Source organism: Kitasatospora sp. NPDC002551 (assembly GCF_040296005.1).
GTDB lineage: Bacteria > Actinomycetota > Actinomycetes > Streptomycetales > Streptomycetaceae > Kitasatospora.
On the sequence record NZ_JBEOWI010000040.1, the window covers coordinates 1 to 57,671 of the forward strand.

Sequence of the window (57,671 nt, forward strand, 5' to 3'; positions counted from 1 at the left end):
CACCACTCCGCCGAGCGCCACCACGGCGGCCCCGCCCGCCTCGCCCGCCCCGACTGTCGCCCCCGCGTCCCCCACGCCCCCTGCCCCGTGGGCGGTCTGCGGCTTGTGCGGGCCGCGGCCGGGGCGCCCGGTGTGCGGGTGGACGGCCGCAGCGAGGTCGCCCGGGCTGTCGCCCGTCACCGCGATGTCGCCCGCGCGGTCCGTTCGCAGCACCGTGGCGCCCAGCGCCCGCAACCGGTCCACCGTGCGCGGCGAGGGGTGGCCGTACGGGTTGTCCGCACCGCAGGAGATCAGAGCCAGCCTCGGGCGCAACGCCTCCGTCAGCTCCCATCCCTGGTGGGCCGAACCATGGTGCGCCACCTTCAACACGTCCACCTTGCTCTCCGTCCCGGTCGTCCTCAGCCTGCTCAACAGCGCCTCCTGCGCCGGCGGCTCCAGATCACCCAGCAGCGCCATCCGCACGCCGCCCGCCAGCGTCACCAGCAGCGCGACACTCGCGTTGTTCGCACCCGACACCACGTCCGGCTCCTCTCCGTCCGGCCAGAGCACCTCCCACGACAGCCCGGCCCCCGCCGACCGGCGCTCACCGCGGCCCGCCCGCGTCAGCGGGACCCCGGCCTGCGCCGCCCAACCCGCCACCCGGGCGGCCTCACCCGGCGGATCGTTCACCGCCGTCCCCTGCACCGCCGCGACCCGCCGGCCGTGCAGCACGCCCGGCAGCCCATCGACGTGATCGGCGTGGAAGTGCGTGGCCAGGAAGAGCGGCACCCGGGTGATCCCCAGGTCGCGCAGACAGCGGTCGGCCTCGCGCGGGTCCGGACCGGCGTCCACCACCACCGCGCTGTCGGGCGGGGAGCCGCCCTCCGGAGCCACCGGCAGCACCAGCATGTCCCCCTGCCCCACGTCGCACATGACCAGCCGCCAGCCCGGCGGCGGCCAGCCGGTCGCGATCCGGGCCAGCGACGGTGGCCGCAGCAGCACCGCGAGCAGGACCAGCAGCAGGACACCCACCGCCACCGGTCGGAGCCGGCCGCGCGCCCGACGTGGCCCCGCCCCGGCCCCGGCATGCCGGGGCAGCAGTGCGGGCACCGCGCAGCAGAGCGCCGCCGTCCCGACAGCCAGGCTCACCGTGCCGAACCAGCCGCCCGGCCAGGACAGCTGACCGCCCGGAAGCTCCGCCCCGTGCCGGGCGACCGAGGCCAGCCAGCCGGCCGGGACCGCGGCTGCCCCGGCGAGCAGCCCGGCCGCCGAGGACGAGAGCGGGTCGAGCACCAGGACCGCGAAGCCCAGCAGGGTCGCCGGGGCCACCGCCAGCTCGGCCAGCAGGTTGCAGGGGATCCCGATCAGGCTGACGTGCCCGGACAGCACCACCGTCACCGGCGCGCAGAGCGCCTGGGCCGCCGACGTCGCCCCGACGGCGCCCGCGAGGTGGTGCGGCCAGCCCCGTGCCCGCAGGGCGTCCGCCCAGCGCGGGCCGAGGACCAGCAGGCCGGTCGTGGCGAGCACCGACAGCAGGAAGCCGAAGGAGCGCGCCAGGTAAGGGTCGAGCAGGACCAGCAGCAGGGCCGTGCCCGCCAGCGCCGGCACCGCCTGGCGCGGACGGCCGGTGGCCAGCGCCAGCAGCCCGATCAGCCCCGTCCCCGCCGCCCTGAGCACGCTGGGCTCTGGGCGGCAGATCGTCACGAAGGCCAGTGTGACGACGGCACCGAGCAGTGCCGTGGTGCGCAGCGGGATCCCGAGCAGGGCGGCGAGTCCACGCCGTTCCGCGGTGCCGGCCCGGCCCGGGGCGCCGAGCAGCACCCCCAGCACGATCGCGAGATTGGCCCCGCTGACCGCGACCAGGTGGGCCAGGTCGGTGTCCCGGAAGGCTTCCCAGAGGTCGTCCGGCAGACGCGAGGTGTCGCCCACGACGAGGGCGGGCAGCAGCCCCCGCTCGTCCGGCGGCAGGCTGTCGGTGGCCTCGCGCAGCCCCGCCCGGAGCCGTCCGGCGATCCGCTGCGGCAGGCTCGGTGGCGCGAGCCACCGCGGTTCGCCGTGCGCGATCAGCAGCGCCGCCGACTCGCCCGCGCGCTCGCCCGCTGGACGGACCGTCACCTCGGCGGCGAGCCTGGTCGACGGCAGCAGCCGCTCCCACGCTCCGGTGTCCGCACCACGGACCAGGACGGTGACCGGCGTGCGGGTGCGGACGGTGCGCGGGCCCGGCGCGCCCGGAAGGACGCCGTCGGGGACGGTGACACGGTCCACGACGGCGTCCACGGTGAGCAGTTCCTGCCCGGCACCGGAACTGCCGCTGCGGGAGACGCGCACGCGCGGATCCCCGGTGAGGGTGAGGTCGACGCCGACCTCCGGTGCGGCGGTGGCGGCGCCGGCCAGTTCGGGCAGCGGCCCGCGGTGCAGGTCGGCGGTGTGCAGGAGCGTGGCGGTCGTGGCGGCGGCCGCTGTGAGCAGCACGGCGGCCAGGGCCACGGTGGCGGACCGGCGGCGGGCCGGGCCGGCATCGACGCCCGGCCGGAGCGCGAAGAGGACCAGTCCGAGGACCGCGGCCGTGCCCGCCGCCACCGCGAGGGCGGCGGTGTGCCCGGGGCCCAGGCCGAGGACCGCGGCCGTCACCGCCCAGGCGGCGACGGCGGGCAGCAGCAGGCGGAGGTCGATCGGACGGGACGCGGTGAGGGCGGCGGGAACGGCGGGAGCGGCGGGAACGGCGGGAACGGCGGGAACGGCGGGAACCGGGGCGGCGATGACGGAACCTCCTTTCGGGCGGGAGGCGGGCAGGGGCGAAGGAAGGACATGGGAGGAGGGGGAAGGGGTGATGGGCGGGTCGGTGGGCGAACCGTCAGAGAGTGAGCAAGGGCCGGAGTTCCGCGTAGGTGCGCTCGCCGATCCCGCTCACCTGCCGGAGCTGTTCGAGCGAGCGGAACGCGCCGCCGTGGGAGGAACGGAAGGCGAGGATGCGCTGGGCGAGGGTCGGACCGACGCCGGGCAGGGTGTCGAGCTGTTCGAGCGTGGCGCGGTTGAGGCTGACCGGCTGTTTGGACGCGGCGGCGGGTGGCGGCCCTGTGCCAGCCCCGGCGGCTGGCGGGGGGCTCGGCTCGCCGACGAGGATCTGCTCGCCGTCCGCGAGGACGCGGGCCAGGTTGAGGTTCCCGGTGTCCGTCCCGGGCAGCGGTCCGCCGGCCGCCCGCAGGGCGTCCGTGACCCGGGAGCCGCCGGGCAGGGTGTGCACACCCGGGGAGCCGACCCGGCCACCGATGTCGACCACCACGACGGCGCCCGGCGCCGCGCCCGCGAGGCCGTCCCCCGCCGCGCCGCCTGCCGTGTCCTCGGGCGGCCCCGGCCCGGGCCCGGCGGCCGACGCCACCGAGGCGACGGCGACGGCCGGAACCTCGACGGGTTGGGGCCGCGCCAGCCAGAAGTGCTGGACGCCGTAGCCGACGGTCAGCAGGAGCAGGACGAGCAGGCCGACCACCGCCCGCCGGTCGAGCGTCAGCGCATGGCCCGTCCACGGCTGCGTGACCTGGCCGGGCGCGGCGTGATCAGGCGCGGCGTGCCCGGACTCGGGGCGGTCGGCACGCTCGGGCACAGGCCCGCCGCGCGACGGTTCGCCGACGCCAGCGCCGACGCCAGCGCCGACGCCGACGCCGGCAGGCGCCGCGTACACCGAGGGTTCGGTGTCCGGCGGCTCACCCGCCGCGGGCAGCAGGGCCGCCATCCGCAGACTCGCGGTCTCGTTGATCCGCTGGATCTCGCGGCGCTTGCGGGCGCCGATGCGCATGCTCGTCATGCGGAGCACGGTAGGAACCGCCCGAGCGGTGCGCGGAGATTACCGAACGCCTGTGGAAAACCCCGGGGTTGTGGAGGAAGAAGGTCACCCCCAAGGGGGAGGAAGGGTACCGGGCGTTGACGTTCCGGTGACCCGACGGACCTCCCGAAAGCCCGTCACCCCGTCAGCCCGTCACCGTCACCGTCACCGTCACCGGGGCGAGACCACCACCGCCAGCAGCCCCGGCCCGACGTGTGCGCCGATCACCGCCCCCACCTCGCCCACGTACAGGTCGCGCAGCCCCGGCAGGCGCCCCCGCAGGCGTTCGGCGAGCGGCTCGGCCCGGTCCTCCGCCGCCAGGTGGTGGACGGCGACGTCGACCTCCCGCTCCCCCGCCCGCTCGACCGCGATCTCCTCCAGCCGGGCGATCGCCCGGGACGCCGTGCGCACCTTTTCGAGGGGCTCGATCCGCCCCCCGTCCAGGTGCAGCAGCGGCTTGACCGCGAGCGCCGAACCGAGCAGCGCCCGCGCGGCGCCGATCCGCCCGCCCCGGCGCAGGTACTCCAGGGTGTCCACGTAGAAGAAACCGCTGGTCGCGGCGGTCCGCCGCTCGGCGGCCGCGGCCGCCTCGTCGAGTCCCCGCCCGGCCGCGATCGCCTCGGCCGCGGCCAGCACCCCGTACCCGAGGGCCATGCCGACCAGCCGGCTGTCCACGACCCGCACCGGGACGGGCGCCTCGGCGGCCGCCAGCCGGGCGGCCTCCGCCGTTCCGGAGAGCTCGCCGGAGATGTGCACCGAGACGACGCCCCGCGCGCCGCCCTCGGCGGCCGCCCGGTAGGCGGCGGCGAAGGACTCGGGGCTGGGCCGGGAGGTGGTGACCCGGTGCTTGCCGCGCAGGGCTTCGGCGACGTCCTTCGGGGAGATCTCGACGCCCTCGGCGCGCACCTCGTCGCCGACCACGACGCTCAGCGGGACCACGGTGATGCCGTGCCGGTCGACGGCGTGCTGGGGCAGGTAGGCCGTGGAGTCGGTGACGAGTGCGAGGTCGGCGGGCATGAGGCGGAGGTTACTCCCCGCCCGGGCCGGACGGCACCATCCGGGTCTCCGCTCAGCCGGCCGAGGGCCCGGCCGACGGCTTGCGCAGCCGCTGCGCCAGCTTGGCCACCGGATCGGCGAGCCCGAGCAGTTCCTCGGCGCTGGGCCGCCCGCGGCCGTCGGTGAGCCCCGGCCGGGCCCCGCCACCCGTCCCGCCACCCGTCCCGGCGCCCGCACCGCCGGTCTCGCGCGCCGCGCCGGAAGCACCCGCGCCACCCGCCGTCCCCGGGGCACCCGAACCGCCCGCCGCCCCCGGGGCGGTGTCCCAGTGCCGCAGTGCCCCCGCCTCGTCCTCGCACTCCTGGCTCAGCCGGCTCAGCTCGTCCGCCGCGAACCGGTGCATCCGGTCCTGCGCGGCCCAGCGCATGGCCTCCGCCGAATGCGTGATCCGCTCCGCCCGCTCGCGCAGCTCCGGCAGCTTCGCCGCGACGCGCCCGGCGTCCGGCTCGCGCTCCAGCGTCCGCAGCTCGCCGTCCAGCTCCGCCGCGTGGGCCTCCAGGCGGGTCAGCAGCGCGAGCGACTCGCCGAGCTGGCCGTCCTGGGCGACCCCGCCCTCCAGGACCTGCCGGGTGCCGTCCAGCGAGGTCCGCAGGCGCAGCCGGACGGCGGAGATCTGGCCCTGCGGGCCGGTCTGGGTGTAGGTCTTGGCCTTGAGGGTGACGTTCTCGACCGCCCGGCGGGCCTTGGCCTCCTGGCGTTCCATCTTCTCGCCGACGGCCCGGGCGGCCTTCACCAGGCCGACGACGACGAGCACCGCCACGCCGAGCCCGAACAGCAGGGCGAGTACGAGCAACACCCCGAGGATCTCCATCACGCGCCACCTTCCGCCAGCCGAACCGGCCCCCACCGGGCCCAACGCGGGCCGGCCCACCGAGGGTTCCACCGTAGCCCCTTACCCGCCCGGCGGGCCGCCGACCGGGGGTGCCGGGGCCCGACTTCAGGGGCAGGTTCAGGGACGCCTCGGGGTGAACCCCGAGAGGCGCGCAGCCTCGGGAAACGCCCCGGCGCCACGCGGCGGGCGCCCTCGGACGCCTCCCCGAACGCGCCCCAGAACGCCACGGGGCGCGCCCCAGAACGCCGCGGGGCGGGGGCCCCCGAAGGAACGCCCGCCCCGCCCGGCGACCCACCGGGCCGCCGCCGGCCTCAGCCGGTGACGATGTTGACCAGCTTCGGCGCCCGCGCGATCACCTTGCGCACCTCGGCCCCGCCGATCGCCGCCACGACCGCCGGGTCGGCCAGCGCCAGCGCCTCCAGCTCGGCGTCCGAGATCGACGGCGCGACCTCCAGCCGGGCCTTGACCTTGCCCTTGACCTGCACCACGCAGGTCACCGCCTCGTCGACGACGTACGCCGGGTCGGCCACCGGGTAGCCGGCGTACGCCAGCGAGTCGCCGTGGCCCAGCCGCCGCCACAGCTCCTCCGCGATGTGCGGGGCCAGCGGGGCGACCAGCAGCACCACCTGCTCGGCCACCGACCGCGGCGTGGAGCCGCGCTTGACCAGGTAGTTGTTCAGCTCGATCGCCTTGGCGACGGCGGTGTTGAAGCGCAGCCCGGCCATGTCGCCGCGGACGCCGTCGACGGCCTTGTGCAGGGCACGCAGCGTCGCCTCGTCCGGCTCCTCGTCCGTCACGACCAGCTCGCCGGTCGCCTCGTCGACGATGTTGCGCCACAGCCGCTGCAGGAAGCGGTAGGAGCCGACGACGGCGCGGGTGTCCCACGGGCGGGAGACGTCCAGCGGGCCCATCGACATCTCGTACAGGCGCAGCGTGTCGGCGCCGTACTCGTCGGCGATCTCGTCGGGGGCGACGGCGTTCTTCAGGGACTTGCCCATCTTGCCGGCCTCGCGCTTGACCGGCTCGCCCTGCCAGAAGTACTGGCCGTCGCGCTCCTCGACCTCGGCGGCGGGCACCGGGAATCCGCGCTCGTCGCGGTAGACGTCGGCGGTGATCATGCCCTGGTTGAACAGCTTGTGGAACGGCTCGACGGAGGAGACGTGGCCCAGGTCGTGCAGCACCTTGTGCCAGAAGCGGGCGTACAGCAGGTGCAGCACGGCGTGCTCGGCGCCGCCGACGTACAGGTCCGCGCCGCCGCCGGGCTTCTGCTCGGTGGGGCCCAGCCAGTACCGCTCGTTGGCCGGGTCGACGACCCGCTCGCGGTCGGACGGGTCGATGTAGCGCAGCTCGTACCAGCAGGAGCCGGCCCAGTTGGGCATGGTGTTGGTCTCGCGGCGGTACGTCTTCGGCCCGTCGCCCAGGTCCAGCTCGACGTGGACCCAGGCCTCGTTGCGGGACAGCGGGGTCTTCGGCGTGGAGGTGGAGTCGTACGGGTCGTAGGTGTGCGGCGAGTAGTCGTCGACCTGCGGGACCTCGACGGGCAGCATCGACTCGGGCAGCGCGTGCATCACGCCGTCCTCGTCGTAGACGATCGGGAAGGGCTCGCCCCAGTACCGCTGGCGGCTGAACAGCCAGTCGCGCAGGCGGTAGTTGACGGTGCCTTCGCCGATGCCGCGCGCGGTCAGCCAGGCGGTGACGGCGGCCTTGGCGTCGACGACGCTCAGGCCGTTCAGCGCGATGCCGTCCTCGGTGCCCTCGTCGTGGGCCGAGTTGACGATGACGGAGTCGTAGGTGTCGAACGCGTCGTCCCAGGCGGCCGGGTCCTCGCCGCGCCCGTCGGTGGGCTCGACGACGCAGCGCATCGGCAGGTCGAAGGCGCGCGCGAAGGCGAAGTCGCGGTGGTCGTGGGCGGGGACGGCCATGATGGCGCCGGTTCCGTAGCCCATCAGCACGTAGTCGGCGATGAAGACCGGGACGGGCTCGCCGCTGACCGGGTTGACCGCGTAGGCGCCGGTGAAGACGCCGGTCTTGACCTTGGCCTCGACCTGCCGCTCGACGTCGGACTTGGCGGCCGCGGCGGCGCGGTAGGCGGTGACGGCCTCGGTGGGGGTGGCGGCGCCGCCGGTCCACGCCTCACGGGTGCCCTCGGGCCAGGCGGCGGGCACGATCGTGTCGACCAGGTCGTGCTCGGGGGCCAGCACCATGTAGGTGGCGCCGAACAGGGTGTCGGGGCGGGTGGTGAAGACGGTGATCTTCCGGTCGTCGGCGCCGACGGCGAAGTCGACGCGGGCGCCCTCGGAGCGGCCGATCCAGTTGCGCTGCTGCAGCTTGATGGCCTCGGGCCAGTCCAGCAGGTCCAGGTCGGAGATCAGCCGGTCGGAGTAGGCGGTGATCCGCATCATCCACTGGCGCAGGTTGGACTTGAAGACGGGGAAGTTGCCGCGCTCGGAGCGGCCGTCGGCGGTGACCTCCTCGTTGGACAGCACGGTGCCCAGGCCGGGGCACCAGTTGACCGGCACCTCCTTGGCGTAGGCCAGCCGGTACTCGCCCAGCACCTCCTCGCGCTCGGCGCCGTTCAGCGCGGACCAGGCGCGGCCGCCGGGGACCTCACGGGTGCCGTTCTCGAACTCGGCGACCAGCTCGGCGATCGGGCGGGCCTTGGCGGCCTGCTCGTCGTACCAGGAGTTGAAGATCTGCAGGAAGATCCACTGCGTCCAGCGGTAGTACTCGGGGTCGATCGTGGCGATCGAGCGGCGCGGGTCGTGGCCCAGGCCCAGTCGGCGCAGCTGCTGGCGCATGTTGGCGATGTTGGCCTCGGTGGAGACCCGCGGGTGGGTGCCGGTCTGCACGGCGTACTGCTCGGCGGGCAGGCCGAAGGAGTCGTAGCCCAGGGTGTGCAGGACGTTGTAGCCGTTCATCCGCTGGTAGCGGGCGAAGACGTCGGTGGCGATGTAGCCCAGCGGGTGGCCGACGTGCAGGCCGGCGCCCGACGGGTACGGGAACATGTCCATGATGAAGCTGTGCGGCTTCGCGGCGACGTCCGCGGCGGCCGGGTCGGCCAGGTCGCCGGCCGGGTTGGGGGCGTGGAACGTCCCCTCCTTCTCCCAGATGTCCTGCCAGCGGGACTCGATCTCCGCCGCCAGGGCAGCGCTGTACCGGAACGGCGCGGTCGCGGTGTCGGCCGCACCGGACGCAGGGGTCGTCTCGCTCATGGTCCTTCAAGCTCCATCGATGTCAGTTGGCGAACCGGCGTTCCGGGCCGGCGACGGGACGGGTGCCCGGGCGGGCCCGGACGGCGGCCGGGCGGCGGGCCCGGGCGGAAAACAAAAAAAGCCCCTCGCAGGAGGGGGTGCCACGCCGACTCCGGCTTCCGCCCTCGGGCGTGGCCGGTCCTGGTCAGCGCGGCCGACTAAGGAGCAGGCGCGCGGTTCGCATGGGCTCAGGGTACCGCAAGGGGGTCAGCCGCCTCCCGGGGATACCGCCGACGCGCCCTCCGGCAGACCCGCCGACGCGCCCTCCGCCATGCCCGCCGCCCCGGCCCCGGCCCCGGCGCCCGCCCCGCCCTCCGCCGAACGGAACGCCGCGTCGATCCCGCGCAGCGCCCGCGCCACCCGCTCCGACTGCATCCCCGCGGCCAGCGCCCGCGCCCGGTCGGCGGTGCGCGCCGCCTCGGCGGGGTCCCCCGCGAGGCGCTGCGAGTCGGCCAGCCGGACCATCAGCAGCACCCGCGCCCGGGCCCGGCCCGGCCCCAGGCCCGCCACCGCCTCGGCCAGCAGCGCCTGCGCCCGCCCGTGCTCGCCCAGGAACAGGTGGCCCTCCCCCACCATGCCCGCGAGGTCCGCCCGCTCCTGCGCCAGGGCGCCGCTCCCGCCGGCGCCCGCGTCCAGCTCCGCGAACGCCCGCCCCGCCGTCTCGGCGAGCGCGGCCGCGTCGCCCCGCCGCCCGTGGGCGCGGGCGATCCGCCCGAGCTGCAGGGCCCGCCCGGCCGGCCCGAGCTCCTCCCCCACCGCCGCCACCGCCTGCGCGAGCACCGTGACCGCGTCCAGCCCGCGCCCGCCCGCGCTCCAGGTGGCCAGCACCACCAGGCCGCCGAGCACCGCCACCCCGTCCCGGCGCTCGCCGCTCAGGTGCGCGGCGCGCAGCGCGGCCGCGAAGGCCCGCTGCGCGGTGGCGTCGTGGCCGAGGTCGAACGCGGCCTGGGCCGCGAGCCGGGCGAGGCGGCCCGCCGCGCCGTACAGCGCCCGGCCGAGCGGTTCGTCGTACCCGCCGAGTTCCAGCAGCTTGGCGACCATGGCCAGTTCGGCGCGGGCGGGGCCGAGGACGAGCCCGCCGCCGCAGGATCGTTCCAGCCGCTGCTTGCTGCGGTGCGCGGCGGCGAGTTCGCCGATCACCGCGGGGTCGACGCGCAGCGCGCCGTCGCCGCCGAGGGCGGGTGGCGGGGTGGCCAGCCGGCGGGCGGCCTCGGCGAGGTCGGCGCCGCGGAAGAGGTCGGTGAGGCGCACCGGGCCGGCGTCGGCGGCGGTCTCGCGCAGCGCGGTCTGCGCGGTGTCGGCCGTCCACGGGTCGGTCAGCAGGCGCGGGGAGAGGATCTTGGCGCCGCGGTGGCCGCCCATCGGGCCCCAGAGCTGTTCGTAGGTGACGGCGATGCCGAGGGTGCGGCTGAGCACCTCGCAGACGGCTTGGTCGTGCGGGCTGCGCGGGACCATGCCGCGGTCGCGCCACTTGTAGGGGGCGGTGGAGCTGATCGCCATCCGGGCCGGGACGGTGAGGTTGACCTCGCGGGCGAGCCGCTCCGGGCTCCAGCCGAGCTGGTGGAGTATCCGGGCGAGTTCCTCGTTGCGTCTGCGCTCCAGATCGGCCATGGATCCGACGGTAGCGGTCCGCCGGGGGCGGCCGCCGGGAGGTCCGGGGAAAACCCGGGAACGCCGAAGGCCGCCTCCCGTTCGGGAGGCGGCCTTCGTTTCCTGTGGAGCTACGGGGAATTGAACCCCGGACCTCTTGCATGCCATGCAAGCGCTCTACCAACTGAGCTACAGCCCCTTGACCTGCGATGTCACCGGGGATTTCGTTCCGTTTCCCTCGGCGACATCGCCTACTTTACACGGTCCGGGGGGTGCTCCACGAATCCGTTTCCCGGGCGGTCGGCTACCCGTCCGCCGGCCGCCCCCGCGGGGCCGTCTCCCGGACCGCCTCCGGGGCCGGTGCGAGGGCCCGCGCGCCGGCCCTCGCCCGCCGCTGCCCGCGGCCGGCCGCCACCGCCCGGGCGGCGAAGCCCGTGGCGAGCGCGGCGGCCCCGCCGATGGCGGCCGTGGTGAGCAGCAGCGCGTGCCCGGAGCCGCGGGCGGAGGCCGGCAGGCCGGCCGCGCCGAGGTACACCGAGCCGAGCAGCGCGACGCCGACGACCTGGCCGAGCTGCACCCCGGTGGCCACGACCCCGCTGGCGTCCGCCGCGTCGGCGGGGGCGACCCGGGCGAGCGCCCGGGCGAAGAGCGGCGCGTAGGCGCAGCCGGCGAGCAGGCCGAGGACGGCGGAGAGCAGCAGCGGTACCGCGCCGAGCCCGGACCCGTCGCGCAGCAGCAGGCCGAGCAGCAGGTAGCCGACGGCGAGCAGGCCGGCGCACAGGGGCGGCAGGAGGCCGTGCAGGCGCCCGGGCAGCCGCTGCCAGTGCAGGCTGGCGACGCCGAAGCCGACGGCGATCGGGGCGGAGCAGAGGCCGGCGCGCAGCGCGCTGTGGCCGAGCCCGGACTGCTGGTGCAGGGCGAAGGAGAACATGAAGCCGGCGAAGGCCAGCAGGATCATGAACACCGCGCCGACGGCGGGCAGCAGCCCGGCGGCGCCGAGGACGCGCCCGCTGATCAGCGGCTCCCCGCCGCGCCGGGCGATCCGCCGTTCGACGACCGCGAACAGGCCGAAGAGCAGCGCGCTCGCGCCGAGCATCGCCCAGCCCCAGCCGGGCCGGCCGAGTTCGTGGCCGAGCACCAGCGGGACGACGAGCAGCCCGAGGGCGGCGGCGAGCACCAGCAGGCCGGGCAGGTCGAAACCGCGGTCGCGGTCCCCGGGCAGCCGCGGCAGCAGCCGGGCGCCGGCCGCCAGCAGCACGGCGCCGATCGGCACGTTGACCAGGAAGACCGGGCGCCAGCCGGAGCCGAACAGGTCGGCGTCGACGAGCACCCCGCCGAGCACCTGCCCGGCCGCGATGCCGCCGGCGAGGACGGCCGAGTACAGGCCCAGGGCGCGGACCCGGGCCTGGCCGGTGAAGGTGCGCTGGACCAGGCTCATCACCTGGGGGACCATCAGGGCCGCCCCGGCGCCCTGGAGCAGCCGGAAGGCGATCAGCCAGCCGGTGGCGGGGGCGAGCCCGCAGGCCAGCGAGGCGGCGGTGAAGGCGGCCAGGCCGCCCTGGTAGAGCCGGCTGTAGCCGTAGCGGGCGCCGAGCCGGGCGCCGGTGATGAGCAGGACGGCGTAGGCGATGGTGTAGCCGGCCACCACGAACTGGAGGGCGGCCCCGGAGGCGTGCAGGTCGGTGCGGATGGTGGGCACCGCGACGTTGACGATGGCGGTGTCCAGCACGGCCATGAACTGGCCGCTGAGGACAAGCGCGAGGAGCGCCCCGGGCCGGGCGGCGGACGCCGCCCCGGGCCGGGTGGCGGCCGGCGAGGCGGTCCCGGCCGGCCGGCGCCGGGTCTGGGTGTCGGTCATGCGTCGAGCGTCGCGGCGCCCTGGTACCAGTGGTTAGAGCCTGCGGATCCTGGTACCGGCAGCACCTGTTTCGCCCCGCCGGGCTGCGGCACCATGGCGGGTATGACCGTCGTGGACACCCCCGGCACCGTCGAGCCCGCCCCCCGGCCCCACGCCCGCCAGGCCCCCGCCGAGGGGCGCGACCGCCGCCGCACCGAGCTGGCCGAGTACCTGCGCGCCCGCCGCGCCCGGGTCTCCCCCGAGGACGTCGGCCTGCCGCCCGGCCTGCGCCGCCGTACGCCGGGCCTGCGCCGCGAGGAGGTGGCCCAGCTCGCCGGGGTCGGGGTCACCTGGTACACGTGGCTGGAACAGGGGCGCCGGATCAACGCGAGCGCGCAGGTGCTGACGGCGGTCGCCCGGGTGCTGCTGCTGGACGCCACCGAGCGCGAGCACCTGTTCCGGCTGGCCGGGGTGGCGGTGCGCCCGCCGGCCGGGCCGGATCCGGTGCTGGACCCGTCGACCCAGCTGATCCTGGACGCCCTGGCGCCGCTGCCGGCCGCCGTCTCGAACAGCCGGTACGACGTGCTGGCCTGGAACTCCCCCTACGCGGCGCTGTTCGCCACGAGCCGGACCCGGACCACCGACGGCCGGTTCAACAGCCTCTGGTGCACGGTGACCGGCCCGGACTGCTGCAATCCGTTCCTGAACCGGACCGAGCAGCTGCCGCAGATGGTCGCGGTGCTGCGCGGCGCCTACGGGCGGCACGTCGGCGAGCCGGCGTGGGAGGAGTACCTGCGGTCGCTGCTGGCGGCGAGCGCGGAGTTCCGGGAGCTGTGGGCCCGGCAGGAGGTGGCCTCGCGGCGGACGGCGCCGAAGGTGTTCCGGCACCCGCTGGTGGGCGTGATGCGGATGAACGCGGCCTACCTGACGATCCCCGGGGTGCCGGAGGCGTACGTCGCCGTCTACACCCCGGACGGGCCGCAGGACCGGGCGCGGATCGAGGAGCTGGCGGCGCTGCCGCCGGGCGGCTGGACCGCCCCGTGCGGCCACGCCCCCACCGGGTCCACCGACTGAGGCCGCGCCCGGGACACCCTCCGGGAACGACCGAAGGCCGCCACCCACCGGGTGACGGCCTTCGCAGTCTGTGGAGCTACGGGGAATTGAACCCCGGACCTCTTGCATGCCATGCAAGCGCTCTACCAACTGAGCTACAGCCCCGCGACACACGCGGCCCTCACGGACCCCGGGTGCGGAGTGGAGCTACGGGGAATTGAACCCCGGACCTCTTGCATGCCATGCAAGCGCTCTACCAACTGAGCTACAGCCCCTCGCTCACCGGATCTCCCGCTTCCCTTCCGGGCCGCGTTCCCTCCGTGCGAACGAGGAAGACTCTAACCGCAAAGGCCCGGAACTGCGAAATCCGCCCTCCGGGGCCCTCGGCGCACCCCTGGCGGGAGCGGCTCAGGTGTCGTCGCCGATGACCGGCTGCGGCAGGGTGCCCGCGTTGTGCTCCAGCAGCCGCCAGCCCCGCGCGCCCCGGCCCAGGACGGACCAGCAGCAGTTCGACAGCCCGCCGAAGCACTCCCACAGCACCGGCTCCAGGCCGAGCATCCGCCCGAGCATGGTGCGGATGGTGCCGCCGTGGCTGACCACGACCAGCGTGCCGCCGTCGGGCAGCTTGCCGGCCGCGTCCAGCACCACCGGCACCGCGCGGTCGGCGACCTCGGTGGCGAGTTCGCCGCCGCCGCGCCGGACCGGCTCGCCCTGGGTCCAGGCCGCGAACTCCTCGGGGTAGCGCTCGCGGATCTCCGCGTTGGTCAGCCCCTGCCAGGAGCCCGCGTACGTCTCCCGCAGGCCCTCGTGGTGCTCGACGTCCAGGCCGGTGACCTTGGCCAGCTCCTCGGCGGTGCGCCGGGCCCGCTGGAGGTCCGAGGAGATCAGCAGGTCAGGGCGCAGGCCGGAGAGCAGCCGGGCGGCCCGCTGCGCCTGCAGCACGCCCTGCCCGGTCAGCTCGATGTCCGTGGTGCCCTGGAAGCGGGACTCGAGGTTCCAGGAGGTCTGGCCGTGCCGCCAGAAGACGATGCGCGGGCCCCGCGCGTCCCGGCTCAGCTGTAGTCCTCGGCGCCGAAGTCGTCCGCCGGGGCCTGCTCGGCCGGGGCGACGGCGTTGCCGGCCGCGTCGGTGTGGGCGTCGGGACGGTTGCGGGAGGCGAGGGCGTCCTGCGGCAGCGGCAGCTCGGGGCAGTCCTTCCAGAGGCGGTCCAGCGAGTAGAAGGAGCGCTCCTCGGAGTGCTGGACGTGCACGACGATGTCGAGGTAGTCGAGCAGGATCCAGCGGCCCTCGCGCTCGCCCTCCCGGCGCACCGGCTTGATGTCCAGCTTCTCGCGCAGCTGGTCCTCGATCTCCTCGGCGATCGAGCGGACCTGGCGGTCGTTGCTCGCGGAGGCGATCAGGAAGGCGTCGGTGATCGACAGCACCTCGCTGACGTCGAACGCGACGATGTTGTGGGCCAGCTTGTCGGCCGCGGCCTGGGCGGCGACGTTGATGAGTTCCTGGCTGTGCTCAGTGGCGGTCACGGTGTTCTTCCGGCTCGGCGGCTTGGGGGCGCCCCGTGCGCGGCGCGCCGGGGATCGCCTTCCAGGATCTCACGCCGCCCCGGCGGCCCCGGAACCGTTTTCCGGGGCCGCCGGGCGTACCGCGGCCGGGCCGTGGCCCGCCTACTGCGGCTTCGGCGGCGCGTAGTCCTTGCCGAGGACGACGACCAGGTCGGCGTTCTGCGCGTCGGTGACCTTCTTGACCGCCGTCTCCGGCAGGTTGAGGCTGGTCGCCAGCGACTTCGCGGCCGCCTGCCGGGCGTCGTCGGTGTAGCGGATCTCACTGGTGGCCTGCGGGGCGCTCTTGGCGCCGCCGGGGACGAAGGTGAGGCCCGCGTTGACCACCTGGACCTGGGCCGCGGCGGCCGCCAGGTCGTTGCCGGTGGCGTCCTGGAGGGAGACCCTGGCGGGCGCGTCGCCGCTGGTCGCGGCCTTGACGGTGCCGCCGAGCACCTCCTTGACCTGCTTGCCGGCGGTGGCCTCGTCCAGCGAGCCGTCCGGCTTGACGGTGAGCGCGGCGGTGCCGAACTGCCCGTCCTTGGAGAGCTTGGCCAGTTGCGCGAGGACCCCGGCGAGCGCGTCCTCGGGCAGCGAGGGGTCGAGCACCGCGTTCATCCGGTGCACGTCGTCCTTGGCGTCCTTGAACTCGACCGGCATGGTGCGCACCACGGCGTCCATCACCTGGCCGAACCGGGCGAGCTGGGCGTCGCGGTTCTCCCCGGGGGCCTGCAGGGTGGCGTAGGCGACGGCGGCCTTCCCGCCGAGCAGGGTGTTCTTGCCCGCGGCGGCGAGCACCTTGCCGTCCGGCTTGCCCCCCTCGTGGACCTCGGCGTTGGTGTCCACCCGGACGCCGCCGAGCTGGGCGACCAGCAGTTCCAGGTACGGGGTGTCGAGCCGCCAGGTACCGGCGACCGGGGCCCCGAGCACGGTGGTCAGGCCCTCGCGGGTGCCGGAGGCGCCGAGGGTGTCCATGGCCTGGCCGACCGTGGTGATCGGCGGGTCGCCGGGGCCGGGCAGCCGCAGCGCGTCCGGCAGCAGCAGGACGGTGCCCTTCTTGCCGGAGGCGTCGTTGACCAGCAGCGCGCTGGAGACCTTGCCCTCCAGGTCGCGCAGGTGGACGACGTTGACCTGGCGCGGTCCGGCGGCGGTGGCCGCGTCCTTCTTGCCGCCGGTGAACCAGAGGTAGCCGCCGGCGCCGGCCGCCGCGAGCGCGAGGACCACGCCGGCGCCGATCAGCCGGGTGCGCAGCTTGCGGCGGCGCTCGGCGCGCACCTCGCTGCGGGACTCGGCGAACTTGAGCCAGTCGATGACGTCCTCGGACTTCTCCGCCTCGTCGTCGACGAAGGTGAACTCGCCCGTGGTGTAGTCGTCCTCGGGGGCCGCGGCGCCGCTCCTGGCCCGGGCCGGGCGGGAGCCGCCGACCTGCTCGGACGGCGCTCCGGGCCGGGCGGGGGCCGCCGGCCCGTCGGCGGCCGGGCGCGGCACCCGGGGGCGCGGCGGCGTGGGCGCGGCGGGCTCCTCCGCCGGCTGCGGCTGCGGCGGGTCGGCGACCACCGGCATCGGCGCGGTCGCGTACGACGGCGGCTGCTGGTAGCCCTGCTGCCCCTGCTGGTACTGGTCCTGGTAGCCGTAGCCGCCCTGCTGCTGGTACCCCTGCGGCACCTGCTGCCCGTACGGGCCGGACTGCTCGTACGGGCCGGGCTGCGGCTCGTAGGAGGTCTGGTACCCCTGCTGCTGGTACTGGTCCTGGTAGCCGTACTGCCCCTGGCCGTACGGCGCGGGCTGCACCGGCTGCCCGTACTGGTCGTACTGCTCGTACCCGCCCGACTGCTCGTACTGGCCGGGCTGCTGCTGCTCGTAGCCGCCCTGCTGGTACGGCGGGTACTGCTGGTACTGCCCGGTGGACCAGTCGTCCGGCTGTCCGGGCTGCTGCTCCTGGGATCCCCTGCGCTCGCTCATCCGTCGGTCGGCCCCTCCGGGATCAGGTCCGGTGCGGCGCGTAGAGCGCCCGCTTGTCGATGTAGCGGACCACGCCGTCCGGGACGAGGTACCAGACCGGCTCGCCCTTGGCGACCCGGTTGCGGCAGTCCGTGGAGGAGATGGCCAGCGCCGGGACCTCCACCAGGGAGACCCCGCCCACCGGAAGCCCGGCGTCCGACAGAGTGTGCCCCGGCCGGGTGCACCCGATGAAATGGGCGAGCGAGAAGAGCTCGTCGGAGTCCCGCCAGGACAGGATCTGGGCGAGCGCGTCGGCGCCGGTGATGAAGAAGAGGTCCGCGTCCGGGTGCAGCGCGTGCAGGTCGCGCAGGGTGTCGACGGTGTACGTCGGGCCCTCGCGGTCGATGTCGATGCGGCTGACCGAGAACTGCGGGTTCTCCGCGGTGGCGATGACCGTCATCAGGTAGCGGTCCTCGGCCGGGCTGACCTGGCGGTCGCTCTTCTGCCACGGCTGTCCGGTCGGGACGAAGATCACTTCGTCCAGGTGGAACGCGCTGGCGACCTCACTGGCGGCGACCAGGTGCCCGTGGTGGATCGGGTCGAAGGTGCCGCCCATCACGCCCAGACGGCGCTTCGGCACCGGTACGCCGGGATTCCCGGTCTGCTCTCCCATGGCGCCACACCTTACGCGACGCCCGTTGCCGTGCGGGAACGGCCGGGTGACGGGCGTCCCGGGGGCGGTACCGCTCCCCGGGCCACCGTCGGCCGGGTCAGCGGTCCCGGTTGAAGCGGGTCGTCACGAAGAGCAGCAGCAGAAGGACGAACAGCGCGGCGCCACCCGTCAGGTACGGGTTGAGGCTGTCGTGGTTGCCCCCCTCGCCCTCGTTCGCGAGGAGGTTCAGGACGGGGAGTGCGGCGGCAGTGCTCATGGTCGGCGGGACCTTCTCGGCTCGGATGGCGGGCAGGGGTGTCGTACGGGCCGGTGAGGGCCCACCCGTCATCGTACGGGGGGTTACACGGCAACCGCTCGGCGGCCCACCGCGTCTGAACCGCCGTGAGCCGGGGCCCGCGGCCGGTGGGTGCCGGGGCCGGTCAGTTGTTGCGGCCGGCCCGCAGCAGGATCCAGGCCAGCAGGCCCACGCCGACGAACGAGGCGATCACGATGATCCGCAGGAAGAGCCCGGGGCCGTCCTCCGCGGAGATCGGAGCGGCCAGGCTGGCAAGGGCGGCGGTGGACATCTGCGGGGCTCCTCGGACTGCTCGGTGCCGTGGCCTGAGGTGGCCCGGCTCTCCCGGGCAATCAGGGTAAACCGCCCTCACACCGCGGCCGCCCACCGCCCCCGCGGGCGCCGTCCGCGCCGCCCCGGACGGCGTCCCCGCCACCCCGGGCGCGCCGGCGGGGACGAGTGCGCAACCACGGACGTTGTCCGGACAGTCGTTGCAGGCGAAGAACCGCGGGGGCCGGCCGGGGGCCGGGGCCGCCGTCGACAGGGAGGCATCACACCATGACCGACACGACCACGAAGACCCCGAGCCGGCGCCGCCAGCGCTTCCCGGAGATCTCCACCCGGGCCTGGGAGCACCCGGCGGACCGCTCGGCGCTCGTCGCGCTGCGCAAGCTGACCGGCTTCGACGACGTGCTGAAGCGGCTCGCCGGCCTCGTGTCCGAGCGCTCGATCCGGCTGATGTTCCTGGCCACCGCCGTGAAGACCTCCGAGCGGCAGTTCCCCGAGCTGCACAACATGGTCCGCGACGCCGCCTACGTGCTCGACCTCGACAAGGTGCCGGACCTCTACGTCACCCAGGATCCGGCGGTCAACGCCTACTGCATCGGTATCGACTCGCCAGTGATCGTGGTGACCAGCGGCCTGGTGGAGCTGCTGGACGAGGAGGAGCTCCGCTCGGTGATCGGCCACGAGGTCGGCCACGCGATGTCCGGGCACGCCGTGTACCGGACGATGCTGATGATCCTCACCAACATCGCCACCCGGATCGCCTGGGTGCCGCTCGGCAACCTGGCGATCATGGCGATCGTCACCGCGCTCAAGGAGTGGTTCCGCAAGGCGGAGATCTCCAGCGACCGGGCCGGCCTGCTGGCCGGGCAGGACCTCCAGGCCTCGATGCGGGCGCTGATGAAGCTGGCCGGCGGCCACGACGTGGCCGAGATGAACGTGGACGCCTTCCTGGAGCAGGCCGCCGAGTACGAGAAGGCCGGCGACCTGCGCGACGGCGTGCTCAAGCTGCTGCAGGTACTGCCGCAGAGCCACCCGTTCGCGGTGGTCCGGGTCGCCCAGCTGAAGAAGTGGGCCGAGAGCGAGGAGTACCGCTCCATCCTGGCCGGCGCCTACCCGCGCCGCACCGACGACCCGGACGCCTCGGTCGGCGAGCAGTGGCGGGCCGCCGCCGAGCACTACACGACCTCGGTGAAGGAGAGCAAGGACCCGCTGATGGGCCTGATCCGCGACGTCGCGGGCGGTGCGGCCTCGGTCGGCGGCAAGCTCCGGGACACCTTCACCGGCGCCGCGCGCGGCAACGGAAACGGCAGCAGCAACGGCGGCGGCGGCAAGGACGGCGGCTCCGGCGACAACGGCTGAGGCAGCGCCCGCAGGAACGTTTCGGCGGCCCCCCACCACCCGGCCGGGGGCCGCCGACGCACCGCCGCCGACGCACCGCCGCCCGCGTCGGCCGCCCGTCTCAGCTGCCCGCCAGCACCCCGCACACCTGCCAGGCCGGCCGCGCGTGGTTGCCCGGATCCACCGCCTGCGGCCCGGCCGGCGGCGCGGTGGTGTCCGTGCCCGCGAGCACCGGCTGCACCACCCCGGCCAGCGAGCCGTCGCACGGCGCGGGCCCGGCCTGCAGCACCGAGTCCACCAGCCGCAGCTGCGCCGCCGCCAGGTCGACCCGGTCGAACTCGAAGGTCAGCTGGCGCCGTACGGTCTCCAGGGTCACCGGCGCCCCGCTCGGCGCCCCGGCCGCCTTCAGCGCGTAGACGAAGGTGTGGTCGGTGGTGATCCGCAGCGTGCTGCTGTCCGTCTCGTCGATCCGCATCGCGCCCGCCACCTTCACGGTGTCCGCGGCCAGCGCGACCTGCGTCGGGTCGAAGCGGACCAGCCAGCCGGTCAGCGCGTGGTGCCGGTCGTCGACCGGCTGGGCCACGCTCGCGTCGAACTGGGCCTGCTCACCGGGGGTGACGAAGGCCCGCACCTCCGCGGTCGACCCCTGCACCAGCACGGCGGGCGACAGCGAGGACGCCACCAGGTAGCGCTGCACGGTGTCGAGCGCCTTGGTCACCTCCACCCGGGAGAAGTGCCCGGTGGCCGCCCCGGTCGGCGTCCCCAGCCCGACCGCGCCGTCGCTGTAGCCCGGCGGCAGACCGGCGAACGGGCTGGCCGGATCGGCGGCCGGATGGACCGCCGAGGCCGGGCTCAGCGCCACCAGGCTGACGGTCAGCTGGCTGCCCTGCGGGCGGGCGGTGGGCCGCACCGGCGAGCTGACGCCGAAGTACACCGCGGCACCGAACGCCAGCAGGATCACCAGCAGCAGCGCCAGCGCCTGCCGGGGCACGGTGCCCAGCGGCCCCAGCCTGACCTTCGGCCGGGTGGGCCGGCCGAACGCGCCGGACAGCCGCTCCCGGGCCGACAGTTCCTGGATCCGGGCAGCCCGGACGAACGATTCGTCGAAGACGACGGACCGGTACTCGTCATCGTTTCCGGAACCACCCTCGGGCGCACCCTCCGGGGGTTCGCGCGGGTCACCCATGACACCAGGGTAAGGCGCGGGATCGCCCCTCCACGAGGGTCCTGCCGCAGTTCACCGGGTACCCTCCGTGACCGCTCGCGGCCGCCCGGGGCACACCGGGGCGCCCCTTCGACCGCCCGCGCCGCCCCGTCGTTCAGCCCGTCGGCGCGGTGACCACGAGCGACGGCTCGGCCGGCGACGGCGCCGGGTCGGCCCCGGGGCTGCTGCTGCCGGACTCGGGACGCCGCGGCGCACCGCCGGCCCCGCCCACGCCCTGGTAGATCGCCGCGACCGCCACCGCGACCAGGCTCACGCCCATGATCACGGCGAGCACCCAGGCCACCGGGCGGTGCCAGCGCTGCTGGGCGACGTACCGGCCGCGGCCGGCACCGATCGGGTCGAAGCCGCCCGGTCGCCAGCGCCGCGAGCGCCGGCCGGGGCCGGTCCACGGATCGGGGAAGCGGTGGTCGTCGTCGAGCCGGCTCGGGTACGGACGCAGCTCCAGCGGCAACCCGTCCCCGGCCGGGGCGTCGTAGCCCCAGCCCGGCCCGGTCGCGTCCGGCTCGAAGCGGGCCTCGGCGGCGGCGAGCTGCCGCTCCTTGGCCGTCGGCTCGTGCACGGCGGCGGACCGCACGAAGGCCTCGTCGAAGACCACGGTGGCGAACTCGTCGTCCGCACCACCGTGGTCGGCACCGTCGGGGTACGGCAAGCCCCCCACATCGTCAGCCACGGATTCAGCGTATTACCGGGCGGGCGATTTGTCTGGGGCTCGGGACAGTTGGTCCGTCACTCGTGTGAAGGCGGGCCGGCGGCGGCCGGGCCGGGCGGGCTCAGCCGGCGTCGGCGGCGCCGCCCACGGTCGGCGTCGCCGCGCCCCGGACGTGGCCGTCACCAGTGACGATGTACTTGGTGCTGGTCAGCTCGGGCAGGCCCATCGGGCCGCGGGCGTGCAGCTTCTGGGTGGAGATGCCGATCTCGGCGCCGAAGCCGAACTCACCGCCGTCGGTGAACCGGGTCGAGGCGTTGACGGCCACCGTGGTCGAGTCGACGAGCTGCGTGAAGCGGCGGGCGGCGGCCTGCGAGGTGGTGACGATGGCCTCGGTGTGGCCGGAGGTCCAGCGGCGGATGTGCGCGACGGCGGCGTCCAGCGAGGGGACGACGGCGGCCGCGATGTCGTACGACAGGTACTCGGCCTCCCAGTCCTCGTCGGTGGCGGGCAGCACGGTGGCGGCGGAGCCCTCGGCGGCCTTCAGCACCGCGTCGTCGCCGTGCACGGTGACCCCGGCCTCGGCGAGCGCGGCGAGCGCGAGCGGCAGGAAGGCCTCGGCGACGTCCTGGTGGACGAGCAGGGTCTCGGCCGCGTTGCAGACGCTGACCCGCTGGGCCTTGGAGTTGAGCAGGATGCCGACGGCCATCGCGAGGTCCGCCCCGGCGTCGACGTAGACGTGGCAGTTGCCGGTGCCGGTCTCGATGACCGGGACGGTGGAGCCCTCGACGACGGCGCGGATCAGCGAGGCGCCGCCGCGCGGGATGAGCACGTCGACCAGGCCGCGGGCGCGCATCAGCTCCTGCACGGAGTCCCGGCTCTCGCCCGGGACGAGCTGGACCGCGTCGGCCGGCAGCCCGGCGGCGGCGACCGCGTCGCGCACCACGGCGACCAGCGCGGTGTTGGAGCGGTAGGCCGAGGCGGAGCCGCGCAGCAGCACGGCGTTGCCGGACTTCAGGCAGAGCGCGGCGGCGTCGACCGTGACGTTGGGGCGGGCCTCGTAGATGATGCCGACGACGCCGAGCGGGACCCGGACCTGCCGCACGTCCAGGCCGTTGGGCAGGGTGTAGCCGCGCACGACCTCGCCGACCGGGTCGGGCAGGCCCGCCACGTCCCGGACGTCGGCGGCGATGGCGGCGATCCGCTCCTCGGTGAGGGTGAGCCGGTCGATCACCGACTCGGCGGTGCCGGCCGCGCGGGCGCGCTCGACGTCCTCGGCGTTGGCGGCGGTGATCTCGGCGGCCCGGGCGACCAGGGCGTCGGCGACCGCCCGCAGCGCGGCGTCCTTCACGCCGCGCGGCAGCGGGGCGAGCGCGGCGGCGGCCTCCCGGGCTCGGCGCGCTACGGCGAGGACGGGGCTGTCTGCGGTGGCGAGGTCGCTGGTCATGCGCCCAGGGTAGTGGAGGGCCCGGGCCCTCCCCCGCCCCTTTCCGCCCGGTGAGACGGCCCGCCCCGCGGCACGTCAGCAGGGGGAGTCAGTAGGGGTAGACCCCGCCCAGTTGCGGGGGCGGGCCGGCGAAGCCCTCGGCGACCCGCTTGTGGTAGGTCGCCCGGTCCACCACCTCCAGGCCGACGATCTCCCACGGCGGCAGCTTGGCCGTCGCCTTGTGCTCACCCCACAGCCGCAGCGCGATCGCCGCCGCGTCGTGCAGGTCGCGGGCCTGCTCCCAGTAGCGGATCTCGGCGTGGTCGGCGGCGTAGCGGGCGGTCAGGAAGAACGAGTGGTCGTGCGCCAGCCGCTCCAGCCCGGCGCGCAGCTCCGACAGCGGGGTGACCGGCCCGGCCACGCTGAGCACCACGTGCCAGAGCCGGGCCTGCTCCGGGCCGCCGGGCGGTTCGGCGGCGGGGCGCCGCTCCGGGCGGAGCCGGTGCACCGTGCCGGATCCCTGGGGCGGCGGACCGGCCGGCCCGGCGGCGCCGGCGTCCCCGCCGCCGTCGAGGCTGGTCAGCCGCCGGCCCGCGGTCCCTCCGGTCAGCGCTGCCTCGCGCCTGCGTTCCACCGGCGGCCTCCTGTTCGGCGATGTCGTGTCGTCGTACCCGCCGGCCCCGGCCGGCGCGCGTACGACCGCGCCCCACCTCGCCCGTGGCCGGGCGTGCTCCCCGCGCGGAGCCGCCCGCGTTCCGGCGGGTCCGGCGGCGGGTCAGCCGCGCAGGACGACCAGGTCGTCGCGGTGGACGACCTCCCGCTCGTAGGCGGCGCCGAACTCCTGGGCCAGGTCCCGGGTGGACCGGCCGAGCAGGCGGGGCAACTCCCTCGCATCAAAGTTGACCAGTCCGCGCGCCACGATGTGGCCGTTTTCGGCAAGAAGGTCCACCGGATCACCCGCGGCGAACTCGCCGTCGACCTTGGTGACCCCGGCGGGCAGCAGCGAGGCACCGCCGGAGACGACGGCCTCGACGGCGCCGTCGTCCAGGTGCAGGGTGCCGCGGGGGCTGCTGGCGTGGGCGAGCCAGAGCATCCGGTCCGAGGAGCGGCTGCCGGTGCGCAGGAACAGGGTGCCGGTGGGGCGGCCGGCGAGCGCGTCGGCGGCGTGGCTGGCGGCGGTGAGGACGACGGGGATGCCGGCGCCGGTGGCGATCCGGGCGGCCTCGACCTTGGTGACCATGCCGCCGGTGCCGACCCCGGCCTTGCCGGCGCTGCCGATCTCGATGCCGTCGAGGTCGTGCGGTCCGGAGACCTCGGCGATCCGGCTGGTGCCGGGGCGGGACGGGTCGCCGTCGTAGAGGCCGTCGACGTCGGAGAGCAGCACGAGCAGGTCGGCGCGGACCAGGTGGGCGACGAGGGCGGCCAGCCGGTCGTTGTCGCCGAACTTGATTTCGGCGGTGGCGACGGTGTCGTTCTCGTTGACGACCGGCATGGCGCCCATCGCGAGCAGCTGGTCGAGGGTGCGGTAGGCGTTGCGGTAGTGGGCGCGCCGGCTGGCGTCCTCGGCGGTGAGCAGGACCTGGCCGACGCGCAGGCCGTAGCGGGCGAAGGAGGCGGTGTAGCGGGCGATCAGCAGGCCCTGGCCGACGCTGGCGGCGGCCTGCTGGCGGGCGAGGTCCTTGGGGCGGCGCTCCAGGCCGAGCGGGGAGAGGCCGGCGGCGATGGCGCCGGAGGAGACGAGCACGATCTCGGGGGCGTCGGGGCGGGTGCGGACCTTGGCGAGGGCGTCGACGAGGGCGTCGACCCGGTCGGCGTCGATGCCGCCGGCGGCCGTGGTGAGTGAGGAGGAGCCGACCTTGACGACGATGCGCCGCGCGGTCAGCACCTCCGCCCGCAGTTCGTCCTCGCTCATCTGGGGTTTCGCCCTTCCGGTGTGGTGCGCTGGCGGCGGGCCCTGGCCCGGTCGTATCCCCCGCAATCTACGCGATCGGCACGCCCGGTCCGCACCCCGTTCCAGCGGCCGGACAGCGCCCGCGAGGGCCGCCGGACGCCCGACGCCGCGTCAACGGCGAAGCCCCCGGCGCCCGTTGGAAGGGCGGCGGGGGCTTCACCGGTTTCACGGACCGGACTCAGTAGTCCTCGTCGTCGCCCTCGATGGCGGCCTGGCGGCCGCTGGAGAGCGCCTCGAAGGCGAGGTACTCGGCCTCGGCGGCGTCCCGGCCCTTCTGCTTGTCACGGCGGCGGTCGACGGCCGGGCGCTGGGTCTCGAAGCGGTGGTCCTCACCGCGGCGGCCGAGCATCTCGGCGCCGGCGGCCATGGTCGGCTCCCAGTCGAAGACGACGGCGTTCTCGTCGGGGCCGATGACGACGGTGTCGCCCTCCTGGGCGCCGACCTTCCACAGCTCCTGCTCGACGCCCAGGCGGGCGAGCCGGTCGGCGAGGTAGCCGACGGCCTCGTCGTTCGAGAAGTCGGTCTGCCGCACCCAGCGCTCGGGCTTGCTGCCGCGGATGTGGTAGGTGCCGTCCTCCTCGGTGATGGTGAAGCCGGCGTCGTCCACGGCGACGGGCCGCAGCACGATCCGGGTGGACTCCTCGACCGGCTTGGCGGCGCGGGCCTCGGCGACGATCTGCGCCAGGGCGAAGCTGAGTTCGCGCAGGCCCTTGCGGGAGGCGGCGGAGACCTCGAAGACGCGGTAGCCGCGCTCCTCCAGGGAGGCGCGGGTGAGGTCGGCGATGTCCTGGCCGTCCGGCACGTCGACCTTGTTGAGGGCGACCAGGCGCGGCCGGTCGTCGAGACCGCCGTACTGGGCGAGCTCGTCCTCGATGGTCTCCAGGTCGCTCAGCGGGTCGCGGCCGGGCTCCAGGGTCGCGCAGTCCAGGACGTGCACGAGCACCGAGCAGCGCTCGACGTGCCGCAGGAACTCCAGGCCCAGGCCCTTGCCCTGGCTGGCGCCGGGGATGAGACCGGGGACGTCGGCGATGGTGTAGACGGTGTCGCCCGCGGTGACCACGCCGAGGTTGGGGATCAGGGTGGTGAACGGGTAGTCGGCGATCTTCGGCTTGGCGGCGGAGAGCACCGAGATCAGCGAGGACTTGCCGGCGCTCGGGTAGCCGACGAGGGCGACGTCGGCGACGGACTTGAGCTCCATGACGATGTCGCGGGCCTCGCCGGGCTCGCCGAGCAGCGCGAAGCCGGGGGCCTTGCGGCGGGCCGAGGCGAGGGCGGCGTTGCCGAGGCCCCCGCGGCCGCCCTGGGCGGCGACGAAGCTGGTGCCGTGGCCGACGAGGTCGGCGAGCACGTTGCCCTGCTTGTCGAGGACCACGGTGCCGTCCGGCACGGCGAGGACGAGGTCCTGGCCGTCGGCGCCGGTGCGGTGGCCGCCCGCGCCGGGCTTGCCGTTGGTGGCCTTGCGCTTGGGCGAGTGGTGGTACTCGAGCAGGGTGGTGACCTGCGCGTCGACGACGAGGATGACGCTGCCGCCCTCACCGCCGTTGCCGCCGTCCGGGCCGCCGAGCGGCTTGAACTTCTCGCGGTGCACGGAGGCGCAGCCGTGGCCCCCGCTGCCCGCGGCGACGTGGAGCTCGACGCGGTCCACGAAGGTGGTCATGGGTGTGCCTCCGATACGAAGAAGATGATGCTGCCTGCGGTAAAGCGCGAAGGGTGGACCGGAACATTCCGGCCCACCCTTCAGTGTGAGTCAGGTGTGACTCAGGCCTCGACGGCCACGATGTTGACGACCTTGCGGCCGCGGCGGGTGCCGAACTGCACGGCACCGGCGGTCAGCGCGAACAGGGTGTCGTCGCCACCGCGGCCGACACCGGCACCCGGGTGGAAGTGGGTGCCGCGCTGGCGGACGAGGATCTCGCCGGCGGAGACGACCTGGCCACCGAAGCGCTTCACGCCGAGGCGCTGTGCGTTCGAGTCACGGCCGTTGCGGGTAGAGCTTGCGCCCTTCTTGTGTGCCATCTGGCTATCCCCTTACTTGACCGAGTCGATGCTGGTGATGCGCACCGCGGTGTGCTGCTGGCGGTGACCCTGGCGACGGCGGTAGCCCGTCTTGTTCTTGTAGCGCAGGATGACGATCTTGTCACCCTTGGTCTGGTCGACGACCTCGGCGTGGGCCTTCACGCCGGCCAGCACCCACGGGTCGGAGGTGACGGCCTCGCCGTCGACCACCAGGATGGTGGAGAGCTCCACCGAGTCACCCGGCTTGGCCTCGATACGGTCGATCTCCAGCACGTCGCCGACGGCGACCTTGTGCTGGCGGCCGCCTGCGCGAACGATCGCGTACATGCGGTACCTACTTTCCCAACTCGGTCGGAACTCCTGATGCCAGCCACCTGGGTACGGACACAGGGGACCTCTCCCGCTGGACTCTTGCGAGACCCGGGAGGTGATGTGCTCGGGAGCAAGGCGTAGACACGCCAGTGGTCAAGAATACGGACCGGCCGCCGCGGGGGCAAACCGGCCCGTACGGGCCCGGGGCGGACGGGGTCCGCCCCGGGCCGGGCACTACTCGGCCGCCGTATCACCCTCGGCGGCCGCCGCCTTCTTGGCCGCCGCGCTCGTCCGCTTGGTGGCGGTCTTGCGGGCGGTGGTCTTCTTCGCCGCCGTCGTCGTCTTCTTGGCGGCGGTGGTCTTCTTGGCGGCGGTCTTGCGGGCCGCCCGCTTCTTCGGCGCCGGCGCCTCCTCGGCGGGCTCCTCGGCCGCGGCCGGCTCGGCGGCGACGGCCTCGGCGGCGACGGCCTCGGCGACCGGCTCGGCCGGGGCCTCCGCCTCGGCCGCCTCGACCGGCTCGACCGGCTGCTCGTCGGCCGGAGCCTGCGCGGCCGGGCTGACGGCCGCGAGGGCCGACTCCAGCGCCGCCTCGGCCTTGGCCTGGAGCACCACGATCTCCGCCTCGCCCGGCGCGCCGGCCGGAGCCGTGGCCTTGCGCACCGCCCGGCGGCGGGGCCGCCCGGTGGGCGTGGTGACGGGGGCCGGCTCGACCGGGGCCTCGACGACCTCGGCCTCGGCCACGACCGGCTCGGCGACGGCCTCGGCCGGCGCCTCCTCGGCACCCGGCACCTCGATCGCCAGCTGGCCCTCGATCTCCTCGCGGACCGGCGCCTCGACGGCGGCCTCGACGGCCTCCACCGGCTCGACGGCCTCGACGACGGCCTGCGGCTCCTCGTGCGCCGCGCCGCCCTTGCCACGGCGCCGGCGCTTGCCGCCGCCCGGGCCCGCCTCGGCGGCGGCCGTGCCGCCACCGCCGTGCACGTGGGTGCTCGGCTGCTCCATGTGGACGATCACACCGCGGCCGTTGCAGTGCACGCAGGGCTCGGAGAAGGACTCCAGCAGCCCCTGGCCGACCCGCTTGCGGGTCATCTGCACCAGGCCCAGCGAGGTGACCTCGGCCACCTGGTGCTTGGTCCGGTCCCGGCCCAGGCACTCCAGCAGGCGGCGCAGCACCAGGTCGCGGTTGGACTCCAGGACCATGTCGATGAAGTCGATCACGATGATGCCGCCGAGGTCGCGCAGCCGCAGCTGGCGCACGATCTCCTCGGCCGCCTCGATGTTGTTCCGGGTGACCGTCTCCTCCAGGTTGCCGCCCTGGCCGACGAACTTCCCGGTGTTGACGTCGATGACGACCATCGCCTCGGTGCGGTCGATCACCAGCGAGCCGCCGCTGGGCAGCCAGACCTTGCGGTCCAGCGCCTTCATCAGCTGCTCGTCGATCCGGTAGGTGGCGAACACGTCCACCTCGGAGGTCCACCGCTGGAGCCGCCCGGCGAGGTCCGGCGCCACGTTGGAGACGTAGTCGTGGATGGTGCTCCACGCCTCGTCGCCGGAGACGATGACCTTGGTGAAGTCCTCGTTGAAGATGTCGCGGACGACCCGGACGGTCATGTCCGGCTCGCCGTACAGCAGCGCGGGGGCGTTGCCGGTCGCGGCCTTCTTCTGGATGTCCTCCCACTGCTGCTGCAGTCGCTGGACGTCGCGGGTCAGCTCCTCCTCGGAGGCGCCCTCGGCGGCGGTGCGCACGATCACGCCCGCGTCGTCCGGGACGATCTTCTTCAGGATCTGCTTCAGGCGGGCGCGCTCGTTCTCCGGCAGCTTGCGGGAGATGCCGGTCATCGAGCCCTCGGGCACGTAGACCAGGTAACGGCCGGGCAGCGAGATCTGGCTGGTCAGCCGGGCGCCCTTGTGGCCGATCGGGTCCTTGGAGACCTGCACCAGCACGGACTGGCCGGACTTCAGCACCGACTCGATCCGGCGCGGGCCGCCGTGACCGCCGAGCGCGCCGAAGTTGACCTCGCCGGCGTACAGCACCGCGTTGCGGCCCTTGCCGATGTCGACGAAGGCGGCCTCCATGGACGGCAGCACGTTCTGGACCTTGCCCAGGTAGACGTTGCCGACGTACGAGGTGGCCTGCTCCTTGTTGACGTAGTGCTCGACGAGCACGCCGTCCTCGAGGACGCCGATCTGGGTCCGCTGGCCGTTCTGGCGCACCACCATGACGCGCTCGACCGACTCGCGGCGGGCCAGGAACTCGGCCTCGGTGATGATCGGCACCCGGCGGCGGCCCAGCTCGCGGCCCTCGCGGCGGCGCTGCTTCTTGGCCTCCAGGCGGGTGGAGCCCTTGATGGACTGCACCTCGTCCGGGTCGAAGGACGGCTCGGTGGAGCGGCGGCGCGGCTCGCGCACCTTCACCACCGTGCGGACGCCGTCCTCGGTGGTCTCGGCGGTCTCGACGGCGCCGGCCTCACCACTGCGGCGGCGACGGCGGCGACGGCGGCGCGACGAGGACAGGCCGGCGGCGAGGTCGTCGTCCTCGTCCTCCTCGTCGGCCGGCTCCTCGACGGCGGACTGCTCGGTCTCGGGCGCCTCGGCCTCGCCCTCCTCCGCCTCACCGCGACGGCGGCGGCGGCCACCCCGGCGGCGGCGGCGCGACGGGCGGCCGTCCTCCCACTCGTCCTCGGCCTCGGGGCCGGTGGCGGGGGTCTCGACGGCGGCGGGCGCCTCGGCGGGCGGCTCCTCGGCGACGGGCCTGGCCGCGACGGGCTTCTCGGCGACGGGCTTGGCCGCCGCCGGCTTCTCGGCGGCGGGCTTCTCCGCGGCGGGCTTCTGGCGGGCCGGGGTCTGCACCCGCACCGAGGTGCGGACGCGGCGGCGGCGGCCGACGCCGCTGTACTCGAACTCGTCCTCCGGCTCGCGCTCCGCCGGCGCGGCGGGCGCCTCGGCGGCGGCCGGCTGCGGGGCCGCCGACTGCGGGGCGGCCGACGCGGACGGGGCGACGTAGGGGGCGGGCTCCTGGAAGACCGGCGCCTGGAAGATCGCGGTGGACGGGCGGACCGCGCGGCGGCGCACCCGGTGCGGCGGCTCGGCCTCGGCGGCGGGCGCCGGGGCGGGCTGCTCGGCGGCGGGGGCCTCGGCCGGGGTCTCCTCGGCCTCGGGCTCCTCGACGGCGGGCTCCTCGGCCACCGGCTCCTCGACGGCGGGGGCGGCCTCGACCACCGGGGCGGCCTCGACCACGCGGCGGCGGCGGGCCCGGCGGGCCGGGGCGGCCGGGGCCTCCTCGGCGGGCGCCTCGACGGCCGCCGGCTCGACGACCGGCGCGGCGGCCGGCCCGGGCTCGGCGACGGCCTGCACCGGCTCCTCGACCGGCGCGGCCTCGGCCTTCTTGCGGGTCCGGCGGGCCCGCACGGGCTTCTCCGCCTTCTCCGCCGTCTCGGGCGCCTCGGCCGTCTCGACCTTCTCGGCCGCCTTGGCCTTCGCCGTCTTCCTCGCCTTGCCGGCGCCGGCCGCGACCACCGTCTCGCCGGCGTCCGGCGCGGTGACCACGATGGCGGTGGCCTCGGGCGCACCGGCGGGCGCCTCGGCACGCTTGCGGGTGCGGCGGGCCCGCACCGGCTTCTCCGCGGCCGGCTCGGCGGCGGCCGGCGTCTCGGCCGGCTTCACCTCGGTCTCGGCCGCGATGACCGTCTCGGCGCCCTCGGCGGCCGCGCCCTGGGGCGCTCCGGCCGGGCGGGACACCGCGCGGCGGCGCCGGCGCGGCGGCGCGGCGGACGCGCCCTCGCCACCGGTCGCGGCGGTGTCGTTCGGTTCCGTTGCCGCAGACTGCTGCGGATCGGTGTTCTCGAGCATGCGGGTGGATCTCCCGTCAGGCCCCCGGGCTCCGCATCCGGGCACGGCACGGCACCGGTGGCCGGCCGGCATCACGACGATGCTCGGGCCGGACCCTCTCACGGTGCCGCCGTGCGGACGCGAGGCCGCACAGGGGCTCGTAGTCTCGCTCGGCGCCCCGCGCTCGGCGGGGTGTCGAAAGTCTTCTGGTCTGACCAGTCTTCTGAGGTTTTCCCAAGCTGCGCCGTTCCCCAACCCCGGGTGGCTCCCGGACGGGGTCCTCGGGCCCACCGACCCTCGGGGTCGGCGGGCCGCAAGAGGCCGGCCTGTGCTTCGACGACGCTCGCTCCCCTGGGGAGCCGCGGGGGCCTGGAGGACCAGCGGGCCCAGTGGGGAACTGGACCCGGCCTCCGCCCGCTAGGCGGACGCGGTTGCGCGCGGCTCGCCGGCCGCCACAGGGCCGGCCGGGGCCGCGGCGCGGTCGAGCGCCAGCGGGTCGGTCACCGTGCCGGTCCCCTCGTCGAGCGGCCCCTGCGCCAGCCTGGTCACCTCTGCGGGGACCGGCGGCGCCAGGTCGGCCGTCGCACGGAGACCGGACAACACGTCGTCGGGTCGTACGGCGGGTGTGGCGTGTCGTACTACCAGGCGCAGTATCGCACAGGGACGCCCGGTCCGAACATCGCGGGCCTCTTCGCCCGCCGTGTCCGCACCGCCGTCGACCTGCGCGGGGAGGACTTCGAGAGCCGCCACCGCGCCGCGCGCGTCGAAGACCCGGACGCCGTTCTTGGTGAGGCGTTCGACCTCGACCCGCTCCTCGGCGAGGAACGCCGCGACCGCGCGGCCCGCCTCCTGCGGCTCGACCCCGTCGAGCCGCACCCGCCACTCGGAGGCCTCCAGGCGCTCCACGAAGTTGGGCGTGCGCACCTCGACCGCGTCGATCACGTCGAGGCCCCCGGGCAGCGACTCGTCCAGTTGGACGCGCAGTTCCTCGGGGTCGCGGGGGGCGGCGAGCCCGATCTCCAGGTACTCCGCCTCGCTGGCCACACCGGTCGGCGCGGCGTTGGCGTAGGACACCTTGGGGTGCGGGGTGAAGCCGGCCGAGTAGGCCATCGGCACCGCCGACCGGCGCAGGGCGCGCTCGAAGGCGCGCTGGAAGTCGCGGTGGCTGGTGAAGCGGAGCCGGCCGCGCTTGGTGTAGCGGAGACGGATCCGCTGCACCGTCGGCGCGGGCGGCGGACCGTCGGGCGTGCGGCGTGCCAGGTCGCTCAGTCCTTCGTCAGTTTTTCCCCGTCCGCAGCGGCGGGGTTCTCCCGCCACCGTCCGGACGCTGTCACCTCAAAGGGTACGCGCCCCGACCCACCCCTCGCCCCGCCCCCGGCCGACGCCCGGCTCTCAGGCCGGCGCCCCGGGCTCCGCGAGCCACCGGGTCCTGAGCCCGGGACGCCAGTCGTGCGCTTTCGATCGGGCCGGGCAGAGCGTTCCGCCTCGGTCGACGGAGCGCCCCCTCGGACAGGTCCGACGGGGCGCTCCGGATGTACGAACTACTTGTTCACCACGGTGAGCGGCAGGAGCTTCTTGCCGGTGGGGCCGATCTGGATGTGGGTGTCCATCTGGGGACACACGCCGCAGTCGAAGCACGGGGTCCAGCGGCAGTCGTCGACCTCGACCTCCTCCAGGGCGTCCTGCCAGTCCTCCCAGAGCCAGTCCTTGTCGAGGCCGCTGTCCAGGTGGTCCCAGGGCAGGACCTCCTCGTAGCCGCGCTCGCGGGTGGTGTACCAGTCGACGTCGACGCCGGTGCCGGCCAGGCCCTTCCCGGCGGACGCCATCCAGCGGTCGTAGGAGAAGTGCTCGCGCCAGCCGTCGAAGCGGCCGCCGTCCTCGTAGACCGCGCGGATGATCGCGCCGACCCGGCGGTCACCGCGGGAGAGCAGGCCCTCGACGATGCCGGGCTTGCCGTCGTGGTAGCGGTAGCCGATGTTCTTGCCGTACTTGCGGTCGCCGCGGATCGAGTCGCGCAGCTTGGCCAGGCGGGCGTCGGTGGCCTCGGCGGACAGCTGCGGGGCCCACTGGAACGGGGTGTGCGGCTTGGGCACGAACCCGCCGATGGAGACGGTGCAGCGGATGTCGTTCTGGCCGGTGACCTCGCGGCCCTTCTGGATGACGTTCTTCGCCATCTCGCCGATCTGGAGCACGTCCTCGTCGGTCTCGGTGGGCAGGCCGCACATGAAGTACAGCTTCACCTGGCGCCAGCCGTTGCCGTAGGCGGTGGCGACGGTGCGGATGAGGTCCTCCTCCGACACCATCTTGTTGATCACCTTGCGCATGCGCTCGCTGCCGCCCTCGGGGGCGAAGGTGAGGCCGGAGCGGCGGCCGTTGCGGCTGAGCTCGTTGGCGAGGTCGATGTTGAAGGCGTCCACGCGGGTGGACGGCAGCGACAGGCCGATCTTGTCGTCCGCGTAGCGGTCGGCCAGACCCTTGGCGACGTCGCCGATCTCCGTGTGGTCCGCGGAGGACAGCGACAGCAGGCCGACCTCCTCGAAGCCGGTGGCCTTGAGCCCGCGCTCGACCATCTCGCCGATGCCGGTGATGCTTCGCTCCCGCACGGGGCGCGTGATCATGCCGGCCTGGCAGAAACGGCAGCCGCGGGTGCAGCCGCGGAAGATCTCCACGGACATCCGCTCGTGCACGGTCTCCGCGAGCGGGACGAGCGGCTGCTTCGGGTAGGGCCACTCGTCGAGGTCCATCACGGTGTGCTTGGAGACCCGCCACGGCACACCGGGGGCGTTGGGGACGACGCGCCCGATCCGGCCGTCGGCCAGGTACTCGACGTCGTAGAACTTCGGGACGTACACGCCGCCGGTGCGCGCCAGGCGCAGCAGCAGTTCGTCGCGCCCGCCGGGGCGTCCCTCGGCCTTCCACTCCCGGACGATCCGCGTGATGTCCAGCACGGCCTGCTCGCCGTCGCCGATCACCGCGCAGTCGATGAAGTCCGCGATCGGCTCGGGGTTGAACGCGGCGTGGCCGCCGGCCAGCACGACCGGGTCCTCGTCGGTCCGGTCGCGGGCCTCCAGCGGGATGCCGGCCAGTTCGAGCGCGGCCAGCATGTTGGTGTAGCCCAGCTCGGTGGAGAAGGAGAGCCCGAACACGTCGAAGGCGCGCACCGGCCGGTGGGCGTCCACGGTGAACTGGGGGACGCCGTGCTCGCGCATCAGCGCCTCGAGGTCCGGCCAGACGCTGTAGGTGCGCTCGGCCAGGACGCCCTCCTGCTCGTTGAGCACCTCGTAGAGGATCATGACGCCCTGGTTGGGCAGGCCCACCTCGTAGGCGTCGGGGTACATCAGCGCCCAGCGGACGTCGCAGGCGTCCCAGTCCTTGACGGTCGAGTTGAGCTCGCCGCCGACGTACTGGATCGGCTTCTGGACGTGCGGGAGGAGGGCCTCCAGGCGTGGGAAGACCGATTCGACAGTCATGAGTACTAGGAACCCTTACGACGTTCGGGACCGCCGCGCGCTTGGCGGGGGCGACGGCTGGGAGGGGTGACCCTCAAGGGTAGCCGAACCGCCGCGGCCCCCGGCGCGGCCGAGGGCGGGATCCGCGGCCCGGGGCGGGGATCCCGGCACGTGAACGCGGCCCCACCGGCGCTCCACCGCGAGCCCACCGCGGCCCCACCGCGGGTGCCCGACGACTGTTGACACGCTCGGAGCGCGCGTGCGGTACTGGCAAGGCTCCACCGGAAGGTCCTGTGCGCCCCCGGAACGAGGGAGTTGGCCGCGCGCGCACCGGCCGTGCCGGGAGGGCCCGGCGCGAGCCCGCGCCCGTGCTCCCGGCCGAGGCCCCCGACCGCGTCGCCCCGCCCGCCCCCGAGGACAGGAGAGCCATGACCGACACGGGCCGGCGGACGCGCCGGGTCGAAGCCCCCCGCCACGCCACCGGGACCTCAGGCACCGCGAGCTATCCGACGGTGGCGCGCGCGGTCGCCGCGGCCCGCCGGCTGGCCCGCCGCCACCCCGGGCGCTGCCGGGTCCGCGAGGTGGGCCGTTCCCGGGCGGGGCGCCCGCTGGTGCTGCTCTCGGTGGACGAGGGCGAGCACACGGTGCTGGCCGTCGGCGGGCCGCACCCCAACGAGCCGGTCGGCCTGGCCGCCGCCGTCGGGCTGGCCGAGCGGGTGCTGGAGCTGCCGCCCCGTCCGGGGGTCGGCTGGCACGTGCTGCTCTGCCTGGACCCGGACGGCGCCGCGCTCAACGAGGGCTGGCTGCACGGCCCGCTCACCGCGGCCCGGCACTACGAGCACTTCTTCCGCCCGGCCTTCCACGAACAGCCGGAACTGCTGCCGCACCCGGACGGCCCGCTGGCCCCGATGCCGGAGAGCCGGGTGCTCACCGGGCTGATCGACGAGCTGCGCCCGGTCCTCCAGTGCTCGCTGCACGGCGTGGACTTCGGCGGCGCGTTCGTGCAGCTCACCCGGCCGCTGCCGGCCCTGGCCGACCGCTTCGCCCGCTCGGTGGCGCGCGGCGGCATCCCGCTGGACGTCGACTCCTACGACGCGGTCGGCTGGGACAGCCCGGCCCCGGGGACGTACGTGATGCCGGCACCGGGCCGGCGCCGGCAGCCGCTGCCGGACCGACCGGAGCTGTCCACCTGGTCGTACGCGGGGCGCTACGGCGGCACCACGGCGGTGCTGGAGGTGCCGATGTGGGCGGTCGACGCGGTCGGCGACGCCCGCCCGGCGCCGGACGTGCGCGCCGCCGTCGGGGCCTGCGCCGACCGGCTGGGCGGCCGGGTCGCGGAGCTGGCCGCCCTGCTGCCGCAGGTGCCTCCGCACGCCGGGGTGGCGTACGGGCCGCTGCTGCGCGCCGTCGAGTTCAACCTGGCGGTCTGTCTGCCGGTGGTGGAGGACTGGCTCGCCACCTGGTCCTCGGCGCCGCTGACGGTGTCCCGGGTGACGGCGGCGCGGATCGCCGCCGAGCGGGCGCCGCTGCGGATCGCCTCGATGCTGCTGCGGCTGCTCGCGGACTGCGGGGGCCCCGCGGCGGACGCGGCCCGGGCGCGCGCCCGGGGCGTCGTCGCGGCGAGCCTGGAGGGCCTGCACCGGCTGGGCGCCCGCTGGGTGCCGGTGGAGACCCAGGTCGCCCACCAGACCCGGGCGGTGTTCGCCGCCGCCGACCTCCTGCTGCCCCCGGGGTAGCGCCGTCCGGTCGCCGTTCAGGCGGCGGGCAGCGGCAGCAGGAACGGCTCGACCAGGCAGGCCAGCCGGTGCTCGCCGGCCGCCGTCGGGTGCAGGCCGTCGGCGTACACCCCGTCCGCCTCGGCGAGCGGCAGGACGTCACGTCCGTCGACCAGGTGCAGCCGCCGGTCGCCGAGCCGCTGGAGCACCCGCACGGCCGCGCCGGTCAGCTCGCGGACCCCGGCCAGGGTCAGCCCGGCGGCGTTGACCGCGTGTTCCCGCTCCACCGACGGCAGGGCGGCGATCACCGCGATCGGCGTGTCCGGGTGCCCGTCGCGGACGGTCTCGACGAAGCCGCACACCGCCGAGCCCCAGGTGCGGGCGGTGAAGGCCGACCTGATGTAGGCGTTGGTGCCGATCTCCAGGGTGATCAGCTCGGCGGGGGTGTCCCGGACGACCCGGGCGACCACCGGGTCCAGATAGGCCTGCCCGGCGAAGCCGAGGTTGCGCAGCCGCCAGCCGTGCCGGCGCGCGAGCAGCGCGGTCCAGCTCTCCGAGGGCCCGTGCGGGAACATCGCGTGCGTCAGTGAGCTGCCGTAGGCGCTCCAGCGCGGGCCGGTGCGCGCGACCGGCTCCAGCAGCCGGTGACCGCGCAGCCCGACGGCCGCGAGGCGGGTGGGGGACAGGTGCGGAAGCCAGACCTCGATGTCGGCCGGGACGCCGGGCAGGGCGACGGTGAGCCGCGCGCGGCCGGGTTCCGGGCGCCGCCGGTCGACGAGCACGCCGTCGGCGAGGACGTCCAGGGGCGCGCCGCCCGCCTGCGCATCGAGGTCCAGCAGCAGCCGGTCCGCGTCGGTGCGCACCGCGAAGCGGGCGCCGGCCGGCATCGCGGCGAGCCGGTCGAGGTCGTCGCTGAGCGCGGTGGCGATCCGTTCCCGTGGCATCCGCAGCGGCAGCACGGTCCCGCCGGTCCGTTCGAAACCGCAGACACCGTCCCAGCCGAGGCGTTCGTCCGCCGGGTCGAACCACTGCTCCCCCGCCTGCCCGGTCCCGGTCATCGCCCACCCCGAATCCGTCTGTCGGTCAACAATCTGATCCTCCATCACGTATGCTCACCAAAACGTAGAGGACAAAATCATCTACCGTCAAACAATCTCTGGGGAGCGTTATGCTGGCCGTCCACCACCGAAGGAGCCCCGATGGCCACCGCCCCCAGGCCCGCCCGCCTCGCCTCCCCCAGCCGGGCGGACGACAGCGGCGAGCGGCGGCGCTACTTCGCCGCGCTCACCCTGGAGCGCCCGGACGTCGCCCTGTGCCGGGCCACCACCGCGGTCGCCCGCTCCATCGAGGAGCGGCTCTCCGGCGGCCCCCTCACGGTGCCCCAGCACCTGGTGCTCAAGATGCTCGCCGCCGTCGGCAGCTGCTCCCAGCAGGAGCTCAGCGAACAGCTGCGGATCGACCGCAGCGTCATGGTCGGCTGCGTCGACACCCTGGAGGGCGCCGGTCTGGTCCGCCGCGAGCGCCACCCCCGCGACCGCCGTGCCTACGCCGTCACCCTCACCGCGGAGGGCACCGCCGCCCTCGCCGAGGCCGAACGCGCCATGGCCCCGGTCCTGGACCACGCCTTCGCCGCCCTCACCCCGCAGGAGCGCGCGACGCTGGCCCGTCTCACCCGCAAGCTCCTCGACGTCCCGCCGGCCGACTGAGGCGCCCCGCCCCGCGGCCGGCCCACCGAACCCGGAGGCCACCGGCCGTGCCGCAGCTCGATCTGACCGCCGACCAGCTCCTCACCACCACCCGGGCCGTACGCCGGCGCCTCGACCTCACCCGCCCGGTCGACCGGGCGCTGGTCGAGGAGTGCCTGGCCCTCGCCACCCAGGCCCCCACCGGCCGCAACCGCCAGCGCTGGGACTTCGTGGTGGTCACCGACCCCGGGCGGCGCGCGGCCCTCGCCGGCCTCTACCGGCTCGGCCTGACCCGCCCCCGCGACCCCGTCGCCCGCACCGGCCTGGACCGCACCGCCGAGGACACCGCCCGCCGGCTGCGGCTGGCCGTGAGCGCCCAGCACCTCTTCGACCACCTGCACGAGGTCCCCGTCCTGGTGGTGCCCTGCGTGCGGATCGAGGGCCGGCACGAACTGGCCGGCCACGTCGGCCAGGCCAACACCTGGGGCTCGATCCTCCCGGCCGTCTGGCAGTTCATGCTCGCCGCCCGCTCCCGCGGCCTCGGCACCGCCTGGACCACCCCGCACCTGCACTACGAGCGCGAGGCCGCCGAGCTGCTCGGCATCCCCTACGAGACGGTCGCCCAGGCCGCGCTCGTCCCGCTCGCCCACACCCTGGGCACCGACTTCCGCCCCGGCCCGCGCGTGGACACGGCGCGGATCACCCACTGGGACAGCTGGTAGGCGCCGGACGCGCGAAGGGCCGGCCCGGGGAACCACCCCGGACCGGCCCGGCGCCGGCGGACCCGCTCAGGCCGCTATCGGCCGCTGGCTCTGCACCGCCTGCAGCAGCCCGATCGCCACCCAGGTCGAGAACATCGACGAGCCTCCGTAGGAGACGAACGGCAGCGGGATGCCGGCCACCGGCATGATGCCCAGGCACATCCCTATGTTCTCGAAGCCCTGGAAGGCGAACCAGGCGACCACCCCGGCCGCCACGATGGTGCCGTACAGGTCGGTGGCCTGGCGGGCGATCCGGCAGGCCCGCCACAGCACCACGCCGAGCAGCACGATGATCGCCATCGCCCCGAGGAAGCCCAGCTCCTCGCCGGCCACCGTGAACACGAAGTCGGTCTGCTGCTCCGGCACGAACTGCCCGGTGGTCTGCGTCCCGTGGAACAGGCCCTTGCCGGTCAGCCCGCCGGAGCCGATCGCGATCCGGGCCTGCGCGGTGTTGTAGCCGACGCCCGAGGGGTCGAGCGCCGGGTTGGCGAAGGCCGCGAAGCGGTCGATCTGGTACTTGCTCAGCACCCCGAGCTTCCAGATCGCCACGCAGCCGCCGACACCGGCCAGGATGAGCCCGAACACCCAGCGGTTGGCCGCGCCGGAGGCCAGCAGGATGCCCAGCACGATGACGGCCATCACCATCACCGAGCCGGCGTCCGGCATCAGCATCACTATGGCCATCGGCAGGGTCGCCCAGACCAGCGCGCGGAACACCGCCTTGTTCGCCGGGTACTCCCGCTCCCCCGCGTCCACCTGGTCGGACAGCACGACCGCCATCGACAGCACGATCGCCACCTTGGCGAACTCGGCCGGCTGCACCGAGAAGCCGCCGCCCAGCTGGATCCAGGAGTGCTGGCCGTTGATGGTCGAGCCGAGCGGGCTCAGCGTGGCCAGCAGCAGCAGGATCACGCCGGCGTACAGGAACGGCACGACGGTGCGGAAGCGCCGGCTCCCTATCGCTATCACCACCGCGCACAGCACCGCCCCGATCAGGACGTTGGTCAGGTGCCGGAACAGGAAGTACTGCGGGTCGCCGTGGGTGAGCGTGTCGCGCCCCCGGGTCGCCGACCAGACCAGCAGCGAGCTGCCCAGCGAGAGGACCGCCGCGGCCAGCAGCAGTATCCAGTCGATCCGCCACAGCGGGGAGTCCTTGGCCAGGGCCTTGGGCACCCCGCCGCGCTGCGGCGCGAGCCGCAGCTGGCGGTACGAGCCGTAGGAGGTCATGCCCGGCCCCTTCCGGTGGAACGGGTGGGTTCGACGGCGGCCACGGCCGCGACGAGCACCGGTGCGGTGCCGCCGGGCTGCGCCGGGTCCAGGAAGACCCGCGGCGAGTCGCCGCTCACCCCGGGGTCGCCGGCCGGGTCGCCGCCGGCGAACGAGGCCGGCTTGACGACCGCGGTGCCGTCCGGGTTGAACGTCGGCAGCTCGGCCTGCGGCTTGGGCAGCAGCGCCTTGCCCTGGTCGATGTTGCCCTTGTCGTCGACGCCGTACAGCGACTGGTAGATCCGCCGGATCGCGTCGCCGGAGCCGCCGGAGCCGGTGCCGCCCTGGCTTATCGTCATCACGACCGCGTAGTCGCGGCTGTAGGTGGTCAGGTACGAGGTGGTCTGCTTGCCCTCGACCTCGGCGGTGCCGGTCTTGGCGTGCAGCTCGATCTTGTCCTGCGGCCAGCCCGCGCCGGTGAACTTCCACGCGGCGGTACCGGTGGAGACGACGCCCTTGGTCGCCTCGTCGATGTACTGCAGGGTCCTGGCGTCGGTCGGCAGCTTGCCGTCCTCGTGCGGGGCGATCTCGCGGACCAGCTCGCCGCTCGGGCTTATCACCGCCTTGGCGACGGTCGGCCGCCAGAGCGTTCCCCCGTTGGCGAGCGCCGCGTAGATCCGCGCCATCTGCAGCGGGGTGACCAGGGTGTCGCCCTGGCCGATCGCGTAGTTGACGGCGTCACCGGCGCGCAGCACGTAGCCGTCGACGCAGTTCTCCTTGGCGATCAGGTCGGCGTACTCCTTGCCGCCCTTCTCGGCCTGCTTGCACCAGGCGTCCTTGTTGGCGTCGTAGAAGGACTGCTTCCACTGGCGGTCCGGCACCCGGCCGGTGGCCTCGGACGGCAGGTCGATGCCGGTCTTGGCGCCGAGGCCGAACTGGTGGGCGGTCTTGTAGAACCAGTCGCCGGTCTCCTTCTTCGGCTTGATGCCGCCGTCGGCCATCCACTGGTCGTAGGCGAGGCCGTAGAAGACGGTGTCGCAGGAGACCTCCAGGGCCCGGGCCAGGGTGATCGAGCCGTGGCCCTGGCTCTCGAAGTTCTTGAACTCGCGGCCGCCGATGGTCAGGCTGCTCGGGCAGGGGTAGTTGCCGTTGAGCGCGTAGCCGGCCTGCGCGGCGGCGGCGGTGGAGACCACCTTGAAGGTGGAACCGGGGGCGGACTGGCCCTGTATGGCCCGGTTCAGCAGTGGGAAGTTGGAGTCCTTGCTGGTCAGTGCCTGGTAGTCCTTGCCGGAGATGCCGCCCTGCCACAGGTTGGGATCGTAGGTCGGGGCGCTGGCCATCGCCACGATCCGCCCGGTGTGCACGTCCATCACGACGGCGGCGCCGGAGTCCGCCTCGTAGTTGCGGTTGGTGTTCTTGTCGAAGGTCTTGCGGGCGTCGGCCATCGCCTGCGCCAGGTTGTCCTCGACGACCTTCTGCACCCGGGCGTCGATGCTGGTGACCAGGTTGTTGCCGGTCTGCGGGGCGGCCTGGTCGGCGGTGCCGATGACCCGCCCGAGGTTGTCCACCTCCAGCTTGGTGATGCCGGCGGTGCCGCGCAGGTCGCGGTCGTAGACGGACTCCAGCCCGGCGCGGCCGATCTGGTCGGCCGGAAGGTAGCGCTCCAGGCCGGCCTTGTCCGCGGTCTTGGAGACCTCCTCGTCGGTGACCGGCGAGAGGTAGCCGAGCACCTGGGCGAGGTTGGCGCCCTCGGCGCCGGTGTAGTGGCGCACCGCGGTGGGCTGGGCGGTGACCCCGGGGAAGTCCTCGCGGCGCTCCATTATCTGCATCGCCTGCTGGGTGGTCGCCTCCTTGGTGACCGGGATCGGCTGGTAGGGCGAGCCGTTCCAGCAGGGCTGCGGGGTCTTGGCGTCGCAGAGCCGGACCTTCTCCTGGACGTCCTTGGCGGGCATCCCGAGCACCTCGGCGAGCCGGCTCAGCACCGCCTTGCCGCCGTCCTTCTGCTGGAGCAGCGAGGTGCGGCTGACCGAGACGACCAGCTTGGTCTCGTTGCCGGCCAGGATGCGCCCGGAGGCGTCCAGGATCTCGCCGCGCACGGCCGGTTCGACGACCTCGCGGATGTGGTTGCCGGTCGCCTTGGCGGTGTAGACGCTGGCGTTGCGGATCTGCAGGTACCACAGCCGTCCGCCGAGGGTGGCGAGCAGCGAGAGCACCAGGATCTGCAGCACCACCAGACGGATCGTCACCCGCCGGGTACGGCCGGTCTCGGGGATGTTGCTCACGTCTCGTGCGCTCCAAAACAGAACAAGGGGCGGGCGGGCTGGTCGGTCCGGGGCGGGCCGGTGGCTACGGGCGCTTCCCCGCGCCGAGCAGGCGCTTTCTCTTGTAGGACGGGCCGGTCGCGGCGTCCCGGGTGGTGCGGTAGCGGGCCAGGGTGCCCAGGCCCGGGCCGCCCTCGTCGTCCTCGGCGACGGCCAGCGGGTCCTTGCCGAAGCGGCGGGCGACCAGCATCACGGCGGGCACCACGAAGGGGGCGAGCAGCAGGTCGTAGAGCAGGGCGGTGAGGACCAGCTGGCCGAGCCCGACGTGCCGGGCGGCGGTGTCGCCGACCAGCGCGCCGACCATGGCGTACAGCAGGGTGGAGGCGATCGCGGCGCCGGCCACCACCAGCAGCGCGCTGGAGACCGAGCGCTGCCGGCCGTGCTCGGGGCGCAGCAGTCCGGCGGCGTAGCCCATCAGGCAGAGCACCAGCGCGTAGCGGCCGATGGCGTGGTCGGAGGGCGGGGCGAGGTCGGCCAGCAGGCCGGCCGCGAAGCCGACCAGGCAGCCGCCGGTCGGTCCGTAGACCAGGGCGAGGCCGACGACCACGAGCAGCAGTATGTCGGGGGTGGCCCCGGGCAGTTGCAGCCGGCCGAAGACGCTGACCTGGAGCAGCAGGCCGAGCAGGATCAGCACGGCGGAGACGGGGACGCGGGCGAGGCGCATGGCTCAGTTCCCCCCAGTGGGCTTGGCGGGCGGGGCGGCGGCGGGGGCCGCCGGCGCGGCGGGCGCGGCCGGGGCGGCCTGGCCCTGGGCGGCCGGTGCGGGGGCGGGCGGCAGCACGGCGTCGCGCGGGTCGGTGCGCGGCGGGACGACGACCACGCCGACCAGGTCGAGCCGGGTGAACTGGACGAAGGGCTCGACCAGGACGGTCTTGGTGAGCTGCCCGGGGGTGGCCTCGACCTGGACGACCTTGCCGACCGGCACACCGGGGACGAACGGGCGGCCGCTCTGCGAGCCGAAGGTGACCAGCCGGTCGCCCTCCTTGACCTGGGCCTTGCCGTTGAGCAGCGAGACCTTCATGGCGCTGGTGCCGCCGCCGGCCGCGAAGCCGATCTCGCCGCTGCCCTCCAGCCGGGTGCCGGCGGTGAAGCCGGGGTCGGAGGCGAGCAGCACGGTGGAGGTGGTCGGGGCGACGGTGGTGATCCGGCCGACCAGGCCCTGGCCGTTGATGACGGTCATGTCGCGGGTGAGGCCGTCGTCGCTGCCGGCGTCGATGGTGATGGTCCAGGAGAAGCCCTGGGCCGGGCCGATCGCGATGGTCTGGGCGGCCTTGACGGTGTAGCCGCCGGCGCCTGCGGTGCGCAGCAGGTCGTCGAGCTGCTTGGTGCGCCCGCCGGCCATGTCGGAGGAGGCGAGCTTCTGCCGCAGTTCGGTGTTCTCGCGGGCGAGCTGGTCGGTGCGCCCGCTGTGCGAGGCGGCGTCGCGGAAGGCGCGGACGGTGTCGGCGACCGGGTCGACGGCGGTGGCGGCGCCGCGTTCGACCGGGCCGAGGACGGCGGCGGCCGCGCGCCGGGCGCCGCCGAGCGGGGAGCTCTCACCGCCCTTGATGTCCACGGTGATCAGTGCGAAGGCGACCGCCACCAGCAGGATGAGCAGCAGCCGGCTCTCTCGTGTGTCCCTCACGGTGCTGGTACTGCCCCTTCGTACCCCTGGCCGCCGTCCCGGGCTGTGGACCCGGGCGGGGGCCCGTCAGTTCGGCTGGTGTGTCGGTTGTGCTAACGGCGCGGTGCGGCGTCGAGTACCTGCTGGAGAGCCTCGAACTCCTCGACGCACTTGCCGGAGCCGAGGGCGACGGAGTCCAGCGGGTTCTCCGCGATGTGGATCGGCATGCCGGTCTCCCGGCGCAGCCGCTCGTCCAGGCCGCGCAGCAGGGCGCCGCCGCCGGTGAGCACGATGCCCCGGTCCATGACGTCGCCGGCCAGCTCGGGCGGGCACTGGTCGAGGGTGGTCTTCACCGCGTCGATGATCGAGTTGACCGGTTCGTCGATGGCCTCGCGGACCTCGGCGGCGGAGATGACGACGGTCTTGGGCAGGCCGCTGACCAGGTCGCGGCCGCGGATCTCGGCGTGCTCGTCCTTCTCGCCCTCCAGGCCGAAGGCGGAGCCGATGCTCATCTTGATCTGTTCGGCGCTGCGCTCGCCGAGGAGCAGCGAGTACTCCTTCTTGATGTGCTGGACGATGGCGTTGTCCAGCTCGTCGCCGGCGACCCGGATGGACTGCGCGGTGACGATGCCGCCGAGCGAGATGACGGCGACCTCGGTGGTGCCGCCGCCGATGTCGACGACCATGTTGCCGGTGGGCTCGTGGACGGGCAGCCCGGCGCCGATGGCGGCGGCCATCGGCTCCTCGATGATGTGCACCTGGCGGCAGCCGGCCTGCAGGGAGGCCTCGATGACGGCGCGGCGCTCGACGCCGGTGATGCCGGAGGGGACGCAGACGACGACCCGGGGGCGGGCGAGGAAGCGGCGGCGGTGCACCTTGAGGATGAAGTAGCGCAGCATCCGCTCGGTGATCTCGAAGTCGGCGATCACGCCGTCCTTGAGCGGGCGGATGGCGACGATGTTGCCGGGAGTGCGGCCGATCATCTTCTTGGCCTCGGCGCCGACGGCGAGGATGCCCCCGGTGTTGGTGTTCACCGCGACCACGGACGGCTCGTTGAGGACGATGCCCTTGCCCCTGACGTACACCAGCGTGTTGGCAGTTCCGAGGTCGATCGCCAAGTCGCGGCCGATGAACGACAGGTTGCTCGCCATGGGGTGGGGTGCCTTTCCCGGGCTCGGAGTCTTGTGGGGTGGACGGTGTGCGCGCCCACGTGTGGGCGGCGACCAGCTGAGCTGCCTTACCGGGCCCTTGAGTCGCGTCCATCGTAGTCACGCCGGTCGGCACGGACGTCGACGTGGGGCATACCGTCCATTGTCCGGGGCGTGATCGCTTCTCCGGGCATTGGGACGCCGTGTCGGAGGGCCTGGTTCCCTATTTCCCGATAAGAATGCCCCGGCCGGGCCAATGGTCCCGACCGGGGCCCTCCGAAGGTCCCTGATGCTCCCGCGCCCGGTCGGATCAGGCGTGGGCGGGGAAGAAGATCTTGATCTCGCGCTCGGCCGACTCGACCGAGTCGGAGGCGTGGATCAGGTTCTCGCGGGTGATCGTCGCGTAGTCGCCGCGGATGGTGCCGGCCCCGGCCTCCAGCGGGTTGGTGGCGCCGGCCAGCATGCGGATGCCGGCGATGACCTCCTCGCCCTCGACGATCAGGGCGATGGACGGGCCGGAGGTCATGAACTCCAGCAGCGGCTCGTAGAACGGGCGGCCGACGTGCTCCGCGTAGTGCTGCTCCAGCGTCGCCCGGTCGAAGGTGCGCAGCTCGACGGCGGTCAGCCGCCAGCCGGCCTTGCGCTCGATGCGGCTGATGATCTCGCCGGCCAGGCCGCGCTTGACGGCGTCGGGCTTGAGCAGGACGAGAGTGCGCTGGGACACGGGGCGTCTCCTGGGGATCGGGTTCGGCGCGCACGCGGTTCTGCGCGCACGCGCGGATCCGCGTGCGCCGTGCGACTACGCAGAGGCTACCTTGCGTGAGCGAACGCGCCGGACCCGGTCCGCGGGGGCCTCAGGCGGGTGCGGCGGCGGCCCTGGCGGCCTTGATCTCGTCGATCTTGCGGCCGTAGTGCACCGAGCACCACCACAGGCCGGCGAAGACCGCGCCGAGCCCGAACATGGTCGGCACGACGAAGCCGCTGGCGATCAGCGCGAGCTGCAGGGCCCAGCCGACGGCCACCGCGCCGGGGCGGGTGATCATGCCGCAGAGCAGCAGGCACAGCGCCATGGCCACACCGCTGACGATCCACAGCGCTCCGGTGGACACGTCGGAGAGCTGCATCGCGACCAGCGCCGCGAAGAGCACCACGAAGGCCTCGCCGATCAGCGTCGAGGAGCAGAGCGTCCTCATCGTCACTTCCTCCCGAGCAGCAGGCGGGCCTCGCCCACCGTGATGACCGAACCGGTGACCAGCACCCCGGCGCCGCCGAGGTCGCCCTCCTCCTCGGCCAGGGTGACGGCGGCGGCGATGGCGTCGTCGAGCCGGGGCTCGACCTGGACGCGCTCCTCGCCGTAGATCTCGACCGCGAGCGCGGCCAGCTCGTCCACGTCCATCGCGCGGTGGGTGGAGTTGCGGGTGACGACGACCTCGGCGAGGACCGGCTCGAAGGCCTCCAGGAGGCCGGCCACGTCCTTGTCCCCGCTGGTGCCGATGACGCCGACCAGCCGGGTGAAGCCGAAGGACTCGGTGAGCGCGGTGACGGTGGCCCGGGCGCCGTGCGGGTTGTGGGCGGCGTCCAGGACGATGGTGGGGCTGCGCCGGACGACCTCCAGGCGGCCCGGGGAGGTGACGCCGGAGAACGCCTGGCGGACCTTGTCGGCGTCGAGCTGCCCGCCGCGGGCGCCGCCGACGCCGAAGAACGCCTCGACGGCGGCGAGCGCGAGGGCCGCGTTGTGCGCCTGGTGCTCGCCGTGCAGCGGCAGGAAGACGTCCTCGTACTCCTCGCCGCCGATCCCGCGCAGGGTCACCAGCTGGCCGCCGACCGCGAGTTCGCGGTGGATGACGCCGAACTCCATGCCCTCGCGGGCGACCGTGGCGTCGACCTCGACGGCCCGCCGCAGGATGGTCTCGGCGGCGTCGAGCTGCTGCTGGGCGACGACGGCGACCGCGCCGGACTTGATGATCCCGGACTTCTCGACGGCGATCTCGCCGGTGGTCTCCCCCAGCTTGTCGGTGTGGTCCAGGCCGATCGGGGTGATCACGGCGACGGCGGCGTCGATGACGTTGGTGGCGTCCCAGGAGCCGCCCATGCCGACCTCGACCACGGCGACGTCCACCGGGGCGTCGGCGAAGGCCGCGTAGGCCATGCCGGTGAGCACCTCGAAGAAGGACATCGCGACCGGCTCGCGCTCGTCGACCATCCGCACGTAGGGCTCGATGTCGCGGTAGACCTCGACGAAGCGCTCGGGGGTGATCGGGGCGCCGTCCAGGGTGATCCGCTCGGTGACGCTCTCCACGTGCGGGCTGGTGTAGCGGCCGGTGCGCAGCTCGAAGGCGCCCAGCAGCTGCTCGATCATCCGGGCGGTGGAGGTCTTGCCGTTGGTGCCGGTGATGTGGATGGACGGGAAGGACCGCTGGGGCTGGCCCAGGATGTCCATCAGGGCCTCGATCCGGTCGAGCGAGGGCTCCAGCTTGTTCTCCGGCCAGCGCTCGGAGAGTTCCACCTCGACGTCGCGCAGGGCGTCGCCGGTGCCGCCGTCGGCGGGGCGGAGGGTGTACGGGTTCGGGTCGGCCTTGTCGCTCACGACCACAGTCTACGGAGCCGGGCGCGGCACTCCCCACGGGGTGAGAACCACCACTTTGCCCGGGTTGACCGTTTCCCGCGTTTACTATCGATTTAGCGACATCAGACCGCAACGAAGCATTGATTCGCATGCCAAGAGAACAAATCACCTTTGATCTTTAGGAGCGCCACGCCATGCCCGACGCCCTGCGCGAGTTCTTCGACCTGCGTCGGGACACCTTCGTCTGGATCGGCGGGGTCGTCTCGCTGGCCCTGCTGGCCTACATGCTCCTGGTCTTCGGCCGTTTCCTGCTCTACTGGGCCGGCTCCCGGCACGCCTTCCGGCACAGCCGCCCGGCCGAACCCGGTGACCCCGCCGCCTTCGCCTGGCACCTGGTGATCCCCTGCCGGGACGAGGAGACGGTGATCACCCAGACCCTCGCCGGCCTGCGGGCCGTCGCCCCCGCCGCCCACCTGTGGGTGATCGACGACGACAGCGAGGACGCCACCCGCGCGCTGGTGCTCGCCGCCGCCGAGCACGACGGGCGCGTCCACCTCGTGCAGCGCCGCCGCCCGCACGCCCGGATCGGCAAGGGCGCCGCCCTCAACGCCGCCTACCGGGAGATCTCCGCCTGGCTGCCGCCCGGCACCGACCGCTCCCGGGTGGTCCTCGGCGTCGTCGACGCCGACGGGCGGCTCGACCCCGGCACCCTCGAACAGGTCTGCAACGAGCACGCGATGGGCCGCTCCGACACCGGCGCCGTGCAGATCGGCGTACGGATGCGCAACGCCGACGACGAACGCCCGCTGCCCGGCCGGGGCCGCGCCGCCAACGCGCTGGCCCGCGCCCTGGTCCGGATGCAGGACATCGAGTTCCGGGCGAACAACGCCGGCATGCAGCTGCTGCGCCGGCGCACCGGCAGCGTCGGCCTCGGCGGCAACGGCCAGTTCGTCCGGCTCACCGCCCTGGACACGCTGACCGCCGAGGAGGGCCGCGAGGGCCGCCCCTGGCCCGAGCGCGCCCTGCTGGAGGACTACGAGTCCGGCCTGGACCTGCGGCTGGCCGGCTGGCGGCTCACCCATGTCACCGACGCCGGCGTCTCCCAGGAGGCGCTGGTCTCCTGGCGGCGCTTCCTCACCCAGCGCACCCGCTGGGCCCAGGGCAACATGCAGTGCCTGCGCTACACCGGCCGGGTGCTGCGCTCGCCGCACTACCGGCCCGCCGGCAAGGCCGAGGTGCTCTACACCTTCCTCCAGCCGGTGGTCTGCGTGCTGCTGGTGGTGCTCACCCCGCTGTCGCTCGCGATCACCGGGGCCGGCCTCGTCCTCTTCCCCGAGGAGACCGCCGACTTCCAGCTGCGCTACGGCCCGTGGATGGCCCTGGTCTTCGTCCTCGCCACCCTGCCGATGGTCTTCTGGGGCCTCGCCTACCGCCGGCTCGTCCACCCCGGCCGGCGCCGGCTCACCGGTCTGCTCTGGGGGGTCCTGCTCTGGCTCTACGCCTACCACCTGTTCGTGGTCGCCACCCGGGCCGCCGTGCGCCTGCTGCTCGGCCGCAACGGCTGGGCCAAGACCCGGCGCAACGCCGAGAAGGTCACCCTCGGCGCCCCCACCGCGCTCGAATCCTGAGCCGCCCCTCCCTCTCCCCGCCCCCTCCTCCCCTCTCCCCGGACCCGAACGGAGCCGCCGCGCCATGACCCCGTACCCGTCCCCGAGGCCCGCCGACCGCCCGCTCGCCCCCGGCAGCGTCGCCGTCGTCCTCGGCACCCGCCCCGAGCTGGTCAAGCTCGCCCCGCTGATCCACGAGCTCGGCCCCGCCACCCGCCTGGTCCACACCGGCCAGCACTGGGACGAGGCGATGTCCGGCCGCTTCCTGCGCGACCTCGGCCTGCCCCGCCCCGAGCTGCTCACCGGCGTCGGCGGCCGCCCGCGGGCCGGCCAGATCGCCCAGTCGCTCGGCCAGCTCGACGCCGCCTTCGCCGGGGACCGCCCGGCCGCCGTCGTCGTCCAGGGCGACACCAACGCCACCCTGGCCGGCGCGCTCGCCGCCAACGCCCGGGACATCCCGCTGGTGCACGTCGAGGCCGGGCTGCGCAGCTTCGACCGGGCGATGCCCGAGGAGCACAACCGGGTGATGGTCGACCACGTCGCCGACCTGCTGTGCGCCGCCACCCCCGGCAACGCCGCCAACCTGCGCGCCGAGTCGCTGCCCGGGGAGCGGATCGCGCTCACCGGCAACACCGTCGTCGAGGTGGTCTGCGGCTCGCTGCCCGACCCCCGCGACCGGGCGGCCCTGCTCGCCCGGCACGGTCTCGCCGCGGACGGCTACGTGCTGGCCACCGTCCACCGGCCGGAGAACACCGACACCGCCGAGGCGCTCGGCGCCGTCCTCGCCGAACTCGACCGGATCGCCCGGGCCGGCACCCCGGTGCTGTTCCCGATGCACCCGCGCACCCGGGCCGCCGTCGAGCGGTTCGCCCTGGACGGCCTGCTGGAGCGGCTCGCGGTGACCGGGCCGGTCGGCTACGCGGACTTCCTCGGCCTGGCCCGGCACGCCGCGCTGCTGGTCTCCGACTCCGGCGGGGTACAGGAGGAGTGCACCGTGCTCGGCCGCCCGCTGCTGGTGGTGCGCCGCTCCACCGAGCGGCCCGAGGCCGTCGAGGCCGGCTTCGCCGCGCTGGTGGCGCCCGGCGCCGAGCTCGGCGAGCACGCCCGGGCCTGGCTGGCCGACACCCCCGAGAGGCTCGCCCGGCTCGCGTCCGCCCCCAGCCCGTACGGCGACGGCCTGGCCTCCGCCCGGATCGCCGCCCTGACCGCCCGGCTGGCCGGGCGGCCCGACCGGGCGCCCGCCGCACCGCCGCTGGCCGCCTGAGCCGGGCCTTCGCCGAGGGCCCCTCGCCGGGGCCCTCTTGACAGCGGAATTGGTCTACTCCACCTTGTGAGGGCAAGTCTCCTACTCCGGCAGGGACTTGAGTTGTCGGTAGCTCCCGCACGCATACCCGTCGACACCCGGACGGCTCTCCCCCACGGGAGCCGCCGGCCTCCCCCACAGGAGCTGGAGTCATGCCACCTGCCCGACAGCGGCGCCCGCGCGCCGTCCACTCGATGCTCGCCGGCGCCAGTGCCGTCGCCATCGGCCTGAGCGGCCTCGTCCTCGCCGGCGGCACCGGCGCGCACGCCGCGGCCGACGTCGAACTGATCACCAACGGCGGCTTCGAGGACGCCAGCCGCCTCAACGGCTGGACCTGTACGGCCGGAGCCCCGGAGACCACCACGGTCCACTCCGGCACCGGCGCACTGCGCTCCACCCCGGGCGGCGGTGGCACCGGCGAGTGCACCCAGACCGTCGCGGTCAAGCCGTCCTCGACCTACACCCTGAGCAGCTGGGTCCAGGGCTCGTACGTCTACCTCGGCGCCCGCGGCACCGGCGGCACCGACCCGAGCACCTGGACGCCCGGCGGCAGCGCCTGGTCAAAGCTCAGCACCACCTTCACCACCGGGGCGAGCACCACCAGCGTCACCGTCTACCTGCACGGCTGGTACGGGCAGCCGGCCTTCCTGGCCGACGACGTGTCACTGCTCGGCCCGGGCGACCCCAAGCCCTCCCCCACCGCGACCAGCCCGACCGGCCCCGGCAGCCCGTCGCCCACCGACACCACCACGCCCTCCCCCACCGCCACCACGCCGCGGCCGCCGTCCAAGCACCTGCTGACCGGCTACTGGCAGAACTTCGACAACGGCGCCACCCTGCAGCGGATCAGCGACGTCCCGGCCGCCTACGACATCATCGCGGTCTCCTTCGCCGAGGCCACCGGCACGCCCGGCGGCCTGGGCTTCACCCTGGACCCGACGCTCTCCTCCCGGCTCGGCGGCTACACCGAGGCCCAGTTCAAGGCCGACATCGCGGCCAAGAAGGCGGCCGGCAAGAAGGTGATCCTCTCGGTCGGCGGCGAGAAGGGCACCGTCTCCGTCAGCAGCGCCACCTCGGCCACCAACTTCGCCAACAGCGCCTGGTCCCTGATGCAGACCTACGGCTTCGACGGCGTGGACATCGACCTGGAGAACGGCATCAACTCCACCTACATGGGCCAGGCGCTGCACTCGCTGGCCGCCAGGGCCGGCTCCGGCTTCACGCTCACCATGGCGCCGCAGACCATCGACATGCAGTCCACCGGCATGGAGTACTTCAAGCTGGCGCTGAACGTGAAGGACATCCTCACCATCGTCAACACGCAGTACTACAACTCCGGCGCCATGCTCGGCTGCGACGGCCAGGTGTACTCCCAGGGCACCGTCAACTTCCTCACCGGGCTGGCCTGCATCCAGCTCAAGGGCGGGCTGCGGCCCGACCAGGTGGGCCTCGGCGTCCCGGCCTCCACCAGCGCCGCCGGCGGCGGCTACGTCAGCCCGAGCGTGGTCAACAACGCGCTGGACTGCCTGGCCTCCGGCACCAACTGCGGCAGCTTCAAGCCCGACACCAAGTGGCCCGGCATCGGCGGGGCGATGACCTGGTCGACCAACTGGGACGCCAAGGCGGGCGGCGGCATCGCCTCCACCGTCGGCTCGCACCTGCACGCGATGCCGTAACCGGCACGCGGCCGCGGGGCCCGGGCCGGGATCAGACCCCGGCCCGGGCCTCCGGCACACCCGCGGGCGCGACGCCGTGCCGGCGGCGCAGCTCGGCGGTGATCTCGGCGAGCTCGCCCTCCGGCAGCAGCGGCAGCATCATCGCCACGCCCTGGAGCAGGCCGCCGAGCAGGAAGGTGGTGTCGGGAGTGGTGGCGACCAGGCCGCGGACCTCGGCCACCGAGCCCTCGGCGACCGCCTCGATCAGCCGGGCGGCGTCCACGCTCTCCTCGTCGACGTGGACGGCGCCGGTGTCGTCCGGGGCGCGCCGGGCCATCGCCCGCAGCACCCGGTCGCCGACCTCGGGGGCGTAGGCCTTGCGGACCGCCTCGGCCGCGATCCAGGTGAGCAGGGTGGTCACCTCGCGCTCGACGTGCTCCTCGAACAGCCGGTCCAACGCGTGGTCGAACGCGAGCTGGTTTCCGTGCCGGAAGGCGAGCAGCAGCGTCGCCGCCCGTCCCTTGGCCTCCTCGACCGCCTCGGCAGGCAGTTCGTCGGCCAGCTCCTCGGTCACCATCACGTCCATGCCCTCCCGTCGCTCCTCGCTGTCCGGAACTCGAAGCACACCGTACACAGTCGACCTGGAAACTTCCGCGAGCGCGCGCGGGCAAGACCCGAATGAATTCGGGCGGAATACGGCCCCACCCGGTCCGGGATGAATATTCGCCGGAAGGGAGCAACGGATTGGGCTATTGGGCCGCACGATTTTCCGACCTCCGGAAAAACGGCGGAGCCGCACCCCGCGTCGGCGGGGTGCGGCTCCGGGGAACCGTCGGCGTGTCAGCCCTGCGGCAGCGCCGCGAGCTGGGCGGTGATCCGGGCGATGTCGGCCTCGGCGGCCTCCTCGCGGCCCCGGATCTTGGCGACCACGTTGTCCGGCGCCTTGGCCAGGAAGGCCTCGTTGCCGAGCTTGGCGCCGCACTGGGCCTTCTCCTTCTCGGCCGCCACGAGGTCCTTGGCGAGGCGCTTGCGCTCCGCCGCGACGTCGATCGTGCCGGACAGGTCCAGCGCCACGGTGGCGCCGGCGACCGGCAGCGAGGCAGTGGCCGCGAAGCCCTCCTCCGGCACGGTGAGGCGAACCAGCGAGCGGATCGCGTCCTCGTGGACGGCCAGCACGGTGCCGTCGAGCTCCAGCTTCGCCGGGACCTTCTGGCCCGGCTTGAGGCCCTGGTCGGTGCGGAACCGGCGGACCTCGGTGACCACCTGCTGCAGCGTGGCGATCTCCGCCTCGGCGGCGGCGTCGCGGAAGCCGCTGTCCTTCGGCCAGTCGGCGATGACGACCGACTCGGCGCCGGTCAGCGTGGTCCACAGCGTCTCGGTGACGAACGGGACGATCGGGTGCAGCAGCCGCAGCGTGACGTCCAGGACCTCGCCGAGCACCCGGCGCGCGGCGTCGGCCTGCGGGCCGCCCTTGGCCAGGGTGGTCTTGGAGAGCTCGACGTACCAGTCGAAGACCTCGTCCCAGGCGAAGTGGTACAGCGCCTCGGAGAGCTTGGAGAACTGGTAGTCGTCGTACAGCGCGTCCACCTCGGCGACCGTGCTGTTGAGCCGGGAGAGGATCCAGCGGTCGGCCGAGGTCAGCTCCTCCGGCGCGGGCAGCGGGCCCTCGACGGTGGCACCGTTCATCAGCGCGAACCGGGTCGCGTTCCAGATCTTGTTGGCGAAGTTGCGCGCCGCCTGGACCCAGTCCTCGCCGATCGGGACGTCGACGCCCGGGTTGGCACCGCGCGCGAGCGTGAAGCGCAGCGCGTCCGAGCCGTACTTGTCCATCCAGTCCAGCGGGTTGACGACGTTGCCGAAGGACTTCGACATCTTCTTGCCGTTCTGGTCCCGGACCATGCCGTGCAGCGCGATGGTGTGGAACGGCGGGGTGCCGTCCATCGCGTAGAGGCCGAACATCATCATCCGGGCGACCCAGAAGAAGAGGATGTCGTAGCCGGTGACCAGGACGGAGTTCGGGTAGAACTTCGCCAGACTCTCAGTCTGCTCCGGCCAGCCCAGGGTCGAGAAGGGCCACAGTCCGGAGGAGAACCAGGTGTCGAGGACGTCGGTGTCCTGGTGCCAGCCCTCGCCGCTCGGCGGCTGCTCGTCCGGGCCGACGCAGACGATCTCGCCGTTCGGGCCGTACCAGACCGGGATCCGGTGGCCCCACCACAGCTGGCGCGAGATGCACCAGTCGTGCAGGTTGTCCACCCAGTCGAAGTAGCGCTTCTCCATCTCCTGCGGGTGGATCTTGACCTTGCCGTCGCGGACGGCGTCACCGGCCGCCTGAGCGAGCGGGCCGACCTTGACCCACCACTGCATGGACAGCCGCGGCTCGATGGTGGTCTTGCAACGCGAGCAGTGGCCCACTGAGTGGACGTAGGGGCGCTTCTCGGCGACGATCCGGCCCTCGGCGCGCAGCGCGGCGACGATCGCCGAGCGGGCCTCCAGCCGGTCCAGGCCGAGGAACGGGCCGTGCGCGGTGATGACCGCGTGCTCGTCCATCACCGCGATGTTCGGCAGGCCGTGGCGCTGGCCGATCCCGAAGTCGTTGGGGTCGTGCGCCGGGGTCACCTTGACGGCGCCGGTGCCGAACTCCGGGTCGACGTGCTCGTCGGCGACGATCGGGATCCGGCGGCCGGTCAGCGGCAGCTCGATCTCGGTGCCGACCAGGTGCTTGTAGCGCTCGTCCTCGGGGTGGACGGCGACGGCGGTGTCGCCGAGCATCGTCTCGGCCCGGGTGGTGGCGACGACGATCGCGTTCTCGCCCTCGCCGTAGCGGATCGAGACCAGCTCACCGTCGTCGTCCTGGTACTCCACCTCGATGTCCGAGATGGCGGTCAGGCAGCGCGGGCACCAGTTGATGATGCGCTCGGCGCGGTAGATCAGCTCGTCGTCGAAGAGCTTCTTGAAGATGGTCTGGACGGCCTGTGACAGCCCCTCGTCCATCGTGAAGCGCTCGCGCGACCAGTCGACGCCGTCGCCGAGCCGGCGCATCTGGCCGGAGATCTGGCCGCCGGACTCCGCCTTCCACTGCCAGACCCGCTCGACGAACGCCTCGCGGCCCAGGTCGTGCCGGGACTTGCCCTCCTTGGCCAGCTCGCGCTCGACCACGTTCTGGGTGGCGATGCCGGCGTGGTCCATGCCGGGCTGCCAGAGCGCCTCGTAGCCCTGCATCCGCTTGCGGCGGACGAGGGCGTCGATCAGCGTGTGCTCGAAGGCGTGGCCCAGGTGGAGCGAGCCGGTGACGTTCGGCGGCGGGATGACGATGGTGTACGGCGGCTTGTCACTCTCGGCGTCGGCGGTGAAGTAACCGCGCTCTACCCAGCGCTCGTACAGCTCGCCCTCTACGTCCGCCGGAGCGTAGGTCGTCGGGAGGGTGGCTGCTTCGTCCCCGGCGGGCGTGCTCGCGGGGCGCTGGTTCGTGGTGTCGGTCACGACGGACAGTTTACGTAACCCGGGAACCGGCTCACGAACCGCTTTCACCCCCCGGACACCGCGACCGGCCGCGACGGGCCCGCGCGGGAGCCGCGACGGTGTTCCCCGTCCGGGTGACGGACCGGTGCGATAACGTGCCGGACATTCGTCCGAGCCTTCGAGCGAGCCCGGCACCACCGTCCCAGGAAGGGCCTCCGTGACCGAGCAGAACCCCTACGGCGCGCCGCCACCGCCCGCCGGACAGCCCCAGCCCGGGCAGCCCTACGGCGGCCCGCCCGTGCCGCCGCAGGCCCCGCCGCCCTACGGCGCCCCCGCGCCGCAGCCCTACGGTGCCCCGGCACCCCAGCCCTACGGCGCCGTCCCGCCGCAGCCCGGCGTGCCCGGCCCGCCGGGAGCGCCCGGCTACCCCGCGTACGGCGCCTTCCCCGCCGCCCCGCCGCCGCGCCGCTCCCGGCGCACCCTCGGCATCCTCATCGGCGTGTTCGTGCTCGTGCTGGCGCTGATCGGTGGCGCGGTCGCGTACTTCGTCTTCGACGTCACCTCCAACGCCGGCACCCAGAAGGTCGTCCTGCCCACCACCTTCAACGGCCTCAGCAGGGACGAGAACAACGAGGTCGCCCGGCAGATGGAGGACGCCATCACCGCCCAGCTGGGCAAGGGCGACGGCGGCTGGAACCCGACCGGCGTCAGCGCCGTCTACCAGGACGCCACCGAGGAGCCCAAGCTCGTGGTGCTCGGCGCCTACGGCAAGGTGCTCGCCCCCAAGACCGAGCTCAACGCCATGTTCAAGGGCCTGCAGTCCGACGGCACCACGGTCAGCGACCGGCACCCCGTCGACCCGGGTCCCAAGGGCGGCAGCATGGAGTGCGGCACGGCCTCCCAGGAAGGCACCGACCTGGGCGTCTGCGCCTGGAGCGACTCCAGCAGCCTGGTCATGGTGATGAGCCCGCCGGCCGAGGCGGGCGGACGCCCCGACCTCGACAAGCTGGCCTCGGACACCCGCGCGCTGCGCGCCGTCGCCGAGATCCCGAAGTAGGCGGCGACGGCCGAGGGCCCCGGCGCCGCCCGTGGAGGCGGTACCGGGGCCCTCGTCGTCCCGTCGCCGGGCGCGGCCGTCAGGCGCTCTTGTCGCGCCGCTCCCGCTTGATCATGTCGCGCGGCACCAGGGTCGGGATGGCGTGCTTGGAGACGACGTCCCCGGTCACCACCACGCGGGCGACGTCCTGGCGCGAGGGCACCTCGTACATCACGGACATCAGCACCTCCTCCATGATGGCCCGCAGGCCCCGCGCGCCGGTGCCGCGCAGGATCGCCTGGTCGGCGATCGCCTCCAGCGCGTCCCGGGAGAACTCCAGCTCCACGCCGTCCAGTTCGAAGAGCTTGCGGTACTGCTTGACCAGCGCGTTCTTCGGCTCGGTGAGGATCTGCAGGAGCGCCTCGCGGTCCAGGTTGTGCACGCTGGTGATCACCGGGAGGCGGCCGATGAACTCCGGGATCATGCCGAACTTGACCAGGTCCTCCGGCATCACCTGACGGAAGTGGTCGCTGGCGTCCAGCTCCCGCTTGGAGCGGATGTTCGCCCCGAAGCCGATGCCCTTGGCGCCCGCCCGGCCCTCGATGATCCGCTCCAGGCCCGCGAACGCGCCGCCCACGATGAACAGCACGTTGGTGGTGTCGATCTGGATGAACTCCTGGTGCGGGTGCTTGCGCCCGCCCTGCGGCGGCACCGAGGCGGTGGTGCCCTCCAGGATCTTCAGCAGCGCCTGCTGCACGCCCTCGCCGGAGACGTCCCTGGTGATCGACGGGTTCTCGCTCTTGCGCGCGACCTTGTCGATCTCGTCGATGTAGATGATCCCGGTCTCGGCCTTCTTGACGTCGTAGTCCGCCGCCTGGATCAGCTTGAGCAGGATGTTCTCGACGTCCTCGCCGACGTAGCCGGCCTCGGTGAGCGCGGTGGCGTCGGCGATCGCGAACGGCACGTTCAGCATCCGGGCCAGGGTCTGCGCCAGCAGCGTCTTGCCGGAGCCGGTCGGGCCCAGCAGCAGGATGTTGGACTTCGCCAGCTCGATGGCGTCCTCGCGGCCGTTGCCGCCGCTGCGGCCGGCCTCACCGGCCTGCACCCGCTTGTAGTGGTTGTAGACGGCCACCGACAGGGCCTTCTTGGCGAGGTCCTGGCCGACCACGTACTGATCCAGGAACTCATAGATCTCGCGGGGCTTCGGGAGCTCCTCGAAGCGCACCTCGGAGGTCTCGGCGAGCTCCTCCTCGATGATCTCGTTGCACAGGTCGATGCACTCG

Annotated in this window: 45 protein-coding genes and 3 tRNA genes (1 of these 48 running past the window's edge); 9 read left to right on the forward strand and 39 right to left on the reverse strand. The window is 74.1% G+C overall.

Going from position 1 to position 57,671, the window contains the following annotated elements:
- The 8 genes from ABT093_RS28205 to ABT093_RS28240 all read right to left on the reverse strand — a co-directional run.
- On the reverse strand, nt 1–2,610 hold a 2,610-nt coding region (locus tag ABT093_RS28205), incomplete at its 3' end, for a ComEC/Rec2 family competence protein (protein ID WP_350569237.1).
- Between the two features lie 223 nt (nt 2,611–2,833).
- Entirely contained in the window at nt 2,834–3,781 is a 948-nt protein-coding gene (locus ABT093_RS28210) for a ComEA family DNA-binding protein (RefSeq protein WP_350569239.1), read from the reverse strand.
- A 189-nt stretch (nt 3,782–3,970) separates the two neighbouring features.
- Nucleotides 3,971–4,816 carry a DegV family protein gene (locus tag ABT093_RS28215; RefSeq protein WP_350569240.1) on the reverse strand — a complete coding sequence of 282 codons (846 nt, stop codon included), beginning with the start codon at nt 4,814–4,816 and terminating at the stop codon, nt 3,971–3,973.
- A gap of 52 nt (nt 4,817–4,868) precedes the next feature.
- Entirely contained in the window at nt 4,869–5,666 is a 798-nt protein-coding gene (locus tag ABT093_RS28220; RefSeq protein WP_350569242.1) for a hypothetical protein, read from the reverse strand.
- 332 nt (nt 5,667–5,998) lie between these two features.
- Entirely contained in the window at nt 5,999–8,899 is a 2,901-nt protein-coding gene (leuS, locus tag ABT093_RS28225) for a leucine--tRNA ligase (protein ID WP_350569244.1), read from the reverse strand.
- Between the two features lie 246 nt (nt 8,900–9,145).
- Complete coding sequence (locus ABT093_RS28230; protein WP_350569246.1) at nt 9,146–10,549, reverse strand: NsdA family TPR-like regulatory protein; 1,404 nt, start codon at nt 10,547–10,549, stop codon at nt 9,146–9,148.
- A 105-nt stretch (nt 10,550–10,654) separates the two neighbouring features.
- Nucleotides 10,655–10,727, reverse strand: a tRNA-Ala gene (locus ABT093_RS28235).
- Nucleotides 10,728–10,832: 105 nt separating this feature from the next.
- The gene (locus ABT093_RS28240) at nt 10,833–12,386 is read right to left on the reverse strand and encodes an MFS transporter (RefSeq protein ID WP_350569248.1); all 1,554 of its coding nucleotides are present in this window, start codon (nt 12,384–12,386) and stop codon (nt 10,833–10,835) included.
- Nucleotides 12,387–12,488: 102 nt separating this feature from the next.
- Here ABT093_RS28240 and ABT093_RS28245 point away from each other — a divergent pair, with 102 nt between their 5' ends.
- Nucleotides 12,489–13,439 carry a helix-turn-helix transcriptional regulator gene (locus ABT093_RS28245; protein WP_350569250.1) on the forward strand — a complete coding sequence of 317 codons (951 nt, stop codon included), beginning with the start codon at nt 12,489–12,491 and terminating at the stop codon, nt 13,437–13,439.
- Between the two features lie 71 nt (nt 13,440–13,510).
- On the opposite strand, the gene ABT093_RS28250 is transcribed toward ABT093_RS28245, so the two are convergent.
- From ABT093_RS28250 to ABT093_RS28285, 8 genes are all read right to left on the reverse strand, one after another.
- Nucleotides 13,511–13,583, reverse strand: a tRNA-Ala gene (locus ABT093_RS28250).
- Nucleotides 13,584–13,620: 37 nt separating this feature from the next.
- Nucleotides 13,621–13,693 (reverse strand) — tRNA-Ala (locus ABT093_RS28255).
- 133 nt (nt 13,694–13,826) lie between these two features.
- Complete coding sequence (locus ABT093_RS28260) at nt 13,827–14,474, reverse strand: histidine phosphatase family protein (RefSeq protein WP_350569339.1); 648 nt, start codon at nt 14,472–14,474, stop codon at nt 13,827–13,829.
- A complete protein-coding gene (gene rsfS / locus ABT093_RS28265; protein WP_350569252.1) occupies nt 14,471–14,941 on the reverse strand; it encodes a ribosome silencing factor in 471 nt (156 codons plus the stop codon). The genes ABT093_RS28260 and rsfS overlap by 4 nt, the downstream gene beginning before the upstream one ends.
- Nucleotides 14,942–15,082: 141 nt before the next feature.
- The gene (locus ABT093_RS28270; RefSeq protein ID WP_350569253.1) at nt 15,083–16,918 is read right to left on the reverse strand and encodes a LytR C-terminal domain-containing protein; all 1,836 of its coding nucleotides are present in this window, start codon (nt 16,916–16,918) and stop codon (nt 15,083–15,085) included.
- 22 nt (nt 16,919–16,940) lie between these two features.
- Nucleotides 16,941–17,570, reverse strand: coding sequence for a nicotinate-nucleotide adenylyltransferase (gene nadD / locus ABT093_RS28275; protein WP_350569255.1), 630 nt, complete (start codon nt 17,568–17,570; stop codon nt 16,941–16,943).
- Between the two features lie 97 nt (nt 17,571–17,667).
- A complete protein-coding gene (locus ABT093_RS28280; protein WP_350569256.1) occupies nt 17,668–17,826 on the reverse strand; it encodes a hypothetical protein in 159 nt (52 codons plus the stop codon).
- Between the two features lie 163 nt (nt 17,827–17,989).
- Complete coding sequence (locus tag ABT093_RS28285; RefSeq protein WP_350569257.1) at nt 17,990–18,136, reverse strand: hypothetical protein; 147 nt, start codon at nt 18,134–18,136, stop codon at nt 17,990–17,992.
- A 266-nt stretch (nt 18,137–18,402) separates the two neighbouring features.
- Here ABT093_RS28285 and ABT093_RS28290 point away from each other — a divergent pair, with 266 nt between their 5' ends.
- Nucleotides 18,403–19,491, forward strand: coding sequence for a M48 family metallopeptidase (locus ABT093_RS28290; RefSeq protein ID WP_350569259.1), 1,089 nt, complete (start codon nt 18,403–18,405; stop codon nt 19,489–19,491).
- A 100-nt stretch (nt 19,492–19,591) separates the two neighbouring features.
- On the opposite strand, the gene ABT093_RS28295 is transcribed toward ABT093_RS28290, so the two are convergent.
- The 11 genes from ABT093_RS28295 to ABT093_RS28345 form a co-directional block, all read right to left on the reverse strand.
- Nucleotides 19,592–20,656, reverse strand: a complete 1,065-nt coding sequence (locus ABT093_RS28295; protein WP_350569261.1) for an SCO2583 family membrane protein — start codon at nt 20,654–20,656, stop codon at nt 19,592–19,594.
- A gap of 133 nt (nt 20,657–20,789) precedes the next feature.
- Nucleotides 20,790–21,365: an SCO2584 family spore wall biosynthesis protein gene (locus ABT093_RS28300; RefSeq protein ID WP_350569263.1), complete on the reverse strand. Its 576-nt coding sequence runs from the start codon at nt 21,363–21,365 to the stop codon at nt 20,790–20,792.
- 100 nt (nt 21,366–21,465) lie between these two features.
- Nucleotides 21,466–22,788, reverse strand: coding sequence for a glutamate-5-semialdehyde dehydrogenase (locus ABT093_RS28305; protein WP_350569265.1), 1,323 nt, complete (start codon nt 22,786–22,788; stop codon nt 21,466–21,468).
- 88 nt (nt 22,789–22,876) lie between these two features.
- Complete coding sequence (locus ABT093_RS28310) at nt 22,877–23,401, reverse strand: DUF8830 family protein (RefSeq protein ID WP_350569267.1); 525 nt, start codon at nt 23,399–23,401, stop codon at nt 22,877–22,879.
- Nucleotides 23,402–23,542: 141 nt separating this feature from the next.
- Nucleotides 23,543–24,679 carry a glutamate 5-kinase gene (gene proB, locus ABT093_RS28315; RefSeq protein ID WP_350569269.1) on the reverse strand — a complete coding sequence of 379 codons (1,137 nt, stop codon included), beginning with the start codon at nt 24,677–24,679 and terminating at the stop codon, nt 23,543–23,545.
- Nucleotides 24,680–24,896: 217 nt separating this feature from the next.
- The gene (obgE, locus tag ABT093_RS28320) at nt 24,897–26,375 is read right to left on the reverse strand and encodes a GTPase ObgE (RefSeq protein WP_350569270.1); all 1,479 of its coding nucleotides are present in this window, start codon (nt 26,373–26,375) and stop codon (nt 24,897–24,899) included.
- Nucleotides 26,376–26,476: 101 nt separating this feature from the next.
- Nucleotides 26,477–26,734, reverse strand: coding sequence for a 50S ribosomal protein L27 (rpmA, locus tag ABT093_RS28325; RefSeq protein ID WP_030309712.1), 258 nt, complete (start codon nt 26,732–26,734; stop codon nt 26,477–26,479).
- 12 nt (nt 26,735–26,746) lie between these two features.
- On the reverse strand, nt 26,747–27,061 hold the full coding sequence (rplU, locus tag ABT093_RS28330; protein ID WP_030309710.1) for a 50S ribosomal protein L21: 315 nt from the start codon (nt 27,059–27,061) through the stop codon (nt 26,747–26,749).
- Nucleotides 27,062–27,280: 219 nt separating this feature from the next.
- Nucleotides 27,281–30,895, reverse strand: coding sequence for an Rne/Rng family ribonuclease (locus ABT093_RS28335; protein ID WP_350569272.1), 3,615 nt, complete (start codon nt 30,893–30,895; stop codon nt 27,281–27,283).
- Between the two features lie 396 nt (nt 30,896–31,291).
- On the reverse strand, nt 31,292–32,092 hold the full coding sequence (locus ABT093_RS28340) for a TIGR03936 family radical SAM-associated protein (RefSeq protein ID WP_350569340.1): 801 nt from the start codon (nt 32,090–32,092) through the stop codon (nt 31,292–31,294).
- A 323-nt stretch (nt 32,093–32,415) separates the two neighbouring features.
- Complete coding sequence (locus tag ABT093_RS28345) at nt 32,416–34,344, reverse strand: TIGR03960 family B12-binding radical SAM protein (protein WP_350569274.1); 1,929 nt, start codon at nt 34,342–34,344, stop codon at nt 32,416–32,418.
- 407 nt (nt 34,345–34,751) lie between these two features.
- Here ABT093_RS28345 and ABT093_RS28350 point away from each other — a divergent pair, with 407 nt between their 5' ends.
- Nucleotides 34,752–36,059, forward strand: a complete 1,308-nt coding sequence (locus tag ABT093_RS28350) for a M14 family zinc carboxypeptidase (RefSeq protein WP_350569276.1) — start codon at nt 34,752–34,754, stop codon at nt 36,057–36,059.
- Nucleotides 36,060–36,076: 17 nt separating this feature from the next.
- Here ABT093_RS28350 and ABT093_RS28355 read toward each other — a convergent pair whose 3' ends face one another.
- Complete coding sequence (locus ABT093_RS28355; RefSeq protein WP_350569278.1) at nt 36,077–37,096, reverse strand: SGNH/GDSL hydrolase family protein; 1,020 nt, start codon at nt 37,094–37,096, stop codon at nt 36,077–36,079.
- 141 nt (nt 37,097–37,237) lie between these two features.
- On the opposite strand from ABT093_RS28355, the gene ABT093_RS28360 reads away from it, so the two are divergent.
- Entirely contained in the window at nt 37,238–37,744 is a 507-nt protein-coding gene (locus ABT093_RS28360) for a MarR family winged helix-turn-helix transcriptional regulator (RefSeq protein WP_350569280.1), read from the forward strand.
- Between the two features lie 47 nt (nt 37,745–37,791).
- Nucleotides 37,792–38,445 carry a nitroreductase family protein gene (locus ABT093_RS28365; protein ID WP_350569281.1) on the forward strand — a complete coding sequence of 218 codons (654 nt, stop codon included), beginning with the start codon at nt 37,792–37,794 and terminating at the stop codon, nt 38,443–38,445.
- 66 nt (nt 38,446–38,511) lie between these two features.
- Here ABT093_RS28365 and rodA read toward each other — a convergent pair whose 3' ends face one another.
- From rodA to folC, 8 genes are all read right to left on the reverse strand, one after another.
- Complete coding sequence (gene rodA, locus ABT093_RS28370) at nt 38,512–39,711, reverse strand: rod shape-determining protein RodA (protein WP_350569282.1); 1,200 nt, start codon at nt 39,709–39,711, stop codon at nt 38,512–38,514.
- On the reverse strand, nt 39,708–41,972 hold the full coding sequence (gene mrdA, locus ABT093_RS28375) for a penicillin-binding protein 2 (protein WP_350569284.1): 2,265 nt from the start codon (nt 41,970–41,972) through the stop codon (nt 39,708–39,710). The genes rodA and mrdA overlap by 4 nt, the downstream gene beginning before the upstream one ends.
- A 64-nt stretch (nt 41,973–42,036) precedes the next feature.
- Nucleotides 42,037–42,675, reverse strand: coding sequence for a rod shape-determining protein MreD (gene mreD, locus ABT093_RS28380; RefSeq protein ID WP_350569286.1), 639 nt, complete (start codon nt 42,673–42,675; stop codon nt 42,037–42,039).
- 3 nt (nt 42,676–42,678) lie between these two features.
- The gene (gene mreC, locus ABT093_RS28385; RefSeq protein WP_350569287.1) at nt 42,679–43,635 is read right to left on the reverse strand and encodes a rod shape-determining protein MreC; all 957 of its coding nucleotides are present in this window, start codon (nt 43,633–43,635) and stop codon (nt 42,679–42,681) included.
- 92 nt (nt 43,636–43,727) lie between these two features.
- A complete protein-coding gene (locus ABT093_RS28390; protein ID WP_350569342.1) occupies nt 43,728–44,753 on the reverse strand; it encodes a rod shape-determining protein in 1,026 nt (341 codons plus the stop codon).
- 319 nt (nt 44,754–45,072) lie between these two features.
- On the reverse strand, nt 45,073–45,486 hold the full coding sequence (gene ndk / locus ABT093_RS28395) for a nucleoside-diphosphate kinase (RefSeq protein WP_350569289.1): 414 nt from the start codon (nt 45,484–45,486) through the stop codon (nt 45,073–45,075).
- A 130-nt stretch (nt 45,487–45,616) separates the two neighbouring features.
- Nucleotides 45,617–45,955, reverse strand: coding sequence for a DUF4233 domain-containing protein (locus ABT093_RS28400; RefSeq protein WP_350569291.1), 339 nt, complete (start codon nt 45,953–45,955; stop codon nt 45,617–45,619).
- 2 nt (nt 45,956–45,957) lie between these two features.
- The gene (folC, locus tag ABT093_RS28405; RefSeq protein WP_350569293.1) at nt 45,958–47,349 is read right to left on the reverse strand and encodes a bifunctional tetrahydrofolate synthase/dihydrofolate synthase; all 1,392 of its coding nucleotides are present in this window, start codon (nt 47,347–47,349) and stop codon (nt 45,958–45,960) included.
- A gap of 173 nt (nt 47,350–47,522) precedes the next feature.
- On the opposite strand from folC, the gene ABT093_RS28410 reads away from it, so the two are divergent.
- From ABT093_RS28410 to ABT093_RS28420, 3 genes are all read left to right on the forward strand, one after another.
- On the forward strand, nt 47,523–48,956 hold the full coding sequence (locus ABT093_RS28410; protein WP_350569295.1) for an XrtP-associated glycosyltransferase: 1,434 nt from the start codon (nt 47,523–47,525) through the stop codon (nt 48,954–48,956).
- Nucleotides 48,957–49,020: 64 nt separating this feature from the next.
- The gene (wecB, locus tag ABT093_RS28415) at nt 49,021–50,199 is read left to right on the forward strand and encodes a non-hydrolyzing UDP-N-acetylglucosamine 2-epimerase (RefSeq protein WP_350569296.1); all 1,179 of its coding nucleotides are present in this window, start codon (nt 49,021–49,023) and stop codon (nt 50,197–50,199) included.
- 191 nt (nt 50,200–50,390) lie between these two features.
- Nucleotides 50,391–51,914: a chitinase gene (locus ABT093_RS28420; RefSeq protein ID WP_350569298.1), complete on the forward strand. Its 1,524-nt coding sequence runs from the start codon at nt 50,391–50,393 to the stop codon at nt 51,912–51,914.
- Between the two features lie 31 nt (nt 51,915–51,945).
- On the opposite strand, the gene ABT093_RS28425 is transcribed toward ABT093_RS28420, so the two are convergent.
- Entirely contained in the window at nt 51,946–52,479 is a 534-nt protein-coding gene (locus tag ABT093_RS28425; protein ID WP_350569299.1) for a hypothetical protein, read from the reverse strand.
- Nucleotides 52,480–52,733: 254 nt separating this feature from the next.
- Entirely contained in the window at nt 52,734–55,373 is a 2,640-nt protein-coding gene (locus ABT093_RS28430) for a valine--tRNA ligase (protein WP_350569301.1), read from the reverse strand.
- A 196-nt stretch (nt 55,374–55,569) separates the two neighbouring features.
- On the opposite strand from ABT093_RS28430, the gene ABT093_RS28435 reads away from it, so the two are divergent.
- Nucleotides 55,570–56,409 carry a hypothetical protein gene (locus tag ABT093_RS28435; protein ID WP_350569303.1) on the forward strand — a complete coding sequence of 280 codons (840 nt, stop codon included), beginning with the start codon at nt 55,570–55,572 and terminating at the stop codon, nt 56,407–56,409.
- Between the two features lie 79 nt (nt 56,410–56,488).
- Here ABT093_RS28435 and clpX read toward each other — a convergent pair whose 3' ends face one another.
- Nucleotides 56,489–57,671 carry the 3' portion of an ATP-dependent Clp protease ATP-binding subunit ClpX gene (gene clpX / locus ABT093_RS28440; RefSeq protein ID WP_350569305.1) on the reverse strand. The gene runs 107 nt beyond the window's last position, so only the last 1,183 of its 1,290 coding nucleotides appear in the window; the start codon falls outside the window, past its right edge — the gene reads right to left on this strand; its stop codon occupies nt 56,489–56,491.

Excerpts from the sequence above, each read along its gene's own strand:
- ABT093_RS28210 (WP_350569239.1), bottom strand. The coding sequence starts at position 3,781 with ATGACGAGCATGCGCATCGGCGCCCGCAAGCGCCGCGAGATCCAGCGG.
- ABT093_RS28215 (WP_350569240.1), bottom strand. The coding sequence starts at position 4,816 with ATGCCCGCCGACCTCGCACTCGTCACCGACTCCACGGCCTACCTGCCC.
- ABT093_RS28220 (WP_350569242.1), bottom strand. The coding sequence starts at position 5,666 with ATGGAGATCCTCGGGGTGTTGCTCGTACTCGCCCTGCTGTTCGGGCTC.
- leuS (WP_350569244.1), bottom strand. The coding sequence starts at position 8,899 with ATGAGCGAGACGACCCCTGCGTCCGGTGCGGCCGACACCGCGACCGCG.
- ABT093_RS28230 (WP_350569246.1), bottom strand. The coding sequence starts at position 10,549 with ATGGCCGATCTGGAGCGCAGACGCAACGAGGAACTCGCCCGGATACTC.
- ABT093_RS28240 (WP_350569248.1), bottom strand. The coding sequence starts at position 12,386 with ATGACCGACACCCAGACCCGGCGCCGGCCGGCCGGGACCGCCTCGCCG.
- ABT093_RS28245 (WP_350569250.1), top strand. The coding sequence starts at position 12,489 with ATGACCGTCGTGGACACCCCCGGCACCGTCGAGCCCGCCCCCCGGCCC.
- ABT093_RS28270 (WP_350569253.1), bottom strand. The coding sequence starts at position 16,918 with ATGAGCGAGCGCAGGGGATCCCAGGAGCAGCAGCCCGGACAGCCGGAC.
- nadD (WP_350569255.1), bottom strand. The coding sequence starts at position 17,570 with ATGGGAGAGCAGACCGGGAATCCCGGCGTACCGGTGCCGAAGCGCCGT.
- ABT093_RS28280 (WP_350569256.1), bottom strand. The coding sequence starts at position 17,826 with ATGAGCACTGCCGCCGCACTCCCCGTCCTGAACCTCCTCGCGAACGAG.
- ABT093_RS28285 (WP_350569257.1), bottom strand. The coding sequence starts at position 18,136 with ATGTCCACCGCCGCCCTTGCCAGCCTGGCCGCTCCGATCTCCGCGGAG.
- ABT093_RS28290 (WP_350569259.1), top strand. The coding sequence starts at position 18,403 with ATGACCGACACGACCACGAAGACCCCGAGCCGGCGCCGCCAGCGCTTC.
- ABT093_RS28295 (WP_350569261.1), bottom strand. The coding sequence starts at position 20,656 with ATGGGTGACCCGCGCGAACCCCCGGAGGGTGCGCCCGAGGGTGGTTCC.
- ABT093_RS28305 (WP_350569265.1), bottom strand. The coding sequence starts at position 22,788 with ATGACCAGCGACCTCGCCACCGCAGACAGCCCCGTCCTCGCCGTAGCG.
- proB (WP_350569269.1), bottom strand. The coding sequence starts at position 24,679 with ATGAGCGAGGACGAACTGCGGGCGGAGGTGCTGACCGCGCGGCGCATC.
- obgE (WP_350569270.1), bottom strand. The coding sequence starts at position 26,375 with ATGACCACCTTCGTGGACCGCGTCGAGCTCCACGTCGCCGCGGGCAGC.
- rpmA (WP_030309712.1), bottom strand. The coding sequence starts at position 26,734 with ATGGCACACAAGAAGGGCGCAAGCTCTACCCGCAACGGCCGTGACTCG.
- rplU (WP_030309710.1), bottom strand. The coding sequence starts at position 27,061 with ATGTACGCGATCGTTCGCGCAGGCGGCCGCCAGCACAAGGTCGCCGTC.
- ABT093_RS28335 (WP_350569272.1), bottom strand. The coding sequence starts at position 30,895 with ATGCTCGAGAACACCGATCCGCAGCAGTCTGCGGCAACGGAACCGAAC.
- ABT093_RS28345 (WP_350569274.1), bottom strand. The coding sequence starts at position 34,344 with ATGACTGTCGAATCGGTCTTCCCACGCCTGGAGGCCCTCCTCCCGCAC.
- ABT093_RS28350 (WP_350569276.1), top strand. The coding sequence starts at position 34,752 with ATGACCGACACGGGCCGGCGGACGCGCCGGGTCGAAGCCCCCCGCCAC.
- ABT093_RS28355 (WP_350569278.1), bottom strand. The coding sequence starts at position 37,096 with ATGACCGGGACCGGGCAGGCGGGGGAGCAGTGGTTCGACCCGGCGGAC.
- ABT093_RS28360 (WP_350569280.1), top strand. The coding sequence starts at position 37,238 with ATGGCCACCGCCCCCAGGCCCGCCCGCCTCGCCTCCCCCAGCCGGGCG.
- rodA (WP_350569282.1), bottom strand. The coding sequence starts at position 39,711 with ATGACCTCCTACGGCTCGTACCGCCAGCTGCGGCTCGCGCCGCAGCGC.
- mreD (WP_350569286.1), bottom strand. The coding sequence starts at position 42,675 with ATGCGCCTCGCCCGCGTCCCCGTCTCCGCCGTGCTGATCCTGCTCGGC.
- ABT093_RS28400 (WP_350569291.1), bottom strand. The coding sequence starts at position 45,955 with ATGAGGACGCTCTGCTCCTCGACGCTGATCGGCGAGGCCTTCGTGGTG.
- ABT093_RS28410 (WP_350569295.1), top strand. The coding sequence starts at position 47,523 with ATGCCCGACGCCCTGCGCGAGTTCTTCGACCTGCGTCGGGACACCTTC.
- wecB (WP_350569296.1), top strand. The coding sequence starts at position 49,021 with ATGACCCCGTACCCGTCCCCGAGGCCCGCCGACCGCCCGCTCGCCCCC.
- ABT093_RS28420 (WP_350569298.1), top strand. The coding sequence starts at position 50,391 with ATGCCACCTGCCCGACAGCGGCGCCCGCGCGCCGTCCACTCGATGCTC.
- ABT093_RS28425 (WP_350569299.1), bottom strand. The coding sequence starts at position 52,479 with ATGGACGTGATGGTGACCGAGGAGCTGGCCGACGAACTGCCTGCCGAG.